Below are 55,916 nucleotides of genomic sequence, written 5' to 3' on the forward strand. Positions count from 1 at the left end.
TCGCGCTTGGTCTGGCTCACTTTCTCGCTTTCGGTTCCACGGCTGAGCTCTCCGATCTTCTCGACCGTCTTCAATATCGAGGAAACCAGGTCGACCTGTCCCTTGTCGAAGGCGCCTTCGTGCTCGAGCCGGAGGCTTTCCACCTGTGCCACCAGCGCGTCGGCCAGCCTCGCCAGCCTCTCGTCCAGACCAGTGGAAGTCGGGGCCGTCCAGCCCTCGCGGAGAATTTGCCTTTCGATCGTGGAGGCAGCCTTGCCGCTGGCCGCAGCCAGCAATTCGACACCTGCCGCAGCGCCTTCGTAGAGCGCCCGCAGCGCCCGTCCTCGTTCGACCGCATTCGCGCCCAACGCCAACCTCCAAGGTTCGATCAATTCGGAAATCGTCGGGCGAGCAGGACGCATTAGCTCCGGTCGCACTTCTTCGACGATAGCCAAACACTAGCAGACGACCGTAACGCAGTCAAGAATATATTCCTATAGCAGAGCATTTTTCCTCGCCAACGACGATGTTACCGGCCCCCCCTTGTCCCGCCACCGAAAATCGGGGACAAGACGCCCGAGGGGCGGGGGACGCGCGCCCTTAATTCGCCAGCAAGCGTATCTAGGTATAAGCTGTAGCAACGCGCCGGACCCATTTCGAATGGAAAGCCCACTCGAACCACGCAAGAGGAGAGGCCGACTGGCCGCTGGCCTGTTGGCCATCGACGCCTGGCTCGACTCGTCTCTCTACGAACTTCGTTTCCGCGCGCAGCAGTTCTGGGAGAACGCCACGGTCTTCTTCCGCCGCTTCCGGGTCAAGGGATGGCGGCGCGGCATCATCGAGCTGTTGAGCGAGGCTTTCACGCTCGGCGCCGGCGGCTCGGTCGTCATGCTGGCCTTGGCGATGCCGGCCTTCGAGGAGACGACGAGCGACTGGCGCAACCAGGACGACTTCGCCGTGACCTTCCTCGACCGCTACGGCAATGAAATCGGCCAGCGCGGCATCATCCAGCGCGATTCGGTGCCGGTCGACGAAATGCCCGACCATGTCATCAAGGCGGTGCTCGCCACCGAGGACCGGCGCTTCTTCGACCATTACGGCATCGACTTCCTGGGACTGTTCCGCGCGATGTCGGAGAACATGCGAGCCAATTCCGTGGTCCAGGGCGGCTCCAGCATCACCCAGCAGCTCGCCAAGAACCTGTTCCTCACCAACGAACGGACGGTCGAGCGCAAGGTCAAGGAGGCCTTCCTGTCGATCTGGCTGGAGATGAACCTCTCCAAGAAGGAGATCCTCCAGCTCTATCTGGACCGCGCCTATATGGGCGGCGGCACCTTCGGCATCGCGGCGGCGGCCGATTTCTACTTCGGCAAGCAGGTGAAGGACCTGAACCTCGCCGAGGCCGCCATGCTCGCCGGCCTGTTCAAGGCGCCCACCAAATACGCCCCGCACATCAACCTGCCGGCGGCGCGCGCGCGCGCCAACGTCGTGCTCACCAATCTCGTGCAATCCGGCTTCATGACCGAAGGCCAGGTTCTGTCGGCGCGGCTTCGCCCGGCCGACATCATCGACCGCGGCGAGCGCAAGAGCCCGGACTACTTCCTCGACTGGGCCTTCGAGGAGGTGCAGCGGATCGCCGCCAAATCCGGCATCCACTCGCTCGTCGCCCGCACCACGATCGACATGAACATCCAGAAGGCCGTCGAGGAATCGCTCGAGTACCACCTGCGCCAGTTCGGCAAGGAATACGGCGTCACCGAAGGCGCGGTCGTCGTCATCGAGACCAATGGCGCCGTCCGCGCCATCGTCGGCGGCCGCGACTACGGCGCCAGCCAGTTCAACCGAGCCACCCGGGCGCAGCGCCAGACCGGCTCCTCGTTCAAGCCCTATGTCTACGCGACGGCCATGGAAAACGGCTTCACCCCGGAATCGGTCATCTCCGATGCGCCGATCAGCTGGGGCGGTTGGTCGCCGAAGAACTACACGCGCGGCTACTCCGGCCGCATGACGCTCACCACCGCACTGGTGAAGTCGATCAACACCGTGCCGGTACGCCTGGCCAAGGAGCACCTGTCCATCCCGCCGATCAAGGCGATGGCCGAAGCCATGGGCGTCGAGTCGCCGGTCAGTTCGCACAAGACGATGGTGCTGGGCACCTCGGGCCTTACTGTTATGGATCAAGCCACCGGCTACAGCGTGCTTGCGCAAGGTGGCGTCGTCGGAACCCGGCACGGCATCAACCAGCTGGTCACCCACGCCGGCCAGGTCGTCTACGACTACAACAAGGATGCCCTGCCCCCCAAGCGCGTGCTGTCAGAGCAGGCCGTCGCGTCGATGAACTCGATCATGGTCCAGATTCCCGAAACCGGCACGGCCCGCAAGGCAGCGCTCCCTGGCATCCGCTCCGCCGGCAAGACCGGAACCACGCAGTCCTATCGCGATGCTTGGTACATCGGCTACACCGGCAACTACACGGCGGCCGTCTGGCTCGGCAACGACGACTTCACGCCGACCAACAAGATGACCGGCGGCTCGCTGCCGGCGATGGTCTGGCAGCGCTTCATGGCCTATGCGCACCAGAACATCGACCTGAAGCCCATTCCGGGCATCGAGAACCCCTTCGTCGATCCGGCGACCGTGGCCAAGGCCGACGAGGCTGCCAAGACCGGCGCTGAAGCCGCTGCGACCGACGCGGCGGACCGGCCTCCGGTGCTGTCGAGCACGACGACCCGCACGCTGCGCGAGATCACCACCTTCTTCCAGCAAGCTCCGGCGATCGAGCCTCCACCGGAGCCGAACACGCTCTCGGCCCTGTAGGCAACAAAGATCATTGAGCTTCAACGGAAGCATTCGCTTGCCCTCGACTTGCCATCCCTTCGGATGACGGGATATTCCTCCAGCAACTCCATCCTGCGACGGCTCATGCTGAAACAATCGGTACTGATAGCGCTTGCGTTGGCCCTGGCCGTCGGAGGCGGAGCCGCGAGCGTCGGGCTGGTGCTCGGCTCCGGAGAAGGCATTGGCGCTGTCTCGGTCGGCCCGTGGACGGCTTACCCAGACATCGGCACGCCCGAAGCCGATCCCTATTCGAAGGCGCGCGTCGCGCGCGACGGCATATTGGCGCTCGGCCGCGCCGAAGGGCTGAGCTTCGCGGCGGAACGCGATTCGGACGGCGTGCTGCTCAGGCGCGAATGCACCTACCGGATCGAAGGCAGCCTCCCCATCGCGAGGTTCTGGACGCTCTACGCCACCGACCAGTCCCAGGCGGTCCTCAAGTCCCCGACGCAGCGGAAGCCCTCGTTGAATTCCCTCGAAGTACTACGGCAGCCGGACAACTCGGTGTCCATCGAGGTCGGTGCACGGGCAACGCCCGGCAACTGGCTGGCTGTTTCAGGTTCCGGCGAGATGTCGCTGGTCGTGACCCTCTACGACACGCCAGTCGCCGCCAGCACCGGCCTTTCCGGCATCGAAATGCCCCGCATATACAGGGGGCAGTGCGATGCGTAAGCTCCTCCATGCCCTGGCCGTGGGGATAGTCGGCGCAGGCATTGCCCACATCGTCATCCTGCTCTTGGTGCCGAGCTTCTCGGAGCGGGATGCGTGGTCGCGCCTTGCCATGGTTGCGGGCCCCAACAAGGTCGTCCGCCTCGACGCCGACATCGGCGGCACGCCGGTGGTGAAGGCGCTGGACCCCTCCTTCTTCGAAGCCGCCTGCAGGTTCGATCTCTCCGAAGGCGTGGTACGCATCGACAACGCCGGCAAGGTGCCCTACTGGTCGGCCTCGGTATACGACCGCGGCGGTGAGAACATCTACAGCTTCAACGACCGCACCGCCACTGACGGCAGTCTCGACTTCGTGGTCGTCACGCCGGCTCAGATGATCGAGCTGCGCAAGGATTTGCCGCAGGAATTCGAGAAGTCGATCTTCGTGGAAACGCCGATCGACGAGGGCATCGTCGTCGTTCGTGCCTTCGTGCCGGACGAAAGCTGGAAGCCCACCGTGTCGCGCTTCCTCGACGGCATCAACTGCGAGATGCAGTGACCGCTCGACGCAGCCGAACGCGATGCCGTCAGTGCCGCGGCAGCGGCTCGTTGCGCCTCATGCCGTCGATACGTCCTGCGCCGTCGTCGACGCCTGGCTCGCTCGATTTCACACGCTCGTAGCGGACGCCTGGAAAGATGATGATGGCTGCTGGCTTTTCCGCGACACGCAGGGGTCTGCGGGCGGTCCGCTGGCGCGGTATGAACGATACAACGCTGCCCATGTCTGCGATTTCCCTCTCGGTTGCACCGGAGCAAGCACGCAACGCCTCCGCGTCGATAAGGCCACCAGACAGTTAACAGTACGCTAACAAATCGCCGCTAAGTTTATGTTCATATTCGGCATCTCGCGGGGGGCACGCAGGTTCGCTCCGCGGTTCTGGATAGTGTGCAAAGTTGTTCAGGCGTACGCGTTCGTGTCAGCATCGGACTTCAGGCAAATCGCCATCGGCCGCGAAACCGGAAAGCCCGAGAGGCTTTTTCGTGCAGCTGTTTCTGCCTTCTGTGCCCTGCCGCGCCCCTCGCGCCGCGAGGTCGCCCAGCTCGAAGACCTGACGCTGCCGCTCTTCGACAAGGTCTCCGTCGATGCTCGACGGTTCGTCTCCGCCGCGCTGTCCGAAAGCGAATATGCGCCAATGGGCCTGGTCAGACGTCTTTGCGACGAAGGCGTCGACGTCGCCGCTCCCTTGCTCGTGCGCTCGCCGCTCCTTTCCGACGTGGCGCTCATCGCGCTGATCGGACGGCATGGGCTGCCCCATGCCCGCGCGATCGCACGGCGCCCGGGCCTCAACCCGGCCATTGCCGATCTGATCCGCGTGCTCGAGCGCCCTCGCCTGGTCTATCCAGAAGTGATGGCGGACAGACCCGAGACGCCGGCGCCTGCCCCTCACGCCGACCATCCGGAGCACTCCGGTTCCGAAGGCACTCCCGCGACGGGAGAGCTTGCGGAAGCCGTCCGTCGGCGGCTTCGATCGATGATGGCGTCGAACACGGCCAGCGCGCCGGAGGAGCGTGCGCCGGCCTATGAACGGCTCAAGGTCACGGCGCTCACCGGCAACAGCGCCTTCTTCCAGACCGCACTTGCCGATGCGCTGGAGATCGACTTCCAGACGGCGCGATCGATCACCGAAAGGTCCGGATATTCCTCGCTCATCGACGCCTTGAAGGCGCTTGAACTGCAGGAAGAGCAGGCGTTCCTCCTTGCGGCAGCGACCTTCCCGGGTCATTTCGCCCATGCGGAAGGCGTCAGGCTGTTCCTGGAGCGCTACCGGCTGCTGCACCGCGACGTGGCCATGGACAGGGTCCGCGAGTGGAAGGCCGCCGCCGTCGGTGCGCGAATTCGTGAAAACGCCAATCGTGCCGGTTTCGGCGCATCGCCGAAGGACAGCCACCTCAGAGCTTCGTGAGGACAATCAGGTCCTGGACCGGCGAATTGCTTTCGATCTCGATGACCCAGATATCGGGGTCAAAGCGACGCTCGCGCTCAAGCCGGGCGTCGATCGACGAGGCATCTTCCGTGGTTTCGAGCAAGCTGAACTGGCGTTCGTCGGGTCGAGCCGAATCGTAGCTGGTCTGGGGAGCGGGTCCATAGAGCGTGGTGGTGCCGAAACGGTCGCGGGCGAGGACGAATACGGCTCCGGCCTCCGTCGCCCCCCGGCTCAGGATGGCCGCGAAGCCGCCTTCGCCAAACACCCTTCGCACCAGGGCAGATACCCAAAAGTCTGTTGTTACGCGCATCCCGCCGTTTCGCTCTCCAGGCCGCCACGGCCTCTATAGCCTCCTGCACCTCCCGCGCACAGGCCGGGAACCAGCTATTCGGTCAGCCCGATCTCGCGCATCTTCCGGTAGACTTGCTGATCGGGCTCGCCGGTCTCGGGCAGGCCGAAGAGCGCCTGGAATTCGCGAATCGCCGCCGTGGTCCGGCCGCCGATCACACCGTCGATCTCGATGCCGTCATTGCCGAAGGCTTTCAGCCCGACCTGTATCTTCCTGATGCGTTCCGTCGGCGACGCTTCGCTGGCCTGAGTAGCGCGAACCGCCGGTGACGGCTGAGACGGCCGTGGCTGCTGCGATGGCACGGCCTCTGAGCGCGGCGACGGTCTCGGCGTGATGCCTGCCGTCGTCTCGTCGGCGCCCAGTTGCTCGAGCAGGGCATGATCGATCGTCCCCGTGACCGGCAGCCCCACCTTTTGCTGATAGGCCTCGACGGCGCGGCGCGTGTTCGGGCCGTTGAGCCCGTCGACCGTACCTTGGTAGAAATCGAGATCCCTCAGGATGCTCTGCACCTGTTCGACCTCGGGATCGCCCTTCGGCGGCCGCTGCGCTTCCTCGGGCCGTTCGATCGTGATGGTCGTCTCGGGCAAGGCCGGATCCGCCTCCGGAAACGCTGCCGCATCTCTGGTCGAGAAGAACGCCCCCGTGTGGGCGTAGGGCTGGTACCAGAGCGCGTTCGCCGACACGTAGAACAGCGCCACCAGGAACGCCGTCGAGCCCCCCACCAAGACGGGGTTGCGCGCGATCAACCCGCCGAGCGCCAGCGCGCCATCCTGCAAAACGCTGCGGTCTTCGACTTGACGCCTAGCCTGCCTTGCGGAGCGAGCCATTGCGCATCTCCTTGATCCTGCCTGTGGGCAAGCGCATCAGTTCGCCCATGGCCGGCTCGGTGTGGAATGAGGGGCCGTCGACAGGCAGGCTGATGGTTACCTTCGTTCCTTCCTCGGGAGCGCTTTCGATCGACATTGTGCCGTCGTGCAGCGCGACCAGCCCCTTCACCAGGGACAGGCCCAGTCCGGTTCCCTCGAAGCGACGTGTATAGTCGTTCTGGATCTGCATGAAGGGCGTGCCGAGGCGGGAAAGATGCTCCTCGGCTATTCCGATACCGGTGTCAGAGACCCAGAAGTGCAAGCGGGAACCCAGGCGCTTGGCGCCGATCTCCACCCTGCCGCCATCGGGCGTGAACTTGACGGCGTTCGAAACCAGGTTGATCAGCATCTGCTGCACGGCCCGTCGGTCGGCGGTGACCTCTCCGGCGCCGGCGGCAACGTCGATCGAAACAGTCAGGGCTTTCGCCTCGGCCTGGAGCGCCATCATCGATGCGCACATGTCGACGGCCTCGCGGAACTTGAACGGCTCCGGGTTGATCGCATAGCAGCCGGACTCGATCTTGGACACGTCGAGGATCGAGTTCACCACGTCGAGCAGATGCTGCCCGGAATCGCGCACGATGCCGACATATTCCTTCTGGCGCGGCTCCTTGAACGAACCGAACATCTCGTGCAGCAGCATGTCGGAGAATCCGATGATCGCATTCAGCGGCGTGCGCAGTTCATGACTTACCGCCGCCAGGAAGTTGGATTTCGCCAGCTCGGCGCTCCTTGCGGTGTCGTCCGCCCTGGCAAGGTTTTCGCGCAGGTCGGCGACCATGTCGTTCGCCCGCACGATAGCCACGATTGACGCACCCTCGCCCTTCATCATCTCCAGCGCGAATGGCTGGAAATTGTCGCCGGCGTCCTCCGCGGCCTGGCGCGGCAGGCGAAGGCGCAATTCCACCGCGCGGAAGTCCGCACCGCCCCGCATGTCGGCCAATGCGCAGAGATAGCCAACGCGGTCGCCAACGTGGATGCGGTCGAAGAAGCAGGTCCCCAGCAGCAGTTCCGGCTGCAGCCGCAGCAGGCTACGCGACTGATCGGAGACCTCGACGATGTCGCCATTGTGAGCGATGCGGAGAACGACCGCCCTGACGATGCTTTCCAGCCCGGTTGCCGGGGCGGCATCGCTCGTACCTGCAGCATGGCCAACAAAAAGCGGGGCGCGCGCGGCGAGCGTCGCCAGCCATGCGATCGAGAGCAGCCAGTGCCAGCCGGAAGCCGACGCGCCATAGGCAAAGGGGGCGGAAGAGAGGAAGCCCGTCAGCAAAGCTGCAGCAAGGGCGGCAAGCGCTCCGAGGGTCGCCGCCCTGCCCGTCCGCCACACCCATGCCGCTTCCACCGGCAATGCCGCCAGAAGCAGAGCCGCCGGCGAGGTCAGGCCGCCAGCAGCCGCAACGATGGTCGCAACCGCCAGCGACGCGGCGACCAGGGCAGCCGTGGCGACAGGCGCCACCCGGCCGGTCGCGGCGATCGAAAGTGCCGCGAGCCAACTCAGGCTGAACACGGCGAAGATGACGGCGATCGTCGCCGCCGCGCCGAGATTGGCGGAAACCAGCACGACGCCTGAACCGGCGACGAGGAACGGTGCGGACAGCAGCATGCCCACCAGCCGGCGCTGCCGGGGACGCTCGGCATTCGAGGCTGCGGGATGGACCAGACGGTCGCAGCCGCCGGCCAGCGCGCCGGAAAACTCACCGTATCTGGTCATGACAAAACTCAACGCTACGCACTCTTCCGTGGCTCGCTTCGCGGCTCTTCTGTAGTTGGCAACCAAACTCGCACCGAGCCTTTAATGAAGCGATAAAACCGGGGGATCACACCGCGTACCCGCGGCAAATATCGGACCGACAGCGCCCACTTTCGAGGACAGTTCGCGTCATGGTAAACGGAGGGTTAGCCGGCCCATTCGCCCGGCTGAATCACCTTTCGCGGGTTAGGATTTCCAGCCGCCCAAGTTTCGCAATTTAAATCAAATACTTACGAATCTGGCGCATGACTCGCGCGGCAACGGGGCGTCTCGGCGCTCCGGAACAATGAAAATTCGGTGAAAAAGCATCGCAAAATGCCGCCTTTTGCTGCAAGCGCTCCTTTCCTGGTCCGTGCCATTGTCGCGGCAACGCAGACACGTGGCCGGAGCGGTTTCGCCCCGGCCCTCAATTTCGCAAGGGGCATGCCATGGGCTTTCTGATACGGGCCGCCTTCTGGTTCTCGCTGGTGCTGCTCTTCCTGCCCTTGAGCACCGGTCCGGACGGGGAAAGCCAGGTTAGCCCCCTGCAGGCGCTGTTTGCGGCACGCGAGGCGGTCGGCGACATCGCCGGCATTTGCGAACGCAAGCCGGAGGTTTGCGAAACCGGCAAGGCGGCTATGCAGACCATAGGGGTCAGAGCTCGCGAAAGCGCCCGGATCGCCTACGAACTGCTGGACGAGCAGTTCGGCAAGCCCGACACCGCCACGCAGACGGGAAGCGTCGAGCCCGCGCCGGAAGCCGACAAGCACCCGCAGCCAGCGCCTGAACCAGCACCCGCCAATTGACGTGACCTTGCCGCCCGGTCCTTCCAGGGCGGCATGTGCAGCCATCTTTTTTCGTGACGGTCGAAGGCGCGGCCACTATATCCAGCGATATGACGACCACGATCGACACGATCCGCGACGACTTTGCCTTCCTGGACGAATGGGAAGATCGCTACCGCTATGTCATAGAACTCGGCGAGGCGCTTCCGCCCTTCCCGGACAGCGCGCGGATCGACACCAACAAGGTCCAGGGCTGCGTCAGCCAGGTCTGGCTCGTGACCCACCGCGGCGACGGGGCCGACCCGGTCATCCGTTTCCAGGGCGATTCCGACGCCCATATCGTGCGCGGGCTGGTCGCCATCATGCTCGCCCTGTTCTCGGATCGCCAGGCAAGCGAGATACTGAGCACCGACGCCGAGGCGACGCTGCGAACGCTCGGCCTCGACGAGCACCTGTCGCCGCAGCGGGCCAACGGCCTGCGGTCGATGGTCAAGCGCATCAAGCGCGATGCCGAGTCGGCGCTGCAGCCTGCGTGACCTATCCTTGCTCCAGCTTGGGACGGTAATCCGCCGTCCCCCAGTGCAGAACCTTGCCTCGTCGCCCATTGGCCGAGCCGGGATTGTAGTGGCGGGCAAGGGCGCCGAGCGCCATCTTGAGCATGATCTTGGCCGAACGCACCGGCCAGCCGCGCTCGACTTCCACGCGCTCCAAGCCTTTCAGAAAACAGCAGACGTCGATCAAGACGCCGGCTAGTTCCGGACCCACGGCGTCAATGGCCATGTCGACGCGCTGGCGCGCCGCGAGCGCCGCGTCGGTGAGTTCGCTCAGCCCGCCGCCACCCGTGCCGCGGCGGCCGGAGGCCACGCTCGCTTCCCAGTTGGCACCCAGCCTCGGCATGATCTGCCCGCGCGTGTAGTCCGAGCGCAGGCGCTCGCCCGCAGCGAATTCGCCCCCTGTCAGGAAGGGGTCGCCAGTCTTGTTCCGGCGGCGGACGAGCTGGCCCAAAGGCGACTCCGACAGATTTACCAAGGCAGCCTGGGCGCCGGCCGCGGTGTCGACAAGGGCAACCTCAAGATCGCCGTGCTGGGACCTGAACGGGTCGGTCTCGCCGGTCTGCCGCCGCGCGGCGGACAACCCCTCCGCGGTCAAGCCGACGACCGCTCCATGTCGGCGCAAGAGGCCTTCGCGGGCAAGATCGGCCAATTGTTCCGAAACGACGGCGATGCGGTCGCCCGTCTCGTTTTCGAGCAGGATCTTGTCGCCGCTGGCCGCCGGCATGCAGCTGGCCCTCCCCTTCGCGAGCAGCTTCAGGATGCGCGCACGCGCCTTTGCAGCTTCCCCGGCCATGATCAGCGTCCCAGCCTGTCTCGGAAGGCGGCAATCGCCACCCGCTCCGCCAATGAGACGATACGGTCGAAATCTGGGTCGTCGCGCAGGTCTTCTACCAGATGGCACGCGTACAGAACCGTCGTCCTGTCACGTCCGAAGCCTCGGCCGACGTCGCGCATGCTAAAACGGAAGACGACATGCGCGACATACATCGCGATCTGCCTCAACCGGCTGATGTCGTTTCCGGTCCGGCCCAGGCGACGCAGTTCCCTGCTGGGAACCCCGAACAGTGCCGCCATCAGGTCGATCATGGCATCGCACTGCTCGATGACTTCGTCGTTGCGCCTGTCGGCTGCAAGTTCCAGCCCCGTCCGTTCCAGCTGCGCGGCAACCTCGCGCGCCTCGATCTGCCTTTTCGCCAGCACTGTCGACGTAGCTCCCACCAAACCCGCCCCTCCGAAGATAGGAATAAGTTCTTATACCCATCGTCGAGCTGGGTGTGAACAAAAAAAGAACGGATTTTCTTGCCGGGAGCTGCCAACCCTATGGAAAAACTCATGCATTTCTAATCGAACAACAAAATTGGCGTTCAATTTCTCCTCACCCGCCGGGGCGGACGCATCATTCGTCGAACGTCAACGAGGCAGGTGAAGATGAGGGATTTCCGAAACGAGATTGCGGCATTCAGGCAGGACAAGCTGGCGGAACTGGCCGATGCCAGGCAGAGGGCGGCCCTGCAGATCTGCTGCGGAATCGAACTCGCCGATGCGCTGTCCGGGGGACTCGCTTCCACCCATTCGCTGCTGAGGCGCCTCGAGCGGGCGATCGAACGCGAAAGGCTGAAAGGCGTCAACCGCCATTGGAGCTATGACTTGAACCGTCACATAGCGCTCAAGCAGGTGCGCGACCGGCTGAAAGGCATTTCGCCTGCCGAGCCTGCCAGGCTCACCTTTCGGCCGCGGCGCAGGCGCCGGAAAAGCAAAGCGGCACCCGAAGGTGCCGCTCATTGATCAGGGGGTGGTGGGGGTTCACTTACCCTTGCGCTTGCGGCCCAGGCCCATCTTCTTGGCGAGCTGGGAGCGGGCGGCGGCGTAGTTGGGCGCCACCATCGGATAGCTGGCGTCGAGGCCCCACTTCTCGCGGTACTGGTCCGGCGTCATGTTGTAGTGGGTCATCAGGTGCCGCTTGAGCGACTTGAACTTCTTTCCGTCTTCAAGGCACACGATGTAGTCGTCATGCACCGACCGCTTCGGATTCACGGCCGGCTTCTGCTTGTCTGCAGGGGGCGCTTCGGTAGCATTGCCGACGCGTCCAAGTGCTGCATGCACATCGGCGATCAGTCCCGGAAGCTCTCCGACCGGAACCGGATTGTTGCTGACATAGGCCGCCACCACGTCGGCAGTCAGCTCGATCAGCGTATCGTTGTTTGCAGTAGGCGTTTCGGAAGTATCCATATTCTTCAGGCCCCAATGTGACTGGTTGTTTTTTTGCCCGATATTGCGATCGGGACGCGGCACGATTTTATACCGCAGTTTGCGACTGCGACTCGCGTTCCGTCACTTTAATGAGCCCGTATCAGCAATAAGTCAATTCACTATTCTTTTCGAAATCAAGAACAACGAATTCGACACTTCTCTAACAAATGAACGTTTTTGAAAACCATAGGTCAATTTCTGAGATCAACTCGCCCGATGACGATAGATCTCGCCCAGGCTCACTATCCTCATCCACCTTGGATTTGCCGGTTCTTCTTGGATGACACCACATTCTGGGCCAGTTCGTCCCGAACAGAGCCCTCCCAAATGCGATATCCGGCAGAATATGACGCCTTGGCCAGTAGATGAGCCGATATCGGTGCGGTGAGCACGAAGAAGCCTGCGCCCGCAAGCGCCCTCACACCGGTTGCGAACTCGCCGATGTGCAGCGCAAGCGCCACCAGCATCAGGCAGGATCCCAGCGTGCCGGCCTTGGAAGCGGCATGCATCCGGGTGAGTACATCCGGCAGGCGCAGCAGGCCGATCGAGGCGGTAAGCGCGAACAGCGCCCCCACCACGATCAGCAACCCAGCCAGATAATCACCGACGTCGCCCATCACTGCTGTTCCTCTTCCGCCTGTTCTTCCCGTTTCTTGGCGTCGGCGCCGCCGCTCATCACAAACCTTGCGAAGGCGACCGTGGCCAGGAAGCCGACCAGTCCGAGGGCGATCGCCACGTCCACGTAGAGCCTGAAACCCGATCGGATGCCGAACACTGCGATGAAGCCGATGGCAACGGCAACCAGCATGTCGAGCGCCAGGATACGGTCTGGCAGCGACGGCCCCCTGACCACCCGCACTACGACCAGCAGGAACGAAATACCGAGTATTCCTAGGGCGAAGATCGCACTTGCTTCAAGGAAGGCTGTTCCAGACATCATCTGAACGCCTCCATTATTCTTCTCTCGAAGCCTATCCTTATTTCTTCTTTCGCCCTTTCCGGATCCGAGCAATCCATGCCGTGCACGAACAACGTGCGTCGGTCGTCCGACACGTCCACGGACAAGGTCCCTGGGGTCAGGGTGATCAGGTTGGCGAGCAAGGTGATCTCGAAATCACGCTCGACCTGCAGCGGATAGGCAAAGATGCCGGGCTTGACGTCCATCCGTGGGGAAAGCACCAGCCGCGCGACGCGCACGGCGGAAAGGACGAGCTCCTTCGCAAAGAGCAGAGCAAGCAGCAACGCCGCCCAGGGGCGAACGGTCACCTTCGCCGCCCGCAGCTGGTCGCGGACTATGAACAGGACGCCCCAGCCGATGGCGATGCCCAGGATCAGGTTGGGCACCGTGTAGCTGCCGGACATTCCGACCCATGCAAGCGCGAGCAGCACGACGTAGCGCACGGGGATCATCGTCCACCTCCAGGCGGAAACACTGCCTGCACATAGGCTGACGTATCGATGAGGCCGCCGGCGGCGGCCGTCGCCGCCCGGACGAATGGCTCCGGCATGACGCCCATGCCCACCATCGCCAACGCCAGCAGCGCAATGGTGACGACGCCCAGCCGCGATGCCGCAGCCTGGCCAGGTGCTTCAGCGGGCCTGCCCCCGGCCGGCACGGTGTCTGCCCTCCAGAAGGCAAGGATGAACACGCGGCCCAAGGCAATGGTCGCCAGGAAGCCGCTCAAGAGAACCGCGAAGGCAAGCGGCCATTCGCCGCCATCGAGCGCCGCCCTAACCAGCATGACCTTCGGCCACAGGCCGGAGCCCGGCGGCAGTCCCGCAACGGCGAGCGAGATCACCATCGCCAGCAACGTCAGGAACGGGCTCGCCGCATACAGTCCGGACAGAGAGCGAAGCGAGAAGCTGCCGCCGCGCTGGCGCATCAGGCCACCGAGCAAATAGAGCGCCGACAGCGAAATCATGGAATGCACGGCGTAGAAGATCGTGCCGGACAGGCCGCGTTCCGTGCCCAGCGCGATGCCGGCCAGCATCACGCCCACGCCGGAGATCACCAGGAAGCCGGAAATCCGCCGGATGTCGGATTGCGCCAGGGCGCCGAGCGCCCCGACCAGCATCGTCGCCACCGCTATCCAGCCAATGACGCCTGCCAGTTCAGCGCGTTCCACGGCAAAGATGGTCAGCATCGTCCTGAGCAGCGCGTAGATGCCGACCTTGGTGAGCAGTCCGCCGAACAGCGCTCCGGTGATCACGGGCGGCGTATGGTAGGAGGCGGGCAGCCAGAAATTGACCGGAAAGGCCGCCGCCTTCATGCAGAAGGCCAGCAGGAACAGGGAAGCCAGCGTCGTCAGCGGGGCCGCCGCATCCGCCTGGCCCGCCCTGGCGGCGAGGTCGGCCATGTTGAGCGTGCCGAACGTACCATACAGATAGCCGGTGGCGATCAGGAACAGGGTCGTGCCGACGAGATTCAGGATCGCATATTTCGTCGCTCCGTCTATCTGCGGCTTTTCCGAGCCGAGGATCAGCAAGCCGAACGAAGAGATCAGGAAGACCTCGAACCAGACATACAGGTTGAACATGTCGCCGGTCAGGAAGGCGCCGCTGACGCCGGCCATCATCAGGAGCAGGAACGGGTAGAACCCGTAGCGCCGGCCGGTGGCATCGATGTCCAGCACCGAGTAGGCGCAGCAGGCAAGCGCCACGAACGATGCCGTCAGCGAGAACATCGCTCCCAGCGCGTCGACCGTGAACGAGATGCCGAAGGGCGGCAACCAGCTGCCCATGGTCATCGACACCGGCCCCTCGCCCAGCACGCGCGTGAGGAGCGCGATGTTGGCGGCAACCATGGCGGCCAGGGCCGCCACGGCCACCAGCGCATGCCAGCGGACGTTGTGGCGGATCATCAGCAGGATCGCGCCGCAGACGATCGGAACCAGCACCGGCGCCACCACCAGCCAATCGGCCGCAGTGACGGGTGCCGCGATCATCGCAGCAGTCCTGTCGACGATTTCACCCTCGATCGCCATTGTCAGTACCCCATCGGCGGCAGGCCGTCGTCCGCCGGCTCGGCGATGCGCATGCCATCGGTGTCGTCGGTGCCGATCTCCTGATAGGCCCGATAGGCCAGCACGAGCAGGAAGGCGAAGAACGAGAACGAAATGACGATCGCGGTCAGGATCAGGGCCTGCGGCAGCGGGTTGGCGACCGCCCCCGCGGGAACGTCGAGCCCTTCGGCGATGACCGGCGGGATCTCGCGCATCAGCCTGCCGTTGGTGAAGATCAGCAGGTTGACGGCGTTGCCGAACAGGGACACGCCCAGCAGGATGCGGATGATGTGCCGCGACAGCATCAGATAGATGCCGGCGGCGAAGAACAGGCCGACCAGGATGGCGAACACGCTCTCCATCAATCGTGCTCCCTGTCCTCGAGCGCCAGCGCAATCGAGGTGAACGAACCGACCACGACGAAATAGACGCCGATATCGAAGAACATCACGGTCGAGAGGTCGGCGCTAACGCCGAAAAGGCTCGGGGAAGCCCAAAGGCCCGTCAGGAACGGCACGCCGAACGCCAGCGACGGCAGGCCGGCGAATGCCGCCAGGAACAGGCCGAAGCCGGCAACGGCCATCGGGTGGAAATGGAGTGCCCGCCGTACCGCCGGCACGCCGAAGGCGATGCCGTGGATGGCGAAGGCCGATGCGGCGATCAGGCCGCCGGTGAAGCCGCCTCCGGGCTCATTGTGGCCGCGCAGCATCACGAACACCGAGAACATCAGCATCAGCCCGGTGAGGAAGGGTGCCGCGGTGCGGAAGATCAGCGTCTGCATGCTAGGCATCCTCCGACACGCTCGCGCGCGCCACCGTCTTCCTCGAGCGGATGCGGATCAGCGCCAGGATCGCGAGGCCGGTGATCATGACGACTGCGATCTCGCCCAGCGTATCCAGGCCGCGATAGTCGACGATGATCACGTTCACGACGTTGCGGCCGTGTGCGATCGTCTTCGAATAGGCGGCGAAGAACTGCGACAGCCGGTCATCGAAGGGCAGTTGCGTCACCTTCAGCAGAAGCAGGGTGAAGGCCAGGCCGCAGGCGCCGGCAATCGTCATGTCAAGCATTTGCTGGCGGAGCGGACGATGATCGGTGGGCGAAAGCCTGAGCCGCGTCATGACCAGGGCCAGGATCACCACCGCGAGCGTCTCCACCATGAACTGGGTGAACGACAGGTCAGGCGCCCCGAACAGCATGTACAGCACCGCCAACGCAAAGCCCTGGATGCCGAGGGAGACGATGGCCGTCAGGCGGCTGCGCGCCTGGACGACGGCGGCAAGGCCGATCACGGCAATCGCCATGACCGCCCATTCGTAGAACCGCAAGGCGGGCAGCACCGGCGCCGACGGCAGTTCGCCGGTGACGATCATCGGCACCAGCAATGCGACGGCAACGGCGATGAAGGTGGCCGTCATGTAGATGTCGAGGCGCCCGCTCTGGACGATGCGCGTCAGCCCCGCGGCGAAGCGCAGCAGCGCGCGCAGGGCCTGGTCGAAGCCGCGGTCCGGGCCCCAGCCGATGCCCGCGAGCACGCCGGCAGTCAGCGAGCGCAACCGGTCGAGCCCGAGATAGGCCGCTATCCCGAGCGCCACCGTCAGCGCCGACAGAATGAGCGGCACGCCGATGTGGGGGACGACGGAGATGGTGACGTCGACAGGAGTACCCGCGACGGCGCTTGCGGTAGGCGAGGACAGCAGCCTGTGGGTCGTGGCCGACGCAAGGGCGGCCACGAGGCCGGCTCCGCCGAGCACCACCGGCCCCAGCCAGAGCGAGGCCGGCCCTTCATGCGCGTGCTTTGGGGTCGCGATCGGCGCGCCGGCGAACGGGCGCAGCGCAACCGCAAAACCGATGGCGAACATCAGCGCGTTGGCACCGATCGTCACGCCAAGCAGCAGAATGCGCCATCCATCGGCCTCGGTGAATGCCAGGTAGATTTCCTCCTTCGCCAGGAAGCCGAAGAAGAGCGGCAAGCCCCCCATCGAGAAGGCGGCCAGCATGGCGGCCGCAAATGTCACCGGCATCGCACGGCGCAGCCCGGCAAGTCTGGTCACGTCGCGCGTGCCCGCTTCGTGGTCGATCAGGCCGGCAACCATGAAGAGCGCGCCTTTGAACAGGGAATGCGCGACCAGGTAGAGTGCCGCCGCCTCGACTGCCTTGTCCGAACCCAGGCCGGTCAGCATCACGAGCAGTCCCAGCGACGCGACGGTCGTGTAGGCGAGCATCAGCTTGAGGTCGACCTGCCGGATGGCGAGCAGCGCGCCGACGGCAAGCGTGGCACCGCCGAACAGCGGCAGGATCGTTTCCCAGGCCGCCGTGCCGCCCATCGCCGGGTTGAGCCGCATCACCAGGTAGACCCCGGCCTTCACCATGGTCGCCGAGTGAAGGTAGGCCGACACCGGCGTCGGAGCCTCCATGGCGTTGGGCAGCCAGAAATGGAACGGAAACTGGGCCGACTTGGTGAAGGCTCCCCCGAGCACGAGCAGCAGTGCTGCGAGGTAGAGCGGGCTCTGCCGCAGAGCCTCCCCCGACCCCAGCAGAGCCGAGAGTTCGCTGGCGCCGGTCGCCTGTGCTATGACCAGCAGGCCGGCAAGCAGCGACAGCCCGCCCAGTCCCGTCACCAAGAGCGCCTGCAAAGCCGCGCGCCGCGCCGCCTCGCGGCCGTGATCGAAGCCGATCAGCAGGAACGACGTGATGGAAGTCAGTTCCCAGTAGACGAACAGCATCAGGAACGAATCCGAGACCACCAGTCCCAGCATCGCTCCCATGAACAGCAGCATGAAGGAGAAGAAGCGGCCCTGATGCGGGTGCCCCTTCAGATACCCGCCCGAATAGATGACGATGAGCATGCCTATGCCGGAAATCAGCAGGGCAAAGGTCAGCGACAATCCGTCAAGGAACCAGGCGAAGCGCAGGCCCAGGCTGGGCGCCCAGTCAAATCCGCCGGAAACGCTGCGCGCGTTGCCGACCGCCTCCAGCATCCCGGCGAAATGCACGAACATGATGAGCGGAATAGCGGCGAGCAGCCAACCGGCGTAGTGTTTCGTCACGCGGACCAGCAACGGAGCGAGCAACGCCCCGACAAACGGCAGCATGAGTATCAGGAAGGTCAGCGTGCAGGCCCTCTTTGTTTCTCACGTTGTTAGGGGCATAGACGTCCCGTCACGCGTGGGCAAGCCTGAACCGACCTTTTCAACGACTGGCGTGTTCCACTTCGCAGTTGAACGGCGCCTTTCCTTCAGTACGGCGTGATGTACTTGCCGTAGACCCAGCCGGTGACGAAGTTTCCGTTCTGTGCAGGGTCGTGCCAGACCTGGCACCAGCGATAGCGGACGCGCTGCTCCTGCTTCCACGCCGGCAGGTGGCCGATGTCGCGCAGATCGATCCCGCCGGTGCACTTGCCGGTCATCTGCAGCACGGCGCCGTTCGGATAGGCCGCCTGCTTCTGCGATGCGTTGGACGGGAACTTGCGAATATTGAGCGTGTCGCCCCACGGAACCTGGGCGACCTCCCAGGCCGAGAAGGCGGCGGCATTCGACTGGCCGGCGAATAGCGCGACCGTTGAGGCCACGGCCAGGGCGACTGTTGTCTTGACAAGCGTCTTCATCATCTCTCTCCGGCCCCAAGGGCGATGGAACGATGAAGCCACCATGCAACTCGGCTCTTGAACCCGCCCTGATCGGCGTGTTCATTCGCCATTCAAGATTCAGCCCATGCGAGACGCAATGACGAGACCTTCCATCTTCACCGACATCCCTGCTCCCGAAACCGAACGGCGGCCCGTGAGCGACACGCGGCACGGCATCACCCGCGTCGACGAGTACGCCTGGCTGCGCGCCGACAACTGGCAGGAGGTGTTCCGCGACCCCAGCCTGCTCGATCCGGCCATCCGCGCGCATCTGGAAGCGGAAAACCGCTACCAGGCCGAGTTGATGGCGGACACCGCCGAACTCAGGAAGGCGCTGTTCGGCGAGATGAAGGGGCGCATCAAGGAGGACGATTCCTCGGTGCCGATGAAGGACGGGCCTTTTGCCTACGGCTCCTCCTACAAGAAGGGAGGCGAGCAGCCGCGCTACTTCCGCATTCCGAGCGCAGGCGGATCCGAGGAAATCATCCTCGACGGCGACAAGGAAGCCGAGGGCCAGGCCTATTTCCGCCTCGGCGGGATGGACCATTCCTCCGACCATCGCCGGCTGATCTGGGGTTTCGACGACAAGGGTTCGGAATTCTATACACTGCGCGTCCGCGACCTTGCGAGCGGCGGCGACCTGGAAGACGTGGTCGGCGACACCGGCGGCTCTGGTGTCTGGGACGGCGCCAGCGACGGCTTCTTCTATACCCGCCTCGACCCGAACCATCGCCCCTCGAAGGTCTTGTACCATGCAGTGGGTAGCGACGCCGCCGGCGACCGACTGGTCTACGAGGAAACCGATCCGGGTTTCTTCATGAATGTGGGCGGCACGCGCAGCAACGAGTGGATCATGATCTCGATCAGCGATCATGAGACGTCCGAGTACCGGCTCTTCCCCGCCTCCAATCCAGCCGCCGAGCCCAAGCTGGTCGCCGCACGCGAGACCGGCCTCCAATACGATCTCGAAGAGGGCGGCGACATCTTCTTCGTGTTGACCAATGCCGACGGCGCCAAGGACTTCAAGGTCATGACCGCTCCGGTTGCCGATCCGGTACGCGCCAACTGGAAGGAACTGATCGCCCACGAGCCCGGCCGCCTGATCCTGTCGGTCATGGGTTTCAAGGACTTCATGGTCCGCCTGGAACGAAAGGATGGCCTGCCACGCATCGTGGTGCATGAACGCGCCACCGGCAACGAGCACCACATCGCCTTTGCCGAAGAGGCCTATTCGCTCGGGCTGTCGGGTTCCTACGAATACGACACCGACATCATCCGCTTCAGCTATTCGTCGATGACCACGCCCGCACAGGTCTTCGACTACGACATGCGGACGCGCGAACGCGTCCTGCTGAAGACCCAGGAGGTTCCCTCCGGCCACAACGCCGAGGACTACGTCACGCGGCGGCTGATGGCGCCGGCGGAGGATGGCGAACTGGTGCCCATCTCGCTGATCCACCACCGCGACACCAGGCTCGACGGCTCCGCGCCGTGCCTGCTCTATGGCTACGGCTCATACGGGATCACCATCCCGGCCTCGTTCAACACCAACTGCCTGTCGCTGGTGGATCGTGGCTTCGTCTACGCCATCGCCCACATTCGTGGCGGCAAAGACAAGGGTTACGCCTGGTACGACGACGGAAAGCGGGCCGCCAAGCAGAACACGTTCAGGGATTTCGTCGCCTGCGCCAGGCATCTCGTGGCGGAGCGCTACACCACCCACGGCCATATCGTCGCCCAGGGCGGATCCGCCGGTGGCATGCTGATGGGGGCGGTCGCCAACATGGCGCCCGAGGCCTTCGGCGGCATCATCGCCGAGGTGCCATTCGTCGACGTGCTCACCACGATGCTGGACGACACGCTGCCGCTGACCCCGCCAGAATGGCCCGAATGGGGCAATCCGATCACCTCGGAGCAGGACTACAAGACGATCGCGGCCTATTCGCCCTACGACAACGTCGCGGCGCTCGACTACCCGCCGATCCTCGCCGTCGCCGGCCTCACCGATCCGCGCGTCACCTACTGGGAGCCGGCCAAATGGGTCGCCCGCCTGCGCGAGCGCAAGGCCGGCGGCAATCCGGTCCTGTTCAAGATCAACATGGATTCGGGCCATGCCGGCGCGTCCGGCCGTTTCTCGAGGCTGGAGGAGATTGCCTTCAACTATGCCTTCGCGCTGAAGATCGCGGATCGCGCCGGATAGGAGCCTGCCGAGCCGGCGGCACGCGCCGCCGGCCGGCTCAGTTCGCGGCGGCCTTCGTCGGCGGATAGCCGTTTGGCTCCGCCGGGATCGCCTTCAGATAGGCCGCGATGGCCTCGCGGTCCTCGGCCGCGAGCCGCGCCATGTTCTTCTGCACTTCGACCATTGTGCCGCCGACGGAATCGAACTCCGGCGTGAAGCCGGTTTCGAGATAGCCAGCGATGTCGCTCTCCGACCAGGACCGGATGCCGTTTCCACCCGGCGTGATGTTGGGGACGACGCCCGTTCCTTCCGCCGCCACGGCGCCGGCCAGCCACTGGCTCCGCTTCGATCCTCCGTCGAGTGCGCGCGGCGTATGGCACTCGCCGCAATGGCCCGCGCCTTCGACCAACAAACGGCCCCGCAGCACCTTTTCGGGCGTTCCGTCTGCGAAGCCCACGACCGGCTCGTCGCTGAGGTTGAGCAGCTTCCAGAGGCCGAGCCCCCGCCGGACGTTGTAGGGGAAACTCAGACTGTGGTCGGGCGCCCTGCCCGCCACCGGCGGCAGCGTTTTCATGAAGGCATAGAGGTCGGCGACGTCGCCCGGCTGCATGCGCGCATAGGACGGATAGGGAAATGCCGGATAGAGGTGCTGGCCGTCGCGCGATACGCCCTTCAGCATGGCGTTGGCGAAGTCCTCCAGCGACCACGCCCCGATGCCATCGGTCGGGTCGGACGAAATGTTCGGAGCCACGAAGGTTCCGAACGGCGTCTTGAGCTCGACACCGCCGACGAGTTGCAGGCGGGCATCGCCTTCCGCCTTCGGCCTCGCGTGGCAGGAGGCGCAACCGCCGGCGTCGAAGATGCGCTGGCCGCGAACGGCATCGCCAATTCCGAGCGATGCGAGCGCCTCGGGTCCCAGCCTTTCCGGTTCGGTGAGCCACCAAAAGACCGCGGCCCCGGCGCCACCCAGCGCCAGGGCCGCAATCGTCAATTTCTTGAGAATAGCCATCCGCAGCGGATCAGCCCTTCTTGACGCGGAAGGCCTCATGGCAGGCGGCGCAGGTCTGGCCGATGGTGCCGACCTGGGCCTTCAGCGCGTCGAGATCCTGTGCCGGAGCCGCGGCGGCGGCGGCGGCGACCGACTTGAACTTGTCGACCTGCGCCTGGAAGCCTGCCGCATCCGTCCAGATCTTCGGCGACGCAGTCGTATCGCCCTGGTCGCTTCCCGCGGGGAACGAGGCAGCCACGTCGATCTTCTGGACGTTGTCGTTGAGCGTCGTCAGCGCCGCCAGGACAGCCGCAGCGTCGAACTGGGTTTCGCCCTTGACCATCGACACAAGAACGCCGACCTGCTTTGCGTTGTCCTTCATTACCGCCTTGCGATTGGCGATCACATCGGCCAGCGCCGCCGTGGTCGCGAGCGCAAGCACAGTGATGGCAAGTACGTATTTTCTCATCAATCCTCTCCGGGGTTGCAAATGCTGCCTTGGGGGGCAACGGCGAAACTGGCCGAATTCGTCCCGGAATTCTCTTCACGCTTACGTGATCTGGAAGGTTTGACGATCACATCGAATAACAAAATGAAAACCCCGGCGTAGGCCGGGGTTTTCACTTACTGGATCAAGAAATGGTCCCCGGGCTGATCTACTCAGCCTTTCGCCTTTTCATAAAGCTCGAGAACGTAGTCCCAATTGACCAGACTGTCGACGAAAGCCTCCAGGTACTTCGGGCGCGCGTTGCGATAGTCGATATAGTAGGAGTGCTCCCACACGTCGACGCCGAGGATCGGGGTCGCGCCGTGGACGAGCGGGTTCTCGCCGTTCGGGGTCTTGGAGATCTCGAGCTTGCCGTTCTTGACGGAAACCCAGGCCCAGCCCGAACCGAACTGCGTGGTGCCGGCTGCGATGAAGTCGGCCTTGAACTTGTCGTAGCCGCCGAGATCGGCGTCTACCGCCTTCTGCAGTGCGGCCGGCAGCTTGTTGCCGCCGCCGCCCTTCTTCATCCACTTCCAGAAATGGACGTGGTTGTAGTGCTGGGCGGCGTTGTTGAACAGGCCGGCATTCTTGCCGAACGACTGCTTCACGACCTCTTCCAGCGAAAGCTTGTCCAGGCCCGCTTCGGCCGCCAGCTTGTTGCCATTGTCCACATAGGCCTTGTGGTGCTTGTCGTGGTGGTACTCGAGCGTCTCCTTCGACATGAAGGGCTGCAGCGCCTCGTAGTCGTAGGGCAATTCGGGCAATTCAAAAGCCATGGATCATACTCCCTTGCTGGCAAATCGCGGCATGTGTGTGCCGTCTAGAGATAGGTTGCCACCTGCATGTGACAACGGTTGCGAGGCGCGTTTTTCGGTTTGCGCCGCTCAGGCCCTGGGGGCCGAGTGCGCCCATTCCCAATATAGCTCGCGCGACAGTTTTGCTACCGGTCCCGGCTGGAGAATTCTTTCTTCGATCCGCGTGATCGGGACGATCTTCGAGTGGTTGCCGGTGGAAAAGATCTCGTCGGCCTCGAGGAATTCCCGCACCGAGAGCGTCTTCTCGACGACGGTCATGCCACGCTCCGCAAGCAGGCCCATGGTGCGGGTCCGCGTGATGCCGGAAAGGAAGGTGCCGTTGGGTGCCGGCGTGAAGACCTGGCCGTTCTTGACCATGAAGATGTTCGACGAGCCGGTCTCTGCGACGTTGCCGAGCATGTCGAGCACGAGCGCATTGTCGAAGCCGCGCATCTTGGCTTCCAGGATCGCCCGGCCGTTGTTGGGATAGAGGCAACCTGCCTTGGCGTTGGTCGGCATCGTCTCAAGGCTCGGGCGGCGGAACGGCGACAAGCCGATCGAGAAGCCCGCCGGCGGGATCATTGGCGCCTCATAGAGGCAAAGACAGAACCTGGTCGATGCGGGATCGGCCGGCACGCCCATGTAGCCGCCGTGCTCGGCCCAGTACATGGGGCGGATGTAGACGGCCGTCTTGCCGTCGAACTTCTTGAGCCCGTCCCAGGTCAGTCCGACAATGTCTTCCGCAGCCATGGTCGGCTTCAGGCCAAGCGCAATCGCCGATGCGTTCACGCGCCGGGAATGGGCCTCGAGATCGGGAGCCACGCCTTCGAACCAGCGGGCGCCGTCGAACACGGTCGACGCCAGCCACATGGCGTGGCTGCGCGGCCCGATGACCGCAACGTTGCCCTCATACCAGTCTCCGTCAACGAAGGTCCAAGTCGTGGATTGTGCAGCCGCTGCCAGCGTCATTGTAGGTTTCCCGTAACATCCGATTGATGGCGGTCATGGAAGAGGCTTTGTCCAGGCACGTCAACCGGCAGCCGGCCGAAATGTTGGAGCCAGACGCTCGGCGCCCTTGCGTCAGCCGGCAAGTCGTTGGAAAACCCTGCCATGCGCCATGCAGCCTACATATTCGACGCCTACGGCACGCTGTTCGACATCCATGCGGCCGTGCGGCGACATGCTGCCGAAATCGGTCCCGACGGCCTGTTGCTGTCCGAGATATGGCGGGCCAAGCAGCTCGAGTATTCCTGGGTCCGCACGCTCATGGGCGCCCACGCCGATTTCTGGCAGTTAACCGAGCAGGCGCTCGACTACGCCTTCCGCAAGGTTCCGTCCGTCGACCCTGCGATGCGCGCGAAACTGCTCGACGCCTATTGGCACCTGGACTGCTATCCGGAGGTTCCGGCCGTGCTGCGCGCGCTCAAGGACAACGGCGCACGACTGGCCATCCTTTCGAACGGATCGCCCGAGATGCTCGAGGCTGCAGTACGGTCTGCGGCTCTCGACATGATCCTGGACGAAGTGTTCTCGGTGGAAAGCATCCGCCGATTCAAGCCGGATCAATCCGTCTACGATCTCGTGGCGAGTAGCTGGCGGCTCTATCCGGACGCGGTGTCCTTCCAGTCGTCCAATCGCTGGGACATAGCAGGCGCGGCAAAGTTTGGCTTCCGCACCGTCTGGACAAATCGAAATTCACAGCCTGACGAATATAGCGACCATCCGCCGCATTTAATCCTTCCGTCGCTGGAAGGTTTGCTGACGCACGGCTAAGTCGTCACTGCAACACTTGTGACAATATCGCAACAGTGATCAGTCGATCACAGATTTGCCATTGTTTTTCCACCTTCAAGCCTGATTTAACGACGCCTATCATCATACGCGTTAATGGGAACGCAACAGGTTTCTTTTATATTCACCATATCATCCGAACTGGAACTCCAGACTGCTGTCATGTCCATAATTCTTCCCCCTAAGCCATCCCTAAGCCGTCGCGGCTTCCTGAATCTGACGGCGGCCGGCGCCGCAACGGCGGCCCTTTCGGCTTGCGCCACCACCAACGGAGGCGATCAGGCTTCGGCCGCTCCCGTGGGACAGCCGCCCGCCAGCGTCGAGCCGGCATTCGGCGACTATACGACCATGTACTCGTCCGTTGTCGACGAGGGGTATGAGATCCCGGCGATCCCGCTCAAGAAGGTCCAGAGCAAGTTCATGCGGCAGATCGTTCCCGATCCCACCGGTGAGCGGCCCGGCACCATCGTGGTCGATACGTCGGCCTTCTTCCTGTATCTGGTGCGCGAAAACGGCGAGGCGCTCCGCTATGGCGTCGGCCTCGGACGCCAGGGGTTCGCATGGTCCGGCCGAGCCGTCATGCAGTGGAAGCGCAAGTGGCCGACCTGGACCCCGCCGGATGAAATGATTACCCGCCAGCCGGAACTCGAGAAATACAGCGCCCGCAACGGCGGCATGCAGCCCGGGCTGACCAATCCGCTCGGCGCCCGTGCGCTCTACATCTTCCAGAACAAGCAGGACACGCTCTACCGAATCCACGGCTCGCCGGAATGGTGGTCGATCGGCAAGGCGGTTTCCTCGGGCTGCGTCCGCATGATGAACCAGGACGTGATCGACCTCTACGACCGCGTTCCGAATGGAAGCCCGATCCTGGTCACCAACGGGCTTGGTACCGCCTGATCTGATTTCGGACTGACCAAAGATTACGGCGGCGTGCCCTGCACGCCGCCGTTTTTTCGTTAGAGCGTTTCCGCTTTTCTTCGAATCGCGGAACCGCTCTATCTCTTTGTTTTGACGCAATTCCGGACGGAAAACCGCTGCGCACTTTTCCTGGAATGGCTCTAGAAGCCCTTCTTCAGGCTCCCCAGAATTCCGCGAACCAGTTCACGTCCGAGCGACGAGCCGACCGAGCGTACCACCGACTTGATCGCGGCTTCGGCCACGGATTGGCGGCCAGAGCTGCTGCTGCGCTGCCGCGGGGCGCCACCGGACGTGCGGTCGCCATCATTGCCAAAGCCCGGGATCGTCCAGCCACTACCGCCGCCGGTATCTGCCTTCTGGGCCTCCTGCTGCGCCTGCTGGGCCTCGGTCGCCTTCTTCTGAAGCATTTCAAACGCCGAATCACGGTCGACCGTCTGGTCGTACTGGCCGGCGACCGGGCTCTCGTTGATCAGCTTGCGCCGCTCGTCGGCCGTAACCGGGCCGAGGCGGGAGGCCGGCGGGCGGATCAGCGTCCGCTGCACCATCGCCGGCACGCCCTTGGCCTCGAGCATCGAAACCAGCGCTTCGCCGGTGCCGAGCTGGGTGATGGCGGTCGCGCAGTCGAAGTCCGGGTTCGGCCGGAATGTATCGGCGGCCGTCTTCACCGCCTTCTGCTCGCGCGGCGTATAGGCACGCAGCGCGTGCTGCACCCGGTTGCCGAGCTGGGCAAGCACGGTATCCGGAACGTCGAGCGGGTTCTGGGTGACGAAATAGACGCCCACGCCCTTCGATCGGATCAGGCGCACGACCTGCTCGACCCGGTCGACCACGATCTTCGGCGCTTCGTCGAACAGGAGATGCGCTTCGTCGAAGAAGAACACCAGCTTCGGCTTGTCGGGATCGCCCACCTCCGGCAGCACCTCGAACAGCTCCGAGAGCAGCCAGAGCAGGAAGGTCGCATAGAGCCGCGGGTTCATCATCAGCTTGTCGGCGGCGAGCACGTTGATCGCGCCGCGGCCATCGCGGGTCGTCCGCATGATGTCGGCAATCTTCAGCGCCGGCTCGCCGAAGAAGTTGTTGCCGCCCTGCTGCTCCAGGACGAGCAGCGAACGCTGGATCGCCCCTACCGAAGGCTTGGTCACGTTGCCGTAGCGGGCGCCGATCTCGTCGGCGCGTTCGGCGATGTTGGCGAGCAGCGCCTGCAGGTCCTTCATGTCGAGCAGCAGCAGACCCTCTTCGTCGGCAATGCGGAAGGCAATGTTCAGCACCCCTTCCTGCGCCTCGGTCAGGTTCATGAGACGCGACAGAAGCAGCGGCCCCATCTCCGACACCGTCGCCCGGATCGGGTGTCCCTGTTCGCCGAACAGGTCCCAGAAGATCACCGGGAATTCCTGGAACTCATAGGGGTCGAGCTTCACCGCCTGTGCGCGGGCGACCAGGAAGTCCTTGGCCTCCCCCATCATGGCAATGCCCGACAGATCGCCCTTGATGTCGGCGCAGAAGACCGGCACGCCGGCATTCGAGAAACCCTCGGCGAGAATCTGTAGCGTCACCGTCTTTCCGGTGCCGGTCGCGCCGGTGACCAGACCGTGGCGGTTGCCGTATTTCAGCAGCAACTCTTCTGGCCGCTGGTAGCTGTCGTCCGGCTTGCGGCTGGCACCTATGAAAATGCTGTCGTCCTGCGCCATGGTCGTTCTCTCCGGCAATGCGATATCGCGACCGCTTGCGCGGCCCCTGCAAGGTATAGTGGCCGCCTCACCGGGCGACAATGGCTTGGTTCCTTCCAGCCTCCATGTTATACATGGGTTATAACATGGAGATGCAGCCATGAACGTGACCGTGCGCAAGATCGGAAATTCGGAAGGCGTGATCCTGCCCAAGGAGGTGCTCGACCGGCACAATCTCAGGGCTGGCGACACTTTGGAGATCATCGAGTCCAAGGATGGGCTGACGCTGAAGCCAACGGACGACGTGTTTGAGCGGCAGATGGAAGCCGCAAGCAAATTCATGGACAAGTACAAGGTCGCGCTTCAGAAGCTGGCTGAATGAGCCCGCTCTTCCTGTCACGGCGTGTCGTCGAAGCAATGCATGCCGAGCAGCTCCGACGCCATGGTGGAGCTCAGGGGCTTCGCGACGAAAATGCGCTTGAGTCTGCTCTGGCGAGGGCAGAGAACAAGGCCGCCAATGGCGAACCCACGATCATCGAGCTCGCCGCGGCATATCTCTTCGGCATTGCGCGCAACCATGCCTTCGTCGACGGCAACAAGCGCGCGGCAATTGTCGCCGCGGGCACCTTTCTGGCCGTCAACGGCTACGAACTGACCGCCGACGATGGCGCGCTATATCTATTTGTGATGAGCGTCGCCGCAGGCGAGATCGATGAAGCGGGCGCGACCGCGTTCTTCCGCGACCACGCGATCGCAATCGAAAGCTAGATACGGATCTCGATGATCTCCCAGTCGCGCCCGTTGACGGTGGCGACTTCGCTCACCGCCTTGCCGAACAGGGCCAGTGCCATGGGCGAGACGTGCGAAATGCTGCCCTTGGCGGCATTGGCCTCGTCTTCACCGACGATGCGCCACGCGTGACGCTTGCCGTCGTCATCCTCGATCGTCACCTTCATGCCGAAGCGCACGACGGAACTGTCGGGCTCGGGAACCGAGACCTCCGCGTTTTCCCGGCGCGCCTGCCAATAGCGAAGATCGCGCGAAACCGTCGCGATGCGCTCGCGATCGGCCGCGGCTTCGGCCTTGGCCAGTTCCTCGCGCAAGCCGCCGAGTTCCGTCTCGATCTGGGCAAGTCCCCGTTCCGTCACCAGATTGCGGTGCGCGCTTACCGGCCTCTCGCCGATGTCGGCGATCTGGTTTTCGCTGTCGTCTTCACGCGTGAAAGCTCTGCTCATGGAAAGAACCTAGGCCTTCGTTTGGTCGATAACAAGCCGGCTGATCTGACCGTATCTCAGTACCCTTTAGGCTAATACTTCGGTCGGCCTGAGCGACGCGGCCTCGATCCCGTTCCAGTTCTTCAGAACGGGATTGGCCGCACGTCGCATCTTGGCAGCCAGCTCGCCGTCGCCCGAAAGCAGCCTGGCCAGCACGGCCGAAATCATGACCTCGGCCGCCCTGCCCGCACCGTCGTCGCACTTCAGCGCGATGCCGAGCCCGAGCTCCGGCAACGCCGCGCAATAGACGCCTTCGGCACCGACCTTGACGAAGATCCTTCCGGGGGCAGCCTCCATCAACTCCGTATCGGCCCTTCCGGTTCCGGCGACCATGAACGGTTCCGCCATGCAGGCCGCCAGGAGCCGGCGCGCGGCCTTGGCTCGCTCCAGCCCCAGGCCCGTTCCGGTCGCCATCCGGGCAAAGCCCAGGGCAAGATTGTCGAGCGGAATGGCGAAGGTCGGGATCGAGCACCCATCGGTGCCGCGGTTGGAGGCGTCGTGGGCCGCGCCGGTCACTTCCTCCATCGCCTGGCGAACCATCTGCTGAAAGCGATGGTCGGCGCCGACATAGCCGCGATGGTCGATGCCCAGATGCTGGCAGGTGCAGACGAAGCCCGCGTGCTTGCCCGAACAGTTGTTGTGAAGGGCGCTCGGCGCCGCCCCGCTGCGCGCCAATCCGATCATCGCGCCCTGCCCCGACGGCCAGTGCGCGCCGCACTCCAGGGCATCTGCTCCGACACCGGCCTTGGCCAGCATGGATTGCGCCAGTTCGGCGTGAACCGGCTCACCGGAGTGCGAGGCGCAGGCAAGCGCCAGTTCGCGCTCGCCGAAGCCGTAGCGATCAGCGGCGCCGCTCTCGACGAAAGGCAATGCCTGGATCGCCTTGACGGCCGACCGCGGAAATACCGGTCGCACGGTGTCGCCGAGGGCAAGAACCTTGCCGCCGTCCGCATCCATCACCACGACCGAGCCACGATGGACGCTTTCGACGGTGCCGCCACGCAGCATCTCGACGAGTACCGGATTTGTCATTTCTAGCGAGCCTTCATGCAACTGCGAACAATCGATGGCCGACGCGACCTCACCCAGAGTCGCTCACGGTCGGTCTATCGATAGCCCGGCTGCAAGCAATCCGCCATCCACGGCGAGTGTATGGCCATTGATGTAGCTCGCTTCGGGTGAAAGCAGGAATGCGGCAGCCGCCGCGATCTCGTCGGGTTCGGCAAATCGCCCCTGCGGGACATGTCTCGATTCGATGCGGCCGTTGCCCAGCGAACAGGCGTCGTCACCGGCCGGACCGGCAGCAACCGCATTCACTCGCACGCCGCGCCCCGCATACTCGAGCGCCAGCACCTGCGACATCAGCTTGAGCCCGGCTTCCGAGGCGGCCACGGCCAGTTGGCCGTGGTGCGCCCGCAGCCCGGCCAACGAACCGATGCTGACGATCGAAAGCGACGCACCCATGCGTTCGAGCGCCGCCTTCGCCGCGATGAAGGGCGCGACGAGGTTGAGGTCGAGCGCCTCGCGCAGCGTTTCGGCGCTGGTATCCTCGACCGAGGAACTCCGCCCAAACCCGGTCATCGCAATCAGGCCGCCGATGAGGCCAAGCCGGTCGACCACCTGGTCGAAAGCATCGGCCACATCGTCCTCGTCGGTGGGATCGGCCTCGATGAAGACGACTTCGTCGTTGTCGATCTGGTCTTCCGCTGCCTGGAGCGCTCCACCGTCGGGGTCGATCACCGCCACCGGCCATCCGTCGGCGATCAGGCGCTCGGCCACTGCAAGGCCGATGCCCGAAGCGCCGCCGATGACCACGGCGGAATGCCTCATCTGATGCGGTCCAGGATGGAGACGTAGTTGGCGACGGCCGCGCCGCCCATGTTGAAGATGCCGCCGAGCCTGGCGTCCTTGACCTGGATGCCGCCGGCCTCGCCGGCAAGCTGCATGGCGGTCAGCACATGCATCGACACGCCGGTCGCACCGATCGGGTGGCCCTTCGCCTTGAGCCCGCCGGACGGGTTGACCGGCAGGCGGCCGTCCTTGGCGGTGATACCTTCCATGGCGATGCGGGCACCCTCGCCGCGCGGCGCCAGCCCCATCGCCTCATATTCGATCAGTTCGGCGATGGTGAAGCAGTCATGCGTCTCGACGAAGGAGAGGTCGTCGAGCGAAACACCCGCCGACTTCAGCGCCTTGTTCCACGCCACCTCGCAGCCCTCGAACTGCAGGATGTCGCGCTTCGACATCGGCAGGAAGTCCTGCACGTGCTCGTTGGCGCGGAAAGCGATCGCCCGGCGCATCTTGAGTGCCGTGGTCGCGTCGGTCAGCACCAGTGCCGCGGCACCGTCCGAAACCAGCGAGCAATCGGTGCGTTTCAGCGGCCCGGCGACGAAGGGGTTCTTCTCGCTTTCCTGGCGGCAGAAGTCGAAGCCGAAATCCTTGCGCATCTGGGCATAGGGATTGTCGACGCCGTTCTTGTGGTTCTTGGCGGCGATCATCGCCAGCGCATCCGACTGGTCGCCGTAGCGCTGAAAATAGGCCTGGGCGATCTTGCCGAACACACCCGCGAAGCCGGCAGGCGTATCGCCGTCCTCGGGCAGGTAGGAGGCGCGCAGCAGGTTCTTGCCGATCTCCGGCCCCGGCGTCGTGGTCATCTGCTCGGCTCCGACCACCAGCACGATGCGCTGGCCGGCATTCACCGCGCGGATTCCCTGGCGCACGGCTGCCGAGCCGGTGGCGCACGCATTTTCGACACGCGTCGCCGGCTTGAAGCGCAGCCGGTCATCGGCCTGGAGCACCAGGCTCGCGGTGAAGTCCTGGGCCGAGAAGCCGGCATTGAAATGGCCGAGCACGATCTCGTCGACATCGTCCGGGCCGATGCCGGCATGTTCGAGCGCTTCGTTCGCGACCTTGGTGATGAGGCTTTCGAGCGTCTCGCCTTCGAGCTTGCCGAAGCGCGAATGGGCCCAGCCCACGATGCATGCGGTCATGTTCGTCTCCGTCGCCGATTCACATTTTGCGCCATTTGACAGGCGATTCCAACGCCCTCAATTCCGTTCAAATATGAACAATTTTGACCAAGTTGCAATGCCGCAATTGGAACCATGAGCGCCGCGCATTTTCATTGATTGATGAGTCAATTAAAAATAAGGTCGCTCGCCGGAGGAAGCTGATGCCCAAGGTCGGAATGGAGCCGCTGCGCCGCAAGGCGCTGATCGACGCGACGATCTCCGCGATCGGCGAACGCGGCACCCTGGACGTGACGATGTCGGAGATTGCCGGCCGCGCCGGCGTGTCGTCTGCCCTCGCCCACCACTATTTCGGCGCCAAGGACGAATTGCTCGCCGCAACGATGCGGCATCTGCTGTCCGAACTCCTTATGGACACGACCGCGGCATTACGGCTGGCAAGGACGGCTCGCGCCCGCGTCTCGGCCGTCATCTCGGTGAATTTCTCCGACAAGCAGTTCCGTGCCGAGACCATCGCCGCATGGCTTGCCTTCTACGTCGAGGCGCAGAAGTCACCGGCGCTGCGCCGCCTGCTGCGCATCTACGCCCGCCGCCTCCAATCCAATCTGATGAGCGGCCTCGGCCGGCTCCTGCCGCATGGCGAGGCAGAGCGCGTCGCCGAAGCGACGGCGGCGCTCATCGACGGCCTCTACATTCGGCGTGCCCTGCGCGACGGCATCCCCAATGCGGCGTCGGCCGTCGCGCTGGTCGAGGACTTTCTGGAAACCAAGCTTTCGCAGGTGTCACCGAAGCCATGACCCGCCAGCCGAACATCCTCATCATCATGGTCGACCAGCTGGCCGGGACCCTGTTCCCAGACGGGCCGGCCGGCTTCCTCCACGCCCCGCACCTCAAGGCGCTGGCAGCACGCTCGGCGCGGTTCAAGAACAACTACACCGCCTCTCCGCTCTGCGCGCCGGGCCGTGCCGCCTTTATGTCGGGCCAGCTACCGTCGCGCACCGGGGTCTACGACAACGCCGCCGAGTTCGCCTCGTCCATCCCGACCTTTGCCCATCACCTGCGTGCCGCCGGCTATCACACCGTGCTCTCGGGCAAGATGCATTTCGTCGGGCCGGACCAGATGCACGGCTTCGAGGAACGGCTGACGACCGACATCTATCCGGCCGATTTCGGCTGGACTCCCGACTACCGCAAGCCTGGCGAACGCATCGACTGGTGGTACCACAACCTCGGCTCGGTCACCGGCGCCGGCACGGCCGAAATCAGCAACCAGATGGAGTATGACGACGAGGTCGCCTTCCTGGCGACCCAGAAGCTCTACGACTTCGCCCGCGTCTCCGACCAGGCAGAGCGCCGCCCCTGGTGCCTCACCGTTTCGTTCACCCACCCGCACGACCCCTATGTCGCCCGGCGGCAGTACTGGGACCTCTACGAGGACTGCCCTGCCCTCGACCCCGAGGTCGGCTTCATCCCTGAAGACAAGCAGGACCCGCATTCGCAGCGCCTTTACCTCGCCAGCGACTACGCCAGCTTCGACATCACGCCCGAGCAGGTGCGCCGCTCACGCCGCGGCTACTACGCCAACATCTCCTACATCGACGACAAGGTCGGCGAGCTGATGTCGGTGCTCGATCGCACGCACATGCTCGACGACACCGTCATCCTGTTCTGCTCCGACCACGGCGACATGCTGGGCGAGCGCGGCCTGTGGTTCAAGATGTGCTTCTACGAAGGCTCGGCGCGCGTGCCGCTGATGATCGCCGGCAAGGCCATCCCGAGCGGACTGATCGAGGCGCCGACGTCCAATCTCGACGTCCTGCCGACGCTGTGCAACCTTGCCGGCATCGACCTGTCGGCGATCGCGCCATGGACCGACGGTCAGTCGCTCGTTCCGCTCACCGCCGGCGAACCGCGAACCGCCCCCGTGCTCATGGAGTATGCCGCCGAAGGCTCCTATGCGCCGCTGGTCGCGTTACGCGAGGGCCGCTTCAAGTTCGTCCATTGCGAGATCGACCCGCCGCAACTGTTTGATCTGGAATCGGATCCCCAGGAGTTCCACAACCTCGCCGCCGATCCGGCCAATGCCGACCTGGTGGCGAGATTCATGGCCAAGGTTCGCGCCCGCTGGGACATGGCTGCCTTCGACGCGGCCGTACGGGAAAGCCAGGCGCGCCGCTGGGTGATCTATCCGGCGCTGCGCAACGGCGCCTACTACCCGTGGGATTTCCAGCCGCTGCAGAAGGCGTCCGAACGCTACATGCGCAACCACATGGACCTCAACGTGCTCGAAGAGAGCAAGCGTTTCCCGAGGGGCGAATGATGACAACGACGGTTCCGAGCCTGGACAGGCTGCACCAGGCCTATGCCGAGACCTCGCGCGCGACCCAACTCACCCCGCTGCTCGAATCCGCAGCCCTTGCCCGCGAAACCGGCGCCGCCCGCGTCTTCGTCAAGGCGGAGTCGCTGCAATGGGCCGGCTCGTTCAAGGCGCGCGGCGCCTACTGGCGGCTGAAGCAGCTGACAGCCGACGAGGCGAAGCGCGGCGTGGTCGCCTATTCCTCCGGCAATTTCGCCCAGGGTCTTGCCGCCGCCGGCCAGGCACTCGGCATTCCCGTCACCATCGTCATGCCCATCGACGCGCCTGCCGCCAAGCGCGAAGCGACCAAGGGCTACGGCGCCCGCGTCGTGCTCACCGACCACGGCGATCGCGCCCGCGAAGAGGTCGCCGCAGCCAAGGCGCGCGAGATCTCGGAGACCGAGGGCCTCGCCCTGCTCCACCCGTTCGACGACCCGGAAATCGTCGCCGGCCAGGCAGGCGCCGGGCTCGAAGCGCTGGAACAGCTGGCGGCGAAGGGCGTCGCGGCCGACATCGTGCTCTGCCCGGTCGGCGGCGGCGGGTTGATCGGCGGCGTGTCGCTCGCCTTCCACTATCTTTCCCCGTCAACGCAGGTGTTCGCCGTCGAACCCGAAGGCTTCAACGGCATGGGCAGTTCGCTCGCCCACGGCGGCATCGAAACCATGCCGCTCGGCCCGAAGTCGATCTGCGACGGGCTGATGGCGCGCAAGCCGGGCGAAGCCCCCTACGCAGCCGTGACGTCGAGCAACGTGCGCGGCCTGACGGTCGACGACGCGGCCGTCCGCGGCGCGATGAAGGTGGCATTCGAGCGCCTGAAGCTCGTGCTCGAGCCGTCGGGTGCTTCTTCGCTGGCGGCACTTCTGGGAGGAAAGGTCGACGTGTCCGGCAAGACCGTGCTCGTCGTCGCAACCGGCGGCAACGTCTCGCTCGCCGATTTTATGGTCCATGTGAACAATGCTTGAAGCAGATTTCGTAATCGTCGGCTCCGGCTCCGCCGGCTCGGCCATGGCCTACCGCTTGTCGGAGGACGGCAAGCACTCGGTGATCGTCATCGAATATGGCGGCACCGACTTCGGCCCGCTGATCCAGATGCCGTCGGCACTGTCGATCCCGCTCAACATGAGCCGCTACGACTGGGGCTATGCCAGCGAGCCCGAGCCGCATCTCGGCGGCCGCGTACTCGCCACCCCGCGCGGCAAGGTCCTTGGCGGCTCGTCCTCGATCAACGGCATGGTCTATGTCCGCGGCCATGCCCACGACTTCGACCACTGGGCCGAACAGGGTGCCACCGGCTGGGGCTATGCCGACGTGCTGCCCTATTTCAAGCGCATGGAGCATGCGAACGGCGGCGAAGACGGCTGGCGCGGTACCTCGGGTCCGCTCAACATACAGCGCGGCCCGCGCAAGAACCCGCTCTATCAAGCCTTCGTCGAGGCGGGCCAGCAGGCCGGTTTCGAGCTGACCGAGGACTATAACGGCTCCAAGCAGGAAGGTTTCGGGGCCATGGAGCAGACCATCCACGGCGGTCGCCGCTGGTCGGTGGCCAACGCCTATCTGCGGCCGGCGCTGAAACGCGGAAACGTGCGCGTCGTCAATGGCTTCGCCCGGCGCGTGGTGATCGAGAATCAACGCGCCGTCGGCGTCGAGATCGAAGCTCGCAAGAAGATTCAGGTCGTTAAGGCACGACGCGAGGTGATCGTCGCTGCCTCCTCGATCAACTCGCCAAAGCTGCTGATGCTGTCAGGTGTCGGACCCGCCGAGCACCTGAAGAAGCATGGCATCGCGGTCGTCGCCGACCGGCGCGGCGTCGGCCAGAATCTCCAGGATCACATGGAGCTCTACATCCAGCAGGAATCGACACAGCCGATCACCCTGCACTCGGTGTTCAATCCGTTCTCGAAGGCGCTGATCGGGGCCGAGTGGCTGCTGTTCAAGACCGGGCTCGGCGCCACCAACCATTTCGAGGCCGCAGCCTTCGTGCGCTCGAAAGCCGGCGTCGACTATCCCGATATCCAATTCCATTTCCTGCCGGCGGCCGTGCGCTACGACGGCAAGGCGGCGGCCAAGTCGCATGGCTTCCAGGCCCATGTCGGGCCGATGCGGTCGAAGTCGCGCGGCTCGATCAGCCTCAGGTCGAGCGATCCGTGGGCGAAGCCGGAAATCCGCTTCAACTACATGTCGCACCCCGACGACTGGGAGGACTTCCGCCACTGCATCCGCCTCACCCGCGAGATCTTCGGGCAGTCGGCCTTCGATCCGTTCCGCGGCAAGGAGATTTCCCCGGGCAGCCAGGTCCAGACCGACGAGCAGCTCGACGAATTCATCCGCGAGCATTCGGAGAGCGCCTACCACCCTTGTGGCACTTGCCGTATGGGTCGCGCCGACGATCCGACGAGCGTGGTCGATCCCGAATGCCGGGTGATCGGCGTCGAGGGACTGCGCGTCGCCGACTCCTCGATCTTCCCGCGCGTGACCAACGGCAACCTCAACGGACCGTCGATCATGACCGGCGAAAAGGCCGCCGACCATATCCTCGGCCGGACGCCGCTCGCGCCGTCGAACCAGGAGCCGTGGATCAATCCGCGCTGGCAGGTCTCCGACAGATAGAGCATCATCCGGCCACCTCGCCGGACACCGAAAATACAACTGGAGCAAACGCATGCGCGCCCAGCCCAAAGCCTCGCATTATGTCAACGGCCGCTATATCGACGACGAACGCGGAGCCCTGATCCCGGTCATCTATCCGGCCACCGGCGAGACAATCGCCGAGTTGCATTCGGCAACGCAAAACATCGTCGAATTGGCCGTCGAGGCCGCGCGCGAGGCGCAGCCTGCCTGGGCCCGGCTGAAGCCGGTCGAGCGCGGCCGCATCCTGCGCCGCGCCGCCGACATTCTCCGCGCCCGAAATGAGGAACTCTCCAGGCTGGAGACGCTCGACACCGGCAAGGCGATCCAGGAAACGCTGGTGGCCGACGCTGCCTCCGCCGCCGATTGCCTCGAATTCTTCGCCGGCGCGGTAGCTGCCTTCAACGGCGACTACGTCGATCTCGGCGGTCCCTTCGCCTACACCAAACGCGAGGCGCTCGGCGTCTGCGTCGGCATCGGCGCCTGGAACTATCCCATCCAGATCGCCGGCTGGAAGTCGGCCCCCGCGCTCGCCATGGGCAATGCCATGGTGTTCAAGCCCTCCGAGAACACGCCGCTGTCGGCTCTGGCTCTGGCCGAGATCTATACCGAGGCCGGCCTGCCCGACGGGCTGTTCAACGTCGTCCAGGGTTATGGCGACGTCGGCGCAGCGCTTGCCTCGCATCCCGCCGTCGACAAGATCTCGCTCACCGGCTCGGTACCGACAGGCAAGAAGGTTCTGTCGCTCGCCGGCTCGCACATGAAGCACGCGACGATGGAACTCGGCGGCAAGTCGCCGATCATCGTCTTCGACGACGCCGACCTCGACAACGCCATCGGCGGCGCCATGCTCGGCAATTTCTACTCGACCGGGCAGGTCTGCTCCAACGGCACACGCGTCTTCGTCCAGAAGGGCCTGCACGACCGTTTCGTCGAGCGCCTGGTCGAGCGCACCAAGGCGATCCGCATCGGCGATCCGCTCGATCCCGACACCCAGATGGGCCCGCTGGTCAGCAAGGCCCAGCACGACAAGGTGCTGGACTATATTTCCGTCGGCATGAACGAGGGCGCGGAACTCCGCTGCGGCGGCGGCACGCCATCTCTGCAGGGCTTCGAGGGCGGCTTCTTCGTCGAGCCGACCGTGTTCACCGGCGTCAAGGACGACATGCGCATCGCCCGCGAGGAGATCTTCGGACCGGTCATGAGCGTTCTGTCCTTCGACAGCGAGGACGAGGTGATCGCGCGCGCCAACGACACGGAGTTCGGCCTCGCTGCCGGCGTGTTCACCAAGGACATCACGCGCGGCCATCGCGTCATCGGCGAGCTCAAGGCCGGCACCTGCTGGATCAACGCCTATAACCTGACGCCGGTCGAACTTCCCTTCGGCGGCGCCAGGCAGTCGGGCATCGGCCGCGAGAACTCGCTCGCCGCGCTCCAGCACTATTCCCAGCTGAAAACGGTCTATGTCGAGACCGGCGACGTCGCGAGCCCGTACTGACCTCACTCAAAACCCATCATGCAAGAAAGCCGGCCGATTGGCCGGCTTTCTTGTTTTCGAGCTTCGTCAGTGGGCGACGTCCTCGGTCTTGTCGAGATACTGCGTCAGGGCCGTCACCAGATGGTAGAAGATGCTTGCCGGCACTTCCTTGGCCAGCGAGCGGCCACGCTCGTCGATCTGGTCGATCCACAACCCTTGGGGCGCCGGATCGATGTGCCAGCGGAACAGGCGGCCGACACGCGCCTCGATCTCCGGCTTGAGGTCGGGACCGCCGGTGCCGTCGAGCGCGACGGCCGCCTTGATCGCTTCGGTCTGCGGCCAGCTGCGCGAGATCCGGTCCAGCGGCAGGCCTTGGCGAGACACTGCGCCATAGGCCAGTCCGGTCGCGCGGTTGAGCCCGTTGGCCACCGCCGAGGCGTAGAGCTTGCGGCCAAAGGCAACGAGGTCCTTCTGGCCGCTCTTGTCGGCAAAGTCGACCAGCAGCGAGGCCCATTCGAAATGGTGGCCCGGCTCGGTCCATTGGCCCTTCTCGCCCGATGCCGGATGCCAGTCGCGGTCGAAGAACTCGCCCAATGTCCAGCTGTCCACCTCGAAGAAATGGCTGCGGAACAGGTCGATGATGCGGGCGGCGCGGCGCAGGTAGGCCCTGTCGCCCGTCACCGCATGCCAGGCGAGGAAGGCTTCCAGCAGGTGCATGTGCGGGTTGGAGCGGCGCACGCCCTCGCCGTCGGGGCTTTCCATGAAGCCCGTCATTCGCTCGTCCTCAAGGTGCTTGTCGAGGAAGGCGAAAGTCTGCTCGGCAAGGCCGAGCGCCTCGCCATTGCCGACGCGATGCGCATGCGCCAGCGCCAGCAGCACGCAGGCATGGTCGTAGGCGTCCTCGACCGGATCGACAACGCTGCCGTCCGGGTTCAAGGCCCGCACCCAGCCGCCACGATCCGTCCGGCCCTTGTCCGCCATGAAACGGATGCCGTGATCGATCAGCCGATCGGCGTTGCCATCCCAGCCGCGCTGCTTGGCAACCGCGAAGGCATAGACCTGGCGCGCCATGGTGCGCATGCGCTTGGGCTTGGCCAGCGGCCGTGCGTCGAAGCCGAGTGCCTCGTGGAAACCGCCGAACTGCTCGTCGACGCCGACGGTCGACCACAGCGGCAGCGTTTCCTCCATAAGCCAGTGCTGCACGCGCCGGCGCCAGGCGCCGTTGGCCAGCACGCGGCCGTGCGCCGGCGTGAACTTGGTCTCGAGCCGTCCACTCTTTTCCAACTGCTCGACGATCTTCTTGACGTTCTGGCTATGACTGACGGGCGCAACAAAGGTCGCGTCCGAGGTCGAGACGATGGCGACGTCCTTCATGCCGATGGCCGAGAGCAGCCGCCCCTCGCCGCGCAGATAGGAGTTCTCGCAATCGATCGCGACCACGTCGCCGACAATCACGTTGCCGTCCTTGTCGGAGGGGCTGACATCGAGGAGGGACTGCCACGAACCGAGATCGTTCCAGCGGAAGCTCGCAGGCACCATGGCGATACCGTCGACACGCTCCATGATGGCATAGTCGATCGAATTGGACGGTATGGCCTGATAGGCATCCAGCGGCATGTAGACGCCGGAGAGATCGCTGGTCGCAACCTTGAACGCAGCCTCCGCCTTCTGCCAGATTTCCGGCTGGTGCTTGAGGAAGGCGTCGCGCATGGCGCTTGCCTTGAACAGGAAGATACCGGCGTTCCAGAAGAAGTTGCCGGCCGCGAGATAGCCCTCGGCCGTCTTCAAGTCAGGCTTCTCGACGAAGCGCGTCACGTCGGAAACGCCGCCGGTCCCTGCGCCGGCCTCGATATAGCCGTAGCCGGTCTCAGGCACGGTCGGGCGGATGCCGAACACCACCATGCGCCCGGCCTGGGCCGCAGCCACGCCGCGTTCGACCGTGTCCCAGAACTGGCGCTGCGTCGAAATCTCGTGGTCCGAGGGCACCACCAGCACGATGCCGTCGCCATAGGTGTTGATCGTCTGCAGCGCGGCAATCGCCACGGCGGCAGCCGTATTGCGGCCCGTCGGCTCGAAGATCGCGCCGCCGCCGGAAAGTTCGATCGCGGCAAGGTCGGCGCGCACGCGTGCCGCGTGGCGTTCGGACGCGATCAGGTAGATCGGCGTCTCGCCCTCGTCCCGCGCGGCCAGCCGCTTCAGCGTCTTGACCAGCATCGAGCCGTCACCGGACAGGTCATGGAACTGCTTGGGGTTGTCCTCGCGCGACAGCGGCCAGAGCCTCGAGCCCACGCCGCCGCTCATGACAAAACTGACGATCCTTTCAGCCATACCCGCTTCCCCTCAGAAGGTCTGGTTGTAGGCGCCGACGGACGGATTGCGCCTCAATACTGCGTCGACCGCGTCGAACATCTCGCGCCGGCGCTCGGATGACACCGGGCTCTCCACCACGACCACCAGCTCCGGTTTGTTGGAGGAAGCCCGCACCAGCCCCCAGGTGCCATCCTCGGCAACGACACGCACGCCGTTGACTGTCACCAGATCGACGATCTTCTGGCCGGCGAAAACCTCGCCATTGCGCTTCATCGCTTCGAAGTCGGCGACCACCTTGTCGACCACACCATACTTCAATTCATCGTCGCAATGCGGCGACATGGTCGGCGTGCCGTAGGTCAGCGGCAGGTCGCGGTAGAGATCTGCCATCGACTTGCCGGGGCTGCGGTCGAGCATCTGGCAGACGGCGATCGCGGTGACGATGCCGTCGTCATAACCGCGGCCGATCGGCGGATTGAAGAAGAAGTGGCCGGACTTCTCGAAGCCGGCGATGGCTCCGAGTTCGGCGACGCGACGCTTGAGATAGGAGTGGCCGGTCTTCCAGTAGTCGGTCCTGGCGCCATTGGCGGCCAGCACCTTGTCGGTGTTGAACAGGCCGGTCGACTTCACGTCGACGACGAAGGTCGAGCCTGGATAGAGCGCGGATATATCACGCGCGAGCATGACGCCCACCTTGTCGGCGAAAATCTCGTTGCCTTCATTGTCGACGACACCGCAGCGGTCGCCGTCGCCATCGAAGCCCAGGCCGACATCGGCTCCGGTCTCCAGCACCTTGTCCCTGATCGCATGTAGCATCTGCATGTCCTCGGGGTTGGGGTTGTAGCGCGGGAAGCTGTGGTCGAGTTCGATGTCGAGCGGGATCACCTCACAGCCGATTCGCTCCAGCGCTTCCGGCGCAAAGGCGCCGGCTGTGCCGTTGCCGCAGGCAGCAACGACCCTGAGCTTGCGGGTGATGCGCTTCCCCGCCACCAGGTCGTCGATGTAGGTCTTGCGGAAGTCCGGCACGAACTCATACGAGCCGCCGCCGATCAGTTCGAAGTCGCCGTTGAGCACGATTTCCTTGAGCGCCGACATCTCGTCCGGGCCGAAGGTCAGCGGTCGCGCAGCCCCCATCTTCACGCCGGTCCAGCCATTCTCGTTGTGCGAGGCTGTCACCATGGCGACCGAGGGGGTGTCGAGCGCGAACTGGGCAAAATAGGCCATGGGCGACAGCGCCAGTCCGATATCCTTGACGCGCGCGCCCGCGGCCATCAGGCCCGAAACCAGCGCCAGCTTGATCGACAGCGAATAGGAGCGGAAGTCGTGGCCCGTCACGATGTCTGGCCCGGCCCCGAGACGGCGAATCAGCGTGCCGACGCCCATTCCCAGCGCCTGCACGCCGATCAGGTTGAGTTCCGGCTCCTTGGTCGAAGCCGGATGCCCGAACCACCAGCGCGCGTCGTACTCGCGGAAGCCGGTAGGCTTGACCAGCGCACGCGTCTCGAATTCGAAGCTGTTGGGTGTGGCCTGGCCCACTGGCTTGATGTTCACGACTATACTCCACCTGCGCAAACGCTGCGCATTCGCTCTAGCCTGCACCGATTACCGCAAGATTGAGGCGCTGTCCCCCCTTACGCAAAGGCAGCACAAAGGCTTAAAAGCACAGCAAGATTACCTACTTGCGAAAAATTGTGCCAGTCGGTCCTTTGGCGCTTGCAGGATGCGGAAGCGGCAGCTATAAGCCCGCCGTCTGGTCACGGAGTGTAGCGCAGCCTGGTAGCGCACATCGTTCGGGACGATGGGGTCGCAGGTTCAAATCCTGCCACTCCGACCAGAAAAATAAAAGATGTGGGCCGCCATATCTTTCCCGGCCATACTCCCGCATAGATTTCATTCTACCGAACTTGCCGGACAATAGGTGTTCGCAGATTTTCTGCCATAGGAATACCTTCGGCCAATTCACGTTCCTTCATTTGCCATTTTGAGCAATGGCTTGACGCGGTGTCCGCCGATCCACATTACCATGTGTTTGATCTGCTTGGGGTACATAAATATAACCGATCAACCTCAGCTTGCACTGCCCCACAGAGGGCGCGCTCCGCGGTCAAATTTCCTTAAAATCCCATTCGAATTTTATCTTCAAGCTTGAACAATTCTTGAGCATATTCCTTCACAAACTACTTCATTAGCAAAGCGATAATCTTCCAGAGGCAGGATGGCCTTGATCTTAGGAGCACCCAATTTGGTGTCCGGACATAGATCGCAGCCAACCGAACAGGTGGCACATGGAAGAGCATGAATACTTGAAGTACAAACCGTTTTCCAAAGAACTCCCTCACACTGCCAAGCTCATTTGTGCATTGAAGGCCTCTCGCCGGCACGCTAAGGCCGGAGCCGACGGTTCCAAGCCTTTTACGGAACTGATTGACCTTCATGACCGGCGGGGCATCCTGCCACGCACACGGCCTCCTGACCGACTTTCCTTCCTAATCAATCAAACCGGCACCTCAGCGATCGAATTCGCAATTGTCGTCCCGGTCTTCATCCTCCTCGTATTCGGGATGATCGCCTACGGAATCTATTTCGGCGCCCTGCACTCCGTCCAGCAAATGGCCGCCGATGCGGCCCGCACGGCAATCGCGGGTCTCGATGAAGCCGAGCGCAAGACGCTCGCACAGCGATACATCGATCTCAACGCCGACGGATACGTGTTCATCGACAGGAGGAAGCTCGTCGTCGACGTCAAGGACAGCGACAAGGACGGGCAGCAGTTCGTGGTCGCCTTGCGCTATGACGCCAGGCAGCTGCCGATCTGGAACCTTTTGCCAATCCTGCCGCTGCCCGCGCAGACCATCTCCCGTTCGTCGACGATAAGGGTGGGGGGCATCTGAATGCGCAAAGGCGTTCTAGATAAAATTTGTGCCTTTCGGCGGGCCTGCGGGGGCAACATCGCGACGATGTTCGCGCTGACGCTGCCGATCGGCCTCGCGGTCGCGGCCTTCGCGGTCGACGAAGGCTCGCTCTATGTCGAGCGGCGGGAAGCACAGTCGATCACCGATCTCGCGGCCATCTACGGTGCTGCAAACATCGGCAAGGCCAACGAGGCGGTACTGAAGGCATTCGCCAACAATGGCAACGGCGACGTGGCGCTGGTCGGAAGTCTCGACGTTGAGCCCACCCTGGTGGGCTACAAGCAGGTCCTGGTGGAGAAGGGCCGCTATGCGGCCGATCCCAAAATTGCCGCCACGCTGCGGTTCGTCGCGGGCGCAACACCCTTCAATGCAGTTCGCGTCACCTTCCGCAAGGACGGCACCACCTACTTCGCCAGTGCGTTGCTGGGCGAGCGGCAGATCGTCACAACCGCGGTCGCCAGCGCGCCCGCGGAAGCAGCGTTCTCGGTCGGGTCACGCTTGGCCAGCCTGAAGGACGGTGTGCTCAACGCCATCCTCGGCGGACTGCTTGGCACGAACCTGTCGCTCAGCCTGATGGACTACAACGCGCTCGCGGCGGTCGACGTCAATGCCCTCCAGTTCATGGATGCACTGGCGACCGAGCTCAAGATCACGGCCGGCACCTACAACGACGTCCTCAAGTCGGAAGCGACCGTGGGCCAGGTTCTGTCGGCTCTTGCCACCACGACGACGGACAAGGCGGCCGACGTCGCGATCGCCAAGCTCTTGGGCTCCAATGTCTCGCAATCGCTGAAGGTGCCGCTGTCGCACTTCCTGGACCTGGGCCAGGTCGGCAAGCTCGCGCTTGGCAAGGGCGCTTCGGCGTTCGACGCCAAGGTTGGCGTGATGGAACTGATCGGGGCGGCCGCGGCCATCGCCAACGGGACGAACCAGGTCGCGGCCAATATCGGCGCCGGACTGCCGCCTCTTGCCGCCGTCACCGTCAATGTCGCCATCGGCGAGCCGCCGCAGGGCGGCACCTGGTTTGCCATCGGCGAAGCCGGCAAGATCGTCAGGACCGCGCAGACCAGGCTCAAGATCGAAGCCGCAGTCGGGTCGAGCGGCCTGCTGGGCGGCAATCTGGGCACGTCGATCAGGTTGCCGCTCTATGTCGAACTGGCCTATGCCGAGGCGCAGCTCAAGAGCGTGTCCTGCCCAACCGGCAAGCCGGCAAGCGCCATCGTGACCGTGGCCGCGCAGCCCGGTGTGGCCGAGGTGTGGCTCGGCGACATCAATGTCGCCGACCTGAAGGTCTTCACCAAGAAGCCGGTGGTACAGCCCGCTCACATCGTCCACGCCGGTCTCGGACTGATCAGGGTCGACGTGACCGGGAGCGCGCACATAGACATCGGCAACATGTCGCCGTCGACGAAGACCTTCACCAAGAGCGATATCGACAACCGGGTCGTAAAGAACGTTTCGTCCCGCAACCTGACGCAATCGCTGACGGCCTCGCTGATCGGCGATCTGTCGCTCGGGATTGACGTCGACCTGCTGGGCCTCATCCCCATCGGCCTGTTCGTGCCGAGCGACAATGCGGTCAAGTCCACGGTCACCAGCCTGCTCAGCGGCGTGACGGCGCCGGTCGACGAGTTGCTCTACAACACGCTGATGCTCCTCGGCGTGAAGGTCGGCGAGGCCGACATCCGCGTCCATGGCGTAAATTGCGGCCGGTCGGTCCTGGTGCTCTGAACGTGGACGGGTCCGGAGATCGGTCAGATCTCCGGACCCGTCGTTTTCCCGATCGGAAGCTTGCGCTATCAGGCGGACTGGCGGAGCTTCGTCTCGTCGATCGCAGCCGCCATCAGGGTCTTGGTATAGGCTTCGCGCGGATTGCCGAAGATCTCGTCCGTCGGCCCCTCCTCGACGATCTTCCCTTGCTTCATGACGATGATGTAGTCCGACATGGCGCGGACCACCGCGAGATCGTGGCTGATGAACAGGTAGGACAGGTCGTGGTCGGCCTGCAGCTTGCGCAACAGTTCGACGATCTGCTTCTGCACCGACCGGTCGAGCGCGGAGGTCGGCTCGTCGAGCACCACCACCTTCGGCTTGAGGATCATCGCCCGGGCAATGGCGATGCGCTGCCGTTGTCCGCCCGAGAACTCGTGCGGGTAGCGGTTTCGCGCCGCGGGATCGAGGCCGACCTCGCGCAGCGCCTCGACCGCACGTGCGTCCCTATCTTTGGCGGACAGCGACGGTTCATGCACCAAAAGCCCCTCGGTGACGATCTGGCCTACCGTCATGCGCGGCGAGAGCGACCCGAACGGATCCTGGAAGACGAGTTGCAGTTCGCGCCGCAGAGGCCGCATGTCGCTCCGGTCCGCCTTGGACAGATCGTGGCCGGCAAAGCGGATCGATCCTTCGCTGGGCAATAGCCTGAGCAGCGCCCGGCCGAGCGTCGACTTGCCTGAACCCGACTCGCCGACGATGCCGATCGTCTGGCCGCGCTTCAGCGTCACCGAAATGCGATCCACCGCCTTCAGCAGCATAGGGGGACCGGCCAGGAAGCCGCCGCCGATCTTGAACTCGACCTCGACGTTGCGTCCATCCATGAGAACGGGCGCGTTGTCGGCCGGCGGCGCCTTGCGGCCCGTCGGCTCCGCGGCCAGCAGCATCTTGGTGTAGTCGTGCCTGGGATTGGCGAAGAGTTCGTCGGTCCGCCCCTCCTCCATCACCTCGCCCGATCGCATGACATAGACGCGGTCGGCGAAGCGCCGGACGATGCCGAGGTCATGGGTGATGAAGACGATCGCCATGCCGAGCTTCTTCTGAAGCTCGGCGAGCAGGGTCAGTATCTGCGCCTGGATGGTCACGTCGAGCGCGGTCGTCGGCTCGTCGGCGATCAGGATGTCGGGGTCGTTGGCGAGCGCCATGGCGATCATCACGCGCTGGCGCTGGCCGCCCGACATCTCGTGCGGATAGGATTTCAGGCGCCGTTCCGGATCAGGGATCTTGACCAGATGCAGCAGCCTGAGAGCTTCGCTGCGCGCCTCCGCTGCACTCAGCCCGCGATGGCGGCGGATCGGCTCCATGAGCTGGTTGCCGATCATGTAGAGCGGATCGAGCGAGGTCATCGGCTCCTGGAAGATCATGCTGATCTTCCGGCCGCGAACCTGGTTCAGTTCCGACTTGCTGAGCGTCAGCAGGTTCTTGCCGCGATAATCGACGGCCCCCTTCGCCTCGCCGTTGGAGGCGAGAAGGTTCATGGCCGCCATCATCGTCTGGCTCTTGCCGGAGCCCGACTCGCCGACAACGGCAACCGTCTCGCCGGCATCGACGTGGAGGTTGATGCCCTTGACCGCGTCGACGGCGCCGTCGAGCGTGCGGAAACGGACGCGCAGGTCCTTGACCGAAAGGATGGTTTCGCTTGCCATCGCCTCACCTGTCCTTCGGATCGAGGGCGTCACGCAGTCCGTCGCCGATGAAGTTCAGCGCGAACAGCGTGGACACCAGGAAAAAGGCTGGGAACAGAAGCAGCCAGTTGGCGGTGCCGATGTTCTTCGCGCCGACGGAGATGAGCACGCCCCAACTCGTCATCGGCTCCTGCACGCCAAGCCCCAGGAAGGACAGGAAGCTCTCCAGGATGATGACCTGCGGTACCAGCAGCGTCATGTAGATGACCACCGGTCCGAGCAGGTTGGGGATCACGTGCCTCTGCACGATGCCGCGCGACCGCACGCCCAGCGCTTCCGCCGCCTGCACATACTCCTGCCTGCGGATCGACAGCGCCTGGCCGCGGACGATGCGTGCCATGTCGAGCCACAGCACCGCGCCCACCGCCAGGAACATCAAGACGAAGTTCCGCCCGAAGAAGACGACGAGCATGATGACGAAGAAGATGAACGGCAGCGAATAGAGCACGTCGACGATGCGCATCATGACCTCGTCGGTCTTGCCGCCCATGAACCCGGCCGTGGCGCCGTAGACGACGCCGATGACCACCGCGACGATGCCGGCGAGCAGTCCGATCGCGAGCGAGATGCGGCCCGCCATCAGGGTCCGCGACAGCAGGTCACGACCGGTGTTGTCGGTACCGAAGAGGAAATATTGCTGCTTGATCGAGGCACTGACCACCATCGACAGCCCGTCGCTCGACTTGCTCTCGACCTTGCCGCCGTCGAAGGTGTCGGAGCGGTCGACATAGCGGACGTTGCGTTCGTCGATGGGCTTGGACGAACTGAGCGTCATGAACACCTGCTCGCCCTCCTGGCGCCAGTCCTTGAGGTCGACGCGCATGCGCTTGACCACGTCGTTCAGGGCGGTTTCGACCATTTCCGGCTTCGGATAGGCAGAAAGGCTCGGCGGCGTGCGGACGTAGTCGGCGTAGATGGTCGTGTACTGGTGCGGCACGAAGAACGGACCGGCGATGCAGACGACGGCCATGAAGATGAGATAGAACAGGCTCACCATGGCGGCCTTGTTGGCCTTGAGCCGCGCCCAGGCGTCGGCCCACAGGGAACGCCCGACGACGGGCGTGGCGATGGCGGTATCAGTCATAGCGGACCCTCGGGTCGAAGACCGCGTAGAGAATGTCGACGATCAGGTTGAAGGCGATGGTGAACAGCGCGATGACGACGACCGTGCCCATGACCAGCGTGTAGTCGCGGTTGAGCGCGGCGTCGACGAAGTAGCGCCCCACGCCCGGAATGGCGAAGATGGTCTCCACCACGATCGAGCCGGTCAGCAGAGCCGCCGCTGCAGGACCCGCATAGGAAACGATGGGCAGGACGGCACCGCGCAAGGCGTGCTTGACCACCACCGACCAATTTGAGAGCCCCAGTGCCTTTGCCGTGCGGATGTGATTGGAGCGCAGCGACTCGATCATCGATCCGCGCATCAGGCGCGCGACGATGGCGATCTGCGGCAGCGACAGGGTGATGATCGGACCGATCTTGTTGACCAGCGCACCGTCGCCCCAGCCGCCGATCGGCAGCAGCATCCAGGTCAGGCCGAACAGAAGCTGGATGACCGGCGCGATGACGAAGGTCGGTATGGTGCTGCCTGCGGTCGCCACCGCAATCACCGAATAGTCGCCGAACTTGTTCTGGTTGAGCGCAGCGATCACGCCGAGCACGGTGCCGACGGCGAGCGCCAGAAGCAGGGCCGAGCCGCCGAGCTGAATCGAAATCGGCAGGCCCTTGGCGAAAAGCTCGCTGACGGTGAAGTCCGGCAAATTGTAGCTCGGGCCGAAGTTACCCTGCAGCAGGTTCTTCAGATAGTTGACGTATTGCAGCCAGAGCGGGTCGCCGAGACCGAACTGCGCTTCGAGATTTGCCTTGATTTCGGGACTGAGGCCCCGCTCCTGGTTGAAGGGGCCGCCAGGGGCGACGCGGATCAGGAAGAAGGCAAGCGTGACGATGACGAACATCGTCGGGATCGCGGTCAGAAGCCGCCTGAAAACATAGAGGAACATGGTGCCTACGCCTCGCAAGAAACCCCGGGAACCGCTGCCCCCGGAGCGGGGGCAGCGGATATGCCGGGATTATTCCTTGCTCATGAAGCGCGTCGGATGCACGTCCATGACGTTCTCGTCGAAGCCCTTGAGCTTCGGCGAAACGAGGTTCTTGTAGCTGTAGTACAGGATCGGAATGAAGCCGGTGTCCTCGAGCACGATCCGCTCCGCTTCCTGCAGATCCTTCATCCGCTCTTCCGGCTTGCCGCCAGCAGCAGCCGCCTTGTCCATGGCTTCCTCGAACTTCGGATTGTTATAGACCGAATAGTTGTTGCCGCTCGCCTTGCGCGCCACGCCGAGGAAGGTTTCCGGATCCTTGTAGTCGGCAATCCAGCCGACGCGGGCCGTGTCGAAATCGCCCTTCTGCTCAAGGTAGCCGTAGTGGGTCTTGGTGTCGGTGTTGACCAGAGACACTTCGATGCCGAGCGGCTTCAGCTGCTCCTGGATCGCGACCGCCGTGTTCTTATGGTTCTCCGACGTGTTGTAGCGGATCTCCATCTTCAGCGGCTTGTCCGGACCATAGCCGAGCTTTTCCAGGATCTTCTTGGCTTCGTCCTCGCGGTCGATCTGCGACATGTTCGCGTACTCCGCCGCTACCGGCGTGTAACCCTCGATCCCGGGGGGCACCATCGTGTAGCTGGGAAGCATCGAGTTCTGCCAGACCTTCTCGGCGATGAAATCGCGGTCGATCGCCATCGAAACCGCCTTGCGAAGCTCGAGGTTCGACCACGGCTCCTTGTCCCACTTCATCGCGTAGTAGTAGGTGCCGAGTTGGGCGCCGACTCGCAGTTGGTCGCCGAACTTGGCCTTCAGTTCGGCCATCTGCTCGGTCGGAATGTCGTCGTTCGAGTCGAGTTCGCCGGCCTCGAAGCGCTTGATCGCTGTCGAGCGGTCTTCCGTCGGGATGTAGTTGACGACGTCGATCTTGACGTTGGCTGCATCGTAGAACTTCGGGTTCTTGACCAACTTGATGCGATCGTTGGGGATGAACTCGGCAAGCGTGTAGGCGCCGTTCGAGACGAGATTGCCCGGCTTGATCCAATCAGCACCGAGCTTTTCGATGGCCGCCTTGTTGACCGGGTAGGCAGCCTGGTGGGTCAGCATCTCGAGGAAGTACGGCGTCGGGGCCTTCAGTGTCACCTCAAGCGTCGACGGATCGATTGCCTTGACGCCGATCTCCTCGGGCTTCGCCTTGCCGGTATTCACCTCTTCGGCCTTGACGATTGGGTAGAGCATCGAGGCGTATTCGGCGCCGGTCGCCGGATCCTCGAGACGACGGAACGAATAGACGAAGTCGTCGGCCGTCACCGGGCTGCCGTCGGACCAGGTCGCGCCCTGACGCAGCTTGAAGGTATAGACCAGCCCGTCGTCCGAGACGGTCCAGCTTTCGGCGGCACCAGGAATGAGGTTGGCGTCCTTGTCCTGCATGACCAGGCCGAGGAAGAGATCGCGCAGGATGTGCGCCTCGTAGACCGTCGACGTCTTGTGCGGATCAAGCGATTCCGGATCGGCGGAATTGCCGCGGTTGTAGACCACTTCGGCAAAAGCCGGCATCGACACCGCACCAGCGGCCAGCGCCAGTGTCGTGGCAAACACAGTCGCTTTCAGCAAGTTTTTCAGCATGATTTCATTCTCCCAAGTCGGCGTGTTCCCCGTAGACACGGCCTCGCCTAGTTGCGCCCGAATGCCGGACTTGGCCGGCTTCGTTGAGCGGGCTGGCGTTCCCATGCGCCAGCGGTGGCTGAACACTATCCACGACAATTTCTTATTTCAACACGACTCGTGCTCACCTAAAGTCAACCTGAGCGCGTTCAAAACAAGCGTCCGATAAGATAACCGAGCGGCGGGATGGCGACCCCTTCGCCTCTCTGGTCGCCGCCCGAGCCCGGGAAATCGACTTTACCGAGGCTGGAATCCTTGCCGATCAGGGGCACCAGCACCTCTCGATCGGAGAAGTTGAAGGCGCAGATCATCCGCTGGCCGCCAGCGGTCCGCACGAATGCGAGGACGTCGTCGTTGGCCTCGAGCAGCGAAATCGAGCCGTGGATAAGCTCGGGATGCCGGCGTCGCGCCGCCAGCACGGCACCATAGTGCGACAGAATCGATGCCGGATCGCGCTGCTGCCGGTCGGCTGCAAGCGCGCGATGCTCGGCAGGGATCGGCAGCCACGGCTTGCCATCGGTAAAGCCGCCCTGTTCCGCCTGGGCGTCCCATACCATCGGCGTGCGGCAACCGTCGCGGCCCTTGTAGCCCGGCCAGAAGCGGATCCCGTAGGGGTCGCGCAGTTCCTCGAAGGCGAGTTCCGCCTCGCCGAAGCCAAGCTCCTCGCCCTGGTAGATGCAGATCGATCCGCGCAGGCAGGCGAGCAGCGCGATCGAGAACCTGGCCACGGCTCCGGGGTCGCCTCCGGGGCGGGTCCAGCGGGTCACGTGGCGGATCACGTCATGGTTGGAGAAGGCCCAGCACACCCAGCCGTCGGCTACCGCGGCCTCGAAGTCGGCGATGCATTTGCGCACATGTCCGGCCGAGAACTTCGGCCCCAGGAGGTCGAAGGTGTAGCACATGTGCAGCTTGTCGCCGCCCGACGTATAGTTGGCGACCGTCTGCAGCGAGCGCTCGCCGTCGCCCACCTCGCCGACCGAGGTGCGGCCACCGAATTCGTCCAGCAAGGCACGGAAACGCTTGAGGAATTCGATGTTCTCGGGGCGCGTCTTGTCGAACAGGTGGTCCTGGTACTCGTAGGGGTTCTTCTCGTCGATCTCGCCCGAGACGCTCTTCTCCAGCGGCGGATTGTCCCGCAGCCACTTGTCGTGAACGTAGAAATTCACCGTGTCGAGGCGGAAGCCGTCGACGCCCCGATCGAGCCAGAAGCGCACCGTTTCCAGCAGCGCCTCCTGGACTGCCGAATTGTGAAAATTGAGATCGGGCTGCGAGGCGAGGAAGTTGTGCAGGTAATACTGCCTGCGCGTCGAATCCCATTCCCAGGCGGGTCCGCCGAAGATCGACATCCAGTTGTTGGGCGCGGTGCCGTCCGGCTTGGGATCTGCCCAGACGTACCAGTCGGCCTTTTCATTGTCGCGGCTGGCGCGGCTCTCCACGAACCAGGGATGCTTGTCGGAGGAGTGCGACAGCACCTGGTCGATGACGATCTTCAGGCCGAGCCGATGCGCCTCGGCGACCAGCGCATCGAAATCGGCGAGCAAGCCGAACATCGGGTCGACGTCGCAATAGTCCGAGACGTCGTAGCCCATGTCGGCCATCGGCGACTTGAAGAAGGGCGACAGCCAGACCGCATCCGCGCCGAGCGCTGCGATGTGCGGCAGGCGGCGCGTGATGCCGGCAAGGTCGCCGCTGCCGTCGCCGGTCGAGTCCTGATAGGAGCGCGGATAGACCTGGTAGATGACGCAGCCGCGCCACCATTCATCGCCCGTGCCATTGGCCCGCATCGTCATTGTCCTTTCGCCTCAGTGCCCACCGGCATCTCGCGCGCGAAGCAGACGCTGCGTGCGGGCACGGCAAGCTTGCCTCCCCCAGGCTCGTGGCCGCCGGCCGCCTTCCGCCATTCGAAGCCTTCGCGCCGAGGCAGGAGGAAGGAGGCATTGCGCCGGGCGCCATTGACCAGAACCGCCAGCCGTCCCCCTTGGGGCATGCCGTCGCCGAGCAGCATGGCGAGGCGATGCCGGTCCGGTTCGTGCCAGTTGGCATCGCTCATCGGTCGGCCCGCCTCGGTCAGCCATTCGACATCGGCAACCGTCCCGCCGTCAGGCGCCGCGCCGCTCAGAAAGCCGAGTTCGCCAAGGGCCGGGAAGTCGCGCCGCAGCATGGAGAGCGATGCGACGTAGTCCTCCAGGCCGGTGTCGCGCTCGGCCCAGTCCAGCCACGTCAGCTCGTTGTCCTGGGCGTAGGCGTTGTTGTTGCCATGTTGCGTGCGGCCGAACTCGTCGCCGGCGGTCAGCATGATCGTGCCGCGCGAGGCAAACAGGGTCGCCAGCAGCGCGCGCGCATCAGCCTCGCGCTCGGCCGCTATCTCGGGATCGCGGCTTTCGCCCTCGACGCCGTTGTTCCAGGAGAAATTCTCGTTGTGGCCGTCGTGGTTGTGCTCGCCATTCGCCTCGTTGTGCTTGCGCTCGTAGCGCACGATGTCAGCCAGCGTCATGCCGTCATGGGCGGCGACGAAGTTGACCGTCCGCGTGCGCGCGCCGCCGCCGAAGACATCGGACGATCCCGCGAGCCGCGTCGCCAGGGCACCGACCATGCCGCGGTCGCCGCGCCAGAAGCGGCGCACGTCGTCGCGACAGCGGTCGTTCCATTCGAGAAATGTCTGGGGGAAGCCGCCGAGCCTGTAGCCGTTGTGGCCGATGTCCCACGGCTCGGCGATCAGCACGCGGTCGCCTATGACCGGGTCGTCGCACATCGCCTTCAGCAATGGGGCATCCGCGCTGAACTCGCCGCCGACCCGCCCAAGGACCGGCGCCAGATCGAAGCGAAACCCGTCGACGCCGGCATGGAGGACAAAATGCCGGAGGCTGTCGAGGATCAGTTCCCGGGCGATGGGATGCTCGCAGGCGAGCGTGTTGCCGGTGCCGGTGTCGTTGACATAGGCACCGGGGTCATCCGCAACGGAACGATAGTAGGCACGGTTGTCGAGCCCGCGCAGCGACAGCGTCGGGCCGAGCTCATCGCTCTCGGCGGTGTGGTTGAACACCAGGTCGAGGATAATGCCGACGCCCGCGTCGCGAAGTGCCGCCACGGTCTGGCGGAGGTCATCGATGCCAATGGGCGCAAGCCGTGGATCGAGCGCCATGAAGGTCACGGGATTGTAGCCCCAGGCATTGCTCAGCCCCAGCGCCGGCAGGTGCCGCTCGTCCATCGTCGCCGTGACCGGCATCAGTTCGACCGCCGATACCCCGAGCTTGAGGAAGTGCTCGACCACGACCGGCTCCGCAAGTGCCCGGATCGTGCCCCGGAGACGTTTCGGCACCCCGGGATGAGCCATGGTGAAGGCGCGCACCGGCACCTCGTAGATCAGGCCGCCGGGCCGGAAGACCGGCGCGGTCCGTTCAACTCGCGGCAGCGTCTGCACCACCGCCTTCGGCATCAGCCCTGCCGTATCCGTCCCCTCCCCGCGCCGTGCCGCCAGCCTGCCGTCGTAGCGGTAGGACCGGTCGATGCGGACCGCATAGGGATCGACCAGCAGCTTGTCGGGATCGAACCAGAGGCCCTCGTCGGGCGCGTAGGCGCCATCGGCACGGAAGCCGTAGCAGATCCCCTCCGCCAATCCCGGAACGGTCAAGGCGAAGACGCCATCGCCTTGGCTTTCAAGCTCCAGCCGGTTCGTCTCCGCCTTGCCTTCGGCATCGAAGATCGCAACCCACATGCGCTCCGCCGCGCCCGACCAGGCAGCGAAGCGGATGCCGCCATCGGTGATGGTCGCGCCCAATTTTTCGTCGGGGCGACGCTTCATCATCGGGCGGGACGCGTGCGGTTGGCCAATCTCCCCCCTTGTGGGGGAGATGCCCGGCAGGACAGAGGGGGGTGGGAAGGAACGCAATCTAGCCGGCTATGAAGAACGTGCGGCGCAGTTCCGTTGCTGCGATCAGAAATGGGCGCCCTACGTTGCTCCCCTCTGCCCCGCCGGGCATCTCCCCCACAAGGGGGGAGATCAGCCGTCTTCAGCCGTATCACGTAATCACGCTCGGCTTGTCGCGGCCGGTGTGGCTGCGGATGCCGGCAATATCCTCGGCAGCCTGGATCAGGTCGGCAAGTGCTTTCTGCGTGTCGAGGCCGTGGCGTGCCGGGTCCGGCTCGAAACGTTCGATGTAGACGCGCAGCGTCGCACCCGACGTGCCGGTGCCCGACAGGCGGAAGACGACGCGCGAGCCGCCCTCGAACAGGATGCGGATGCCCTGGTTCCTGCTGACCGAGCCGTCGACCGGATCGTTGTAGGCAAAGTCGTCGGCACTGGCGATCTTCATGCCCTGCACGCCGGTGCCGGGCAGCGAGGCGAGCTTGGCCCTGAGCCCGTCGACCAACGCGTTGGCGCGGTCCGTCTCGACCTCTTCGTAGTCGTGGCGCGAATAATAGTTGCGCCCATAGGTCGCCCAGTGCTTGGCGGCGATGTCCTTGGCGCTCTCGCCACGCGCGGCCAGGATGTTGAGCCAGAGCAGCACCGCCCACAGCCCGTCCTTCTCGCGCACGTGGTCGGAGCCGGTGCCGGCGCTTTCCTCGCCGCAGATCGTCGCCATGCCGGCGTCGAGCAGGTTGCCGAAGAATTTCCAGCCGGTCGGCGTCTCGTACATGCTGATGCCGAGCTTTTCGGCGACGCGGTCGGCAGCGCCACTGGTCGGCATCGAGCGCGCGATGCCCTTGAGGCCTACCTTGTAGCCCGGCGCCAGATGGGCGTTGGCGGCTAGCATCGCCAGCGAATCCGACGGCGTGATGAAGATGCCGCGGCCGATGATCAGGTTGCGGTCGCCGTCGCCATCGGAAGCCGCGCCGAAATCCGGCGCCTTCGGCCCCATCATCTCGTCATAGAGGTCCTTGGCGTGCACCAGGTTGGGGTCGGGATGATGGCCGCCGAAATCCTCGAGCGGCACGAAGTTGCGCGCTGTCCCCTCCGGCGCGCCGAGGCGGCGTTCGAGGATCTCCTTGGCATAGGGGCCGGTGACCGCGTGCATGGCATCGAAGGCCATGCGGAAGCCCGACTTGAACAGTGCGCGCAGCGCGTCGAAATCGAACAGGCTCTCCATCAGTTCGGCATAGTCGGCCACCGGGTCGACGACCTCGACCTTCATGCCACCGGCCTCGAAGGTGCCCAGCTTGTCGAGATCGACCGGGCCGATATCGGCGATCTTGTAGCCGGTGATCGCCTTGCTGCGGGCGAAGATCGCGTCGGTCAGCTTCTCCGGCGCGGGGCCGCCATTCTCGGCATTGTACTTGATGCCGAAATCCTCGCGCGGGCCGCCGGGATTGTGGCTGGCCGACAGGATCAGCCCGCCGAAGGCCTTGCGCTTGCGGATGAGGTTGGAAGCGGCGGGCGTCGACAGGATGCCGCCCTGC

The 55,916-nt window shown here is 64.3% G+C and carries 53 protein-coding genes and 1 tRNA gene (2 of these 54 running past the window's edge); 20 read left to right on the forward strand and 34 right to left on the reverse strand.

Annotated elements, in window-relative coordinates:
* Positions 1-347, reverse strand: partial view of a hypothetical protein gene (locus tag J2X50_RS15330; protein WP_429096259.1) — the 5' portion only. Its footprint begins 97 nt before the window's first position; the window shows 347 of its 444 coding nt (coding positions 1-347); the start codon lies at positions 345-347; the stop codon falls past the left edge of the window.
* A 292-nt stretch (positions 348-639) separates the two neighbouring features.
* Here J2X50_RS15330 and J2X50_RS15335 point away from each other — a divergent pair, with 292 nt between their 5' ends.
* The 3 genes from J2X50_RS15335 to J2X50_RS15345 all read left to right on the forward strand — a co-directional run bounded on the left by J2X50_RS15335 (position 640) and on the right by J2X50_RS15345 (position 4,021).
* Positions 640-2,796 (forward strand): transglycosylase domain-containing protein, encoded by a 2,157-nt coding sequence (locus tag J2X50_RS15335; protein ID WP_429096260.1) that lies wholly within the window; start codon positions 640-642, stop codon positions 2,794-2,796.
* A gap of 105 nt (positions 2,797-2,901) precedes the next feature.
* Positions 2,902-3,486 carry a DUF1214 domain-containing protein gene (locus tag J2X50_RS15340; RefSeq protein ID WP_429096262.1) on the forward strand — a complete coding sequence of 195 codons (585 nt, stop codon included), beginning with the start codon at positions 2,902-2,904 and terminating at the stop codon, positions 3,484-3,486.
* Complete coding sequence (locus J2X50_RS15345) at positions 3,479-4,021, forward strand: DUF1254 domain-containing protein (protein WP_429096263.1); 543 nt, start codon at positions 3,479-3,481, stop codon at positions 4,019-4,021. The genes J2X50_RS15340 and J2X50_RS15345 overlap by 8 nt, the downstream gene beginning before the upstream one ends.
* 28 nt (positions 4,022-4,049) lie before the next feature.
* On the opposite strand, the gene J2X50_RS15350 is transcribed toward J2X50_RS15345, so the two are convergent.
* Complete coding sequence (locus J2X50_RS15350; protein ID WP_429096264.1) at positions 4,050-4,244, reverse strand: hypothetical protein; 195 nt, start codon at positions 4,242-4,244, stop codon at positions 4,050-4,052.
* A gap of 192 nt (positions 4,245-4,436) precedes the next feature.
* Here J2X50_RS15350 and J2X50_RS15355 point away from each other — a divergent pair, with 192 nt between their 5' ends.
* Positions 4,437-5,426: a DUF2336 domain-containing protein gene (locus J2X50_RS15355; protein WP_429096265.1), complete on the forward strand. Its 990-nt coding sequence runs from the start codon at positions 4,437-4,439 to the stop codon at positions 5,424-5,426.
* On the opposite strand, the gene J2X50_RS15360 is transcribed toward J2X50_RS15355, so the two are convergent.
* The 3 genes from J2X50_RS15360 to J2X50_RS15370 all read right to left on the reverse strand — a co-directional run bounded on the left by J2X50_RS15360 (position 5,413) and on the right by J2X50_RS15370 (position 8,376).
* The gene (locus J2X50_RS15360; protein ID WP_429096267.1) at positions 5,413-5,757 is read right to left on the reverse strand and encodes a DUF1491 family protein; all 345 of its coding nucleotides are present in this window, start codon (positions 5,755-5,757) and stop codon (positions 5,413-5,415) included. The genes J2X50_RS15355 and J2X50_RS15360 overlap by 14 nt on opposite strands.
* 74 nt (positions 5,758-5,831) lie before the next feature.
* Positions 5,832-6,623, reverse strand: a complete 792-nt coding sequence (locus J2X50_RS15365) for a peptidoglycan-binding domain-containing protein (RefSeq protein ID WP_429096268.1) — start codon at positions 6,621-6,623, stop codon at positions 5,832-5,834.
* Positions 6,598-8,376, reverse strand: a complete 1,779-nt coding sequence (locus J2X50_RS15370; RefSeq protein WP_429096270.1) for a sensor histidine kinase — start codon at positions 8,374-8,376, stop codon at positions 6,598-6,600. Before J2X50_RS15370 ends, J2X50_RS15365 begins: the two co-directional genes overlap by 26 nt.
* A gap of 467 nt (positions 8,377-8,843) precedes the next feature.
* On the opposite strand from J2X50_RS15370, the gene J2X50_RS15375 reads away from it, so the two are divergent.
* Together J2X50_RS15375 and J2X50_RS15380 are read left to right on the forward strand one after the other, a co-directional pair.
* On the forward strand, positions 8,844-9,200 hold the full coding sequence (locus J2X50_RS15375; RefSeq protein WP_429096271.1) for a DUF5330 domain-containing protein: 357 nt from the start codon (positions 8,844-8,846) through the stop codon (positions 9,198-9,200).
* An 89-nt stretch (positions 9,201-9,289) separates the two neighbouring features.
* Complete coding sequence (locus J2X50_RS15380) at positions 9,290-9,715, forward strand: SufE family protein (RefSeq protein ID WP_429096446.1); 426 nt, start codon at positions 9,290-9,292, stop codon at positions 9,713-9,715.
* 1 nt (position 9,716) lies between these two features.
* Here J2X50_RS15380 and J2X50_RS15385 read toward each other — a convergent pair whose 3' ends face one another.
* Entirely contained in the window at positions 9,717-10,526 is an 810-nt protein-coding gene (locus J2X50_RS15385; protein WP_429096273.1) for a DUF6456 domain-containing protein, read from the reverse strand.
* Between the two features lie 2 nt (positions 10,527-10,528).
* On the reverse strand, positions 10,529-10,933 hold the full coding sequence (locus J2X50_RS15390) for a helix-turn-helix domain-containing protein (RefSeq protein ID WP_429096274.1): 405 nt from the start codon (positions 10,931-10,933) through the stop codon (positions 10,529-10,531).
* Between the two features lie 228 nt (positions 10,934-11,161).
* On the opposite strand from J2X50_RS15390, the gene J2X50_RS15395 reads away from it, so the two are divergent.
* Positions 11,162-11,518, forward strand: a complete 357-nt coding sequence (locus J2X50_RS15395) for a cytoplasmic protein (protein WP_429096275.1) — start codon at positions 11,162-11,164, stop codon at positions 11,516-11,518.
* Positions 11,519-11,536: 18 nt separating this feature from the next.
* Here J2X50_RS15395 and J2X50_RS15400 read toward each other — a convergent pair whose 3' ends face one another.
* The 9 genes from J2X50_RS15400 to J2X50_RS15440 form a co-directional block, all read right to left on the reverse strand.
* The gene (locus J2X50_RS15400) at positions 11,537-11,962 is read right to left on the reverse strand and encodes a MucR family transcriptional regulator (RefSeq protein ID WP_429096277.1); all 426 of its coding nucleotides are present in this window, start codon (positions 11,960-11,962) and stop codon (positions 11,537-11,539) included.
* Positions 11,963-12,231: 269 nt separating this feature from the next.
* Positions 12,232-12,600, reverse strand: a complete 369-nt coding sequence (mnhG, locus tag J2X50_RS15405; protein WP_429096279.1) for a monovalent cation/H(+) antiporter subunit G — start codon at positions 12,598-12,600, stop codon at positions 12,232-12,234.
* Positions 12,600-12,923, reverse strand: a complete 324-nt coding sequence (locus tag J2X50_RS15410; protein ID WP_429096280.1) for a cation:proton antiporter — start codon at positions 12,921-12,923, stop codon at positions 12,600-12,602. The genes mnhG and J2X50_RS15410 overlap by 1 nt, the downstream gene beginning before the upstream one ends.
* Positions 12,920-13,393 (reverse strand): Na+/H+ antiporter subunit E, encoded by a 474-nt coding sequence (locus tag J2X50_RS15415; RefSeq protein WP_429096282.1) that lies wholly within the window; start codon positions 13,391-13,393, stop codon positions 12,920-12,922. Before J2X50_RS15415 ends, J2X50_RS15410 begins: the two co-directional genes overlap by 4 nt.
* Entirely contained in the window at positions 13,390-14,967 is a 1,578-nt protein-coding gene (locus J2X50_RS15420; protein ID WP_429096284.1) for a Na+/H+ antiporter subunit D, read from the reverse strand. The genes J2X50_RS15415 and J2X50_RS15420 overlap by 4 nt, the downstream gene beginning before the upstream one ends.
* 2 nt (positions 14,968-14,969) lie before the next feature.
* A complete protein-coding gene (locus J2X50_RS15425; RefSeq protein WP_340035591.1) occupies positions 14,970-15,347 on the reverse strand; it encodes a Na+/H+ antiporter subunit C in 378 nt (125 codons plus the stop codon).
* Positions 15,347-15,766, reverse strand: coding sequence for a Na+/H+ antiporter subunit B (locus tag J2X50_RS15430; RefSeq protein ID WP_429096285.1), 420 nt, complete (start codon positions 15,764-15,766; stop codon positions 15,347-15,349). Before J2X50_RS15430 ends, J2X50_RS15425 begins: the two co-directional genes overlap by 1 nt.
* Before the next feature lies 1 nt (position 15,767).
* Positions 15,768-18,086: a putative monovalent cation/H+ antiporter subunit A gene (locus J2X50_RS15435; RefSeq protein ID WP_429096448.1), complete on the reverse strand. Its 2,319-nt coding sequence runs from the start codon at positions 18,084-18,086 to the stop codon at positions 15,768-15,770.
* A 137-nt stretch (positions 18,087-18,223) separates the two neighbouring features.
* Positions 18,224-18,595 (reverse strand): SH3 domain-containing protein, encoded by a 372-nt coding sequence (locus J2X50_RS15440; protein WP_429096287.1) that lies wholly within the window; start codon positions 18,593-18,595, stop codon positions 18,224-18,226.
* 115 nt (positions 18,596-18,710) lie between these two features.
* On the opposite strand from J2X50_RS15440, the gene J2X50_RS15445 reads away from it, so the two are divergent.
* Positions 18,711-20,813, forward strand: a complete 2,103-nt coding sequence (locus J2X50_RS15445; protein WP_429096289.1) for a S9 family peptidase — start codon at positions 18,711-18,713, stop codon at positions 20,811-20,813.
* Positions 20,814-20,850: 37 nt separating this feature from the next.
* On the opposite strand, the gene J2X50_RS15450 is transcribed toward J2X50_RS15445, so the two are convergent.
* From J2X50_RS15450 to J2X50_RS15465, 4 genes are all read right to left on the reverse strand, one after another.
* Positions 20,851-21,801 carry a c-type cytochrome gene (locus J2X50_RS15450; RefSeq protein WP_429096290.1) on the reverse strand — a complete coding sequence of 317 codons (951 nt, stop codon included), beginning with the start codon at positions 21,799-21,801 and terminating at the stop codon, positions 20,851-20,853.
* 10 nt (positions 21,802-21,811) lie between these two features.
* A complete protein-coding gene (locus tag J2X50_RS15455; protein ID WP_429096291.1) occupies positions 21,812-22,249 on the reverse strand; it encodes a c-type cytochrome in 438 nt (145 codons plus the stop codon).
* Positions 22,250-22,440: 191 nt separating this feature from the next.
* Positions 22,441-23,043 (reverse strand): superoxide dismutase, encoded by a 603-nt coding sequence (locus J2X50_RS15460; RefSeq protein WP_429096293.1) that lies wholly within the window; start codon positions 23,041-23,043, stop codon positions 22,441-22,443.
* 108 nt (positions 23,044-23,151) lie between these two features.
* Positions 23,152-24,030: a branched-chain amino acid aminotransferase gene (locus tag J2X50_RS15465; protein WP_429096295.1), complete on the reverse strand. Its 879-nt coding sequence runs from the start codon at positions 24,028-24,030 to the stop codon at positions 23,152-23,154.
* Positions 24,031-24,171: 141 nt separating this feature from the next.
* Here J2X50_RS15465 and J2X50_RS15470 point away from each other — a divergent pair, with 141 nt between their 5' ends.
* Complete coding sequence (locus J2X50_RS15470; RefSeq protein ID WP_429096297.1) at positions 24,172-24,834, forward strand: haloacid dehalogenase type II; 663 nt, start codon at positions 24,172-24,174, stop codon at positions 24,832-24,834.
* A 180-nt stretch (positions 24,835-25,014) separates the two neighbouring features.
* The gene (locus J2X50_RS15475; RefSeq protein ID WP_429096299.1) at positions 25,015-25,752 is read left to right on the forward strand and encodes a L,D-transpeptidase; all 738 of its coding nucleotides are present in this window, start codon (positions 25,015-25,017) and stop codon (positions 25,750-25,752) included.
* A gap of 161 nt (positions 25,753-25,913) precedes the next feature.
* Here J2X50_RS15475 and J2X50_RS15480 read toward each other — a convergent pair whose 3' ends face one another.
* A complete protein-coding gene (locus J2X50_RS15480) occupies positions 25,914-27,461 on the reverse strand; it encodes a helicase HerA-like C-terminal domain-containing protein (RefSeq protein ID WP_429096300.1) in 1,548 nt (515 codons plus the stop codon).
* A 139-nt stretch (positions 27,462-27,600) separates the two neighbouring features.
* Between J2X50_RS15480 and J2X50_RS15485 the strand changes: the two genes are divergently transcribed.
* Positions 27,601-27,822, forward strand: a complete 222-nt coding sequence (locus tag J2X50_RS15485) for an AbrB/MazE/SpoVT family DNA-binding domain-containing protein (RefSeq protein ID WP_429096302.1) — start codon at positions 27,601-27,603, stop codon at positions 27,820-27,822.
* The gene (locus tag J2X50_RS15490; protein WP_429096304.1) at positions 27,819-28,208 is read left to right on the forward strand and encodes a type II toxin-antitoxin system death-on-curing family toxin; all 390 of its coding nucleotides are present in this window, start codon (positions 27,819-27,821) and stop codon (positions 28,206-28,208) included. The genes J2X50_RS15485 and J2X50_RS15490 overlap by 4 nt, the downstream gene beginning before the upstream one ends.
* Here J2X50_RS15490 and J2X50_RS15495 read toward each other — a convergent pair.
* The 4 genes from J2X50_RS15495 to J2X50_RS15510 all read right to left on the reverse strand — a co-directional run bounded on the left by J2X50_RS15495 (position 28,205) and on the right by J2X50_RS15510 (position 31,704).
* Positions 28,205-28,675, reverse strand: a complete 471-nt coding sequence (locus tag J2X50_RS15495) for a GreA/GreB family elongation factor (RefSeq protein WP_429096306.1) — start codon at positions 28,673-28,675, stop codon at positions 28,205-28,207. The two genes, J2X50_RS15490 and J2X50_RS15495, sit on opposite strands and share 4 nt — an antisense overlap.
* A 66-nt stretch (positions 28,676-28,741) precedes the next feature.
* Positions 28,742-29,746 (reverse strand): asparaginase, encoded by a 1,005-nt coding sequence (locus J2X50_RS15500; RefSeq protein WP_429096308.1) that lies wholly within the window; start codon positions 29,744-29,746, stop codon positions 28,742-28,744.
* Positions 29,747-29,809: 63 nt separating this feature from the next.
* Positions 29,810-30,544, reverse strand: a complete 735-nt coding sequence (locus tag J2X50_RS15505) for an SDR family NAD(P)-dependent oxidoreductase (RefSeq protein ID WP_429096309.1) — start codon at positions 30,542-30,544, stop codon at positions 29,810-29,812.
* On the reverse strand, positions 30,541-31,704 hold the full coding sequence (locus J2X50_RS15510; RefSeq protein WP_429096310.1) for an acetyl-CoA acetyltransferase: 1,164 nt from the start codon (positions 31,702-31,704) through the stop codon (positions 30,541-30,543). The genes J2X50_RS15505 and J2X50_RS15510 overlap by 4 nt, the downstream gene beginning before the upstream one ends.
* A 182-nt stretch (positions 31,705-31,886) precedes the next feature.
* Between J2X50_RS15510 and betI the strand changes: the two genes are divergently transcribed.
* From betI to betB, 5 genes are read left to right on the forward strand one after another with little or no spacing between them, the layout of a single operon-like run.
* Positions 31,887-32,480, forward strand: coding sequence for a transcriptional regulator BetI (betI, locus tag J2X50_RS15515; protein WP_429096311.1), 594 nt, complete (start codon positions 31,887-31,889; stop codon positions 32,478-32,480).
* Positions 32,477-34,003, forward strand: coding sequence for a choline-sulfatase (betC, locus tag J2X50_RS15520; protein ID WP_429096313.1), 1,527 nt, complete (start codon positions 32,477-32,479; stop codon positions 34,001-34,003). The genes betI and betC overlap by 4 nt, the downstream gene beginning before the upstream one ends.
* The gene (locus J2X50_RS15525) at positions 34,000-35,001 is read left to right on the forward strand and encodes a threonine/serine dehydratase (protein WP_429096315.1); all 1,002 of its coding nucleotides are present in this window, start codon (positions 34,000-34,002) and stop codon (positions 34,999-35,001) included. Before betC ends, J2X50_RS15525 begins: the two co-directional genes overlap by 4 nt.
* Positions 34,994-36,646, forward strand: a complete 1,653-nt coding sequence (gene betA, locus J2X50_RS15530; protein WP_429096317.1) for a choline dehydrogenase — start codon at positions 34,994-34,996, stop codon at positions 36,644-36,646. The genes J2X50_RS15525 and betA overlap by 8 nt, the downstream gene beginning before the upstream one ends.
* Positions 36,647-36,698: 52 nt before the next feature.
* Positions 36,699-38,162 (forward strand): betaine-aldehyde dehydrogenase, encoded by a 1,464-nt coding sequence (gene betB, locus J2X50_RS15535; protein ID WP_429096319.1) that lies wholly within the window; start codon positions 36,699-36,701, stop codon positions 38,160-38,162.
* Positions 38,163-38,228: 66 nt separating this feature from the next.
* Here betB and J2X50_RS15540 read toward each other — a convergent pair whose 3' ends face one another.
* Both J2X50_RS15540 and J2X50_RS15545 read right to left on the reverse strand, forming a co-directional pair.
* The gene (locus tag J2X50_RS15540) at positions 38,229-40,469 is read right to left on the reverse strand and encodes a mannose-1-phosphate guanylyltransferase/mannose-6-phosphate isomerase (RefSeq protein ID WP_429096321.1); all 2,241 of its coding nucleotides are present in this window, start codon (positions 40,467-40,469) and stop codon (positions 38,229-38,231) included.
* A gap of 12 nt (positions 40,470-40,481) precedes the next feature.
* Positions 40,482-42,002 (reverse strand): phosphomannomutase/phosphoglucomutase, encoded by a 1,521-nt coding sequence (locus tag J2X50_RS15545; protein WP_429096323.1) that lies wholly within the window; start codon positions 42,000-42,002, stop codon positions 40,482-40,484.
* Between the two features lie 206 nt (positions 42,003-42,208).
* On the opposite strand from J2X50_RS15545, the gene J2X50_RS15550 reads away from it, so the two are divergent.
* From J2X50_RS15550 to J2X50_RS15560, 3 genes are all read left to right on the forward strand, one after another.
* A tRNA-Pro gene (locus J2X50_RS15550) sits at positions 42,209-42,285 on the forward strand.
* 451 nt (positions 42,286-42,736) lie between these two features.
* On the forward strand, positions 42,737-43,342 hold the full coding sequence (locus tag J2X50_RS15555; RefSeq protein ID WP_429096325.1) for a TadE family protein: 606 nt from the start codon (positions 42,737-42,739) through the stop codon (positions 43,340-43,342).
* A complete protein-coding gene (locus J2X50_RS15560; RefSeq protein WP_429096326.1) occupies positions 43,343-45,094 on the forward strand; it encodes a pilus assembly protein TadG-related protein in 1,752 nt (583 codons plus the stop codon).
* A 68-nt stretch (positions 45,095-45,162) separates the two neighbouring features.
* On the opposite strand, the gene J2X50_RS15565 is transcribed toward J2X50_RS15560, so the two are convergent.
* The 7 genes from J2X50_RS15565 to J2X50_RS15595 form a co-directional block, all read right to left on the reverse strand.
* Positions 45,163-46,779: an ABC transporter ATP-binding protein gene (locus tag J2X50_RS15565; protein WP_429096328.1), complete on the reverse strand. Its 1,617-nt coding sequence runs from the start codon at positions 46,777-46,779 to the stop codon at positions 45,163-45,165.
* A gap of 4 nt (positions 46,780-46,783) precedes the next feature.
* Positions 46,784-47,902, reverse strand: a complete 1,119-nt coding sequence (locus J2X50_RS15570) for an ABC transporter permease (protein ID WP_429096330.1) — start codon at positions 47,900-47,902, stop codon at positions 46,784-46,786.
* Positions 47,895-48,818, reverse strand: a complete 924-nt coding sequence (locus J2X50_RS15575; RefSeq protein ID WP_429096332.1) for an ABC transporter permease subunit — start codon at positions 48,816-48,818, stop codon at positions 47,895-47,897. The genes J2X50_RS15570 and J2X50_RS15575 overlap by 8 nt, the downstream gene beginning before the upstream one ends.
* A gap of 69 nt (positions 48,819-48,887) precedes the next feature.
* Positions 48,888-50,480, reverse strand: coding sequence for a peptide ABC transporter substrate-binding protein (locus J2X50_RS15580; RefSeq protein ID WP_429096334.1), 1,593 nt, complete (start codon positions 50,478-50,480; stop codon positions 48,888-48,890).
* Positions 50,481-50,668: 188 nt separating this feature from the next.
* Complete coding sequence (locus tag J2X50_RS15585; protein ID WP_429096336.1) at positions 50,669-52,309, reverse strand: alpha-glucosidase family protein; 1,641 nt, start codon at positions 52,307-52,309, stop codon at positions 50,669-50,671.
* A complete protein-coding gene (glgX, locus tag J2X50_RS15590) occupies positions 52,306-54,324 on the reverse strand; it encodes a glycogen debranching protein GlgX (RefSeq protein WP_429096338.1) in 2,019 nt (672 codons plus the stop codon). The genes J2X50_RS15585 and glgX overlap by 4 nt, the downstream gene beginning before the upstream one ends.
* Positions 54,325-54,538: 214 nt before the next feature.
* Positions 54,539-55,916, reverse strand: the 3' portion of a protein-coding gene (locus J2X50_RS15595) for an alpha-D-glucose phosphate-specific phosphoglucomutase (RefSeq protein ID WP_429096340.1). It continues 251 nt past the right edge of the window; 1,378 of the gene's 1,629 nt are visible here — the last part of the coding sequence; its start codon lies off the right edge, out of view; its stop codon occupies positions 54,539-54,541.

It is taken from the genome of Aminobacter sp. BE322 (assembly GCF_050433525.1).
GTDB lineage: Bacteria > Pseudomonadota > Alphaproteobacteria > Rhizobiales > Rhizobiaceae > Aminobacter.

What these genes read in the sequence shown, in the direction of transcription:
- J2X50_RS15335 (WP_429096260.1), top strand. Translation starts at nt 640, where the DNA reads ATGGAAAGCCCACTCGAACCACGCAAGAGGAGAGGCCGACTGGCCGCT.
- J2X50_RS15340 (WP_429096262.1), top strand. Translation starts at nt 2,902, where the DNA reads ATGCTGAAACAATCGGTACTGATAGCGCTTGCGTTGGCCCTGGCCGTC.
- J2X50_RS15345 (WP_429096263.1), top strand. Translation starts at nt 3,479, where the DNA reads ATGCGTAAGCTCCTCCATGCCCTGGCCGTGGGGATAGTCGGCGCAGGC.
- J2X50_RS15350 (WP_429096264.1), bottom strand. Translation starts at nt 4,244, where the DNA reads ATGGGCAGCGTTGTATCGTTCATACCGCGCCAGCGGACCGCCCGCAGA.
- J2X50_RS15360 (WP_429096267.1), bottom strand. Translation starts at nt 5,757, where the DNA reads ATGCGCGTAACAACAGACTTTTGGGTATCTGCCCTGGTGCGAAGGGTG.
- J2X50_RS15365 (WP_429096268.1), bottom strand. Translation starts at nt 6,623, where the DNA reads ATGGCTCGCTCCGCAAGGCAGGCTAGGCGTCAAGTCGAAGACCGCAGC.
- J2X50_RS15370 (WP_429096270.1), bottom strand. Translation starts at nt 8,376, where the DNA reads ATGACCAGATACGGTGAGTTTTCCGGCGCGCTGGCCGGCGGCTGCGAC.
- J2X50_RS15375 (WP_429096271.1), top strand. Translation starts at nt 8,844, where the DNA reads ATGGGCTTTCTGATACGGGCCGCCTTCTGGTTCTCGCTGGTGCTGCTC.
- J2X50_RS15380 (WP_429096446.1), top strand. Translation starts at nt 9,290, where the DNA reads ATGACGACCACGATCGACACGATCCGCGACGACTTTGCCTTCCTGGAC.
- J2X50_RS15385 (WP_429096273.1), bottom strand. Translation starts at nt 10,526, where the DNA reads ATGGCCGGGGAAGCTGCAAAGGCGCGTGCGCGCATCCTGAAGCTGCTC.
- J2X50_RS15395 (WP_429096275.1), top strand. Translation starts at nt 11,162, where the DNA reads ATGAGGGATTTCCGAAACGAGATTGCGGCATTCAGGCAGGACAAGCTG.
- J2X50_RS15400 (WP_429096277.1), bottom strand. Translation starts at nt 11,962, where the DNA reads ATGGATACTTCCGAAACGCCTACTGCAAACAACGATACGCTGATCGAG.
- mnhG (WP_429096279.1), bottom strand. Translation starts at nt 12,600, where the DNA reads ATGGGCGACGTCGGTGATTATCTGGCTGGGTTGCTGATCGTGGTGGGG.
- J2X50_RS15410 (WP_429096280.1), bottom strand. Translation starts at nt 12,923, where the DNA reads ATGATGTCTGGAACAGCCTTCCTTGAAGCAAGTGCGATCTTCGCCCTA.
- J2X50_RS15415 (WP_429096282.1), bottom strand. Translation starts at nt 13,393, where the DNA reads ATGATCCCCGTGCGCTACGTCGTGCTGCTCGCGCTTGCATGGGTCGGA.
- J2X50_RS15420 (WP_429096284.1), bottom strand. Translation starts at nt 14,967, where the DNA reads ATGGCGATCGAGGGTGAAATCGTCGACAGGACTGCTGCGATGATCGCG.
- J2X50_RS15425 (WP_340035591.1), bottom strand. Translation starts at nt 15,347, where the DNA reads ATGGAGAGCGTGTTCGCCATCCTGGTCGGCCTGTTCTTCGCCGCCGGC.
- J2X50_RS15430 (WP_429096285.1), bottom strand. Translation starts at nt 15,766, where the DNA reads ATGCAGACGCTGATCTTCCGCACCGCGGCACCCTTCCTCACCGGGCTG.
- J2X50_RS15440 (WP_429096287.1), bottom strand. Translation starts at nt 18,595, where the DNA reads ATGATGAAGACGCTTGTCAAGACAACAGTCGCCCTGGCCGTGGCCTCA.
- J2X50_RS15445 (WP_429096289.1), top strand. Translation starts at nt 18,711, where the DNA reads ATGACGAGACCTTCCATCTTCACCGACATCCCTGCTCCCGAAACCGAA.
- J2X50_RS15450 (WP_429096290.1), bottom strand. Translation starts at nt 21,801, where the DNA reads ATGGCTATTCTCAAGAAATTGACGATTGCGGCCCTGGCGCTGGGTGGC.
- J2X50_RS15455 (WP_429096291.1), bottom strand. Translation starts at nt 22,249, where the DNA reads ATGAGAAAATACGTACTTGCCATCACTGTGCTTGCGCTCGCGACCACG.
- J2X50_RS15460 (WP_429096293.1), bottom strand. Translation starts at nt 23,043, where the DNA reads ATGGCTTTTGAATTGCCCGAATTGCCCTACGACTACGAGGCGCTGCAG.
- J2X50_RS15465 (WP_429096295.1), bottom strand. Translation starts at nt 24,030, where the DNA reads ATGACGCTGGCAGCGGCTGCACAATCCACGACTTGGACCTTCGTTGAC.
- J2X50_RS15470 (WP_429096297.1), top strand. Translation starts at nt 24,172, where the DNA reads ATGCGCCATGCAGCCTACATATTCGACGCCTACGGCACGCTGTTCGAC.
- J2X50_RS15475 (WP_429096299.1), top strand. Translation starts at nt 25,015, where the DNA reads ATGTCCATAATTCTTCCCCCTAAGCCATCCCTAAGCCGTCGCGGCTTC.
- J2X50_RS15480 (WP_429096300.1), bottom strand. Translation starts at nt 27,461, where the DNA reads ATGGCGCAGGACGACAGCATTTTCATAGGTGCCAGCCGCAAGCCGGAC.
- J2X50_RS15485 (WP_429096302.1), top strand. Translation starts at nt 27,601, where the DNA reads ATGAACGTGACCGTGCGCAAGATCGGAAATTCGGAAGGCGTGATCCTG.
- J2X50_RS15490 (WP_429096304.1), top strand. Translation starts at nt 27,819, where the DNA reads ATGAGCCCGCTCTTCCTGTCACGGCGTGTCGTCGAAGCAATGCATGCC.
- J2X50_RS15495 (WP_429096306.1), bottom strand. Translation starts at nt 28,675, where the DNA reads ATGAGCAGAGCTTTCACGCGTGAAGACGACAGCGAAAACCAGATCGCC.
- J2X50_RS15500 (WP_429096308.1), bottom strand. Translation starts at nt 29,746, where the DNA reads ATGACAAATCCGGTACTCGTCGAGATGCTGCGTGGCGGCACCGTCGAA.
- J2X50_RS15505 (WP_429096309.1), bottom strand. Translation starts at nt 30,544, where the DNA reads ATGAGGCATTCCGCCGTGGTCATCGGCGGCGCTTCGGGCATCGGCCTT.
- J2X50_RS15510 (WP_429096310.1), bottom strand. Translation starts at nt 31,704, where the DNA reads ATGACCGCATGCATCGTGGGCTGGGCCCATTCGCGCTTCGGCAAGCTC.
- betI (WP_429096311.1), top strand. Translation starts at nt 31,887, where the DNA reads ATGCCCAAGGTCGGAATGGAGCCGCTGCGCCGCAAGGCGCTGATCGAC.
- betC (WP_429096313.1), top strand. Translation starts at nt 32,477, where the DNA reads ATGACCCGCCAGCCGAACATCCTCATCATCATGGTCGACCAGCTGGCC.
- J2X50_RS15525 (WP_429096315.1), top strand. Translation starts at nt 34,000, where the DNA reads ATGATGACAACGACGGTTCCGAGCCTGGACAGGCTGCACCAGGCCTAT.
- betA (WP_429096317.1), top strand. Translation starts at nt 34,994, where the DNA reads ATGCTTGAAGCAGATTTCGTAATCGTCGGCTCCGGCTCCGCCGGCTCG.
- betB (WP_429096319.1), top strand. Translation starts at nt 36,699, where the DNA reads ATGCGCGCCCAGCCCAAAGCCTCGCATTATGTCAACGGCCGCTATATC.
- J2X50_RS15540 (WP_429096321.1), bottom strand. Translation starts at nt 40,469, where the DNA reads ATGGCTGAAAGGATCGTCAGTTTTGTCATGAGCGGCGGCGTGGGCTCG.
- J2X50_RS15555 (WP_429096325.1), top strand. Translation starts at nt 42,737, where the DNA reads ATGGAAGAGCATGAATACTTGAAGTACAAACCGTTTTCCAAAGAACTC.
- J2X50_RS15560 (WP_429096326.1), top strand. Translation starts at nt 43,343, where the DNA reads ATGCGCAAAGGCGTTCTAGATAAAATTTGTGCCTTTCGGCGGGCCTGC.
- J2X50_RS15565 (WP_429096328.1), bottom strand. Translation starts at nt 46,779, where the DNA reads ATGGCAAGCGAAACCATCCTTTCGGTCAAGGACCTGCGCGTCCGTTTC.
- J2X50_RS15570 (WP_429096330.1), bottom strand. Translation starts at nt 47,902, where the DNA reads ATGACTGATACCGCCATCGCCACGCCCGTCGTCGGGCGTTCCCTGTGG.
- J2X50_RS15575 (WP_429096332.1), bottom strand. Translation starts at nt 48,818, where the DNA reads ATGTTCCTCTATGTTTTCAGGCGGCTTCTGACCGCGATCCCGACGATG.
- J2X50_RS15580 (WP_429096334.1), bottom strand. Translation starts at nt 50,480, where the DNA reads ATGCTGAAAAACTTGCTGAAAGCGACTGTGTTTGCCACGACACTGGCG.
- J2X50_RS15585 (WP_429096336.1), bottom strand. Translation starts at nt 52,309, where the DNA reads ATGACGATGCGGGCCAATGGCACGGGCGATGAATGGTGGCGCGGCTGC.
- glgX (WP_429096338.1), bottom strand. Translation starts at nt 54,324, where the DNA reads ATGATGAAGCGTCGCCCCGACGAAAAATTGGGCGCGACCATCACCGAT.